Source organism: Wenzhouxiangella sp. 15190 (assembly GCF_003417465.1).
GTDB lineage: Bacteria > Pseudomonadota > Gammaproteobacteria > Xanthomonadales > Wenzhouxiangellaceae > Wenzhouxiangella.
The window spans coordinates 115,344-165,527 of the sequence record NZ_QVMV01000020.1 but is presented as its reverse complement, the minus strand read 5'-3'; the positions used below and the strand labels follow the sequence as shown (position 1 = coordinate 165,527).

Annotated in this window: 43 protein-coding genes and 1 pseudogene (1 of these 44 cut by a window edge); 26 read left to right on the top strand and 18 right to left on the bottom strand. The window is 64.1% G+C overall.

The genetic code is table 11. The features are described 5' to 3' along the window. Positions 1-291: 291 nt before the first annotated feature. On the top strand, positions 292-2,163 hold the full coding sequence (locus DZK26_RS05505) for a winged helix-turn-helix domain-containing protein (protein WP_116898404.1): 1,872 nt from the start codon (positions 292-294) through the stop codon (positions 2,161-2,163). A 28-nt stretch (positions 2,164-2,191) separates the two neighbouring features. On the opposite strand, the gene DZK26_RS05500 is transcribed toward DZK26_RS05505, so the two are convergent. After that, entirely contained in the window at positions 2,192-3,304 is a 1,113-nt protein-coding gene (locus DZK26_RS05500) for a mechanosensitive ion channel family protein (protein WP_116898405.1), read from the bottom strand. Positions 3,305-3,638: 334 nt separating this feature from the next. On the opposite strand from DZK26_RS05500, the pseudogene rpsB reads away from it, so the two are divergent. The 14 genes and pseudogenes from rpsB to rnhB form a co-directional block, all read left to right on the top strand. After that, a pseudogene (gene rpsB / locus DZK26_RS14525) lies at positions 3,639-4,433 on the top strand (30S ribosomal protein S2); the annotation flags it as partial. A 382-nt stretch (positions 4,434-4,815) separates the two neighbouring features. Further along, positions 4,816-5,682: a translation elongation factor Ts gene (tsf, locus tag DZK26_RS05490; protein ID WP_116898407.1), complete on the top strand. Its 867-nt coding sequence runs from the start codon at positions 4,816-4,818 to the stop codon at positions 5,680-5,682. Positions 5,683-5,862: 180 nt separating this feature from the next. Next, positions 5,863-6,579 carry a UMP kinase gene (gene pyrH / locus DZK26_RS05485; RefSeq protein ID WP_116898408.1) on the top strand — a complete coding sequence of 239 codons (717 nt, stop codon included), beginning with the start codon at positions 5,863-5,865 and terminating at the stop codon, positions 6,577-6,579. A gap of 94 nt (positions 6,580-6,673) precedes the next feature. Further along, positions 6,674-7,231 carry a ribosome recycling factor gene (gene frr, locus DZK26_RS05480; protein WP_116898409.1) on the top strand — a complete coding sequence of 186 codons (558 nt, stop codon included), beginning with the start codon at positions 6,674-6,676 and terminating at the stop codon, positions 7,229-7,231. A gap of 8 nt (positions 7,232-7,239) precedes the next feature. Further along, a complete protein-coding gene (gene uppS, locus DZK26_RS05475; protein ID WP_258870874.1) occupies positions 7,240-7,968 on the top strand; it encodes a polyprenyl diphosphate synthase in 729 nt (242 codons plus the stop codon). Further along, complete coding sequence (locus DZK26_RS05470) at positions 7,961-8,779, top strand: phosphatidate cytidylyltransferase (protein ID WP_181918401.1); 819 nt, start codon at positions 7,961-7,963, stop codon at positions 8,777-8,779. The genes uppS and DZK26_RS05470 overlap by 8 nt, the downstream gene beginning before the upstream one ends. 66 nt (positions 8,780-8,845) lie before the next feature. Further along, on the top strand, positions 8,846-10,270 hold the full coding sequence (rseP, locus tag DZK26_RS05465; protein WP_258870875.1) for an RIP metalloprotease RseP: 1,425 nt from the start codon (positions 8,846-8,848) through the stop codon (positions 10,268-10,270). 55 nt (positions 10,271-10,325) lie between these two features. Next, on the top strand, positions 10,326-12,767 hold the full coding sequence (gene bamA / locus DZK26_RS05460; RefSeq protein ID WP_116898412.1) for an outer membrane protein assembly factor BamA: 2,442 nt from the start codon (positions 10,326-10,328) through the stop codon (positions 12,765-12,767). Positions 12,768-12,782: 15 nt separating this feature from the next. Beyond that, the gene (locus tag DZK26_RS05455; RefSeq protein WP_116898413.1) at positions 12,783-13,355 is read left to right on the top strand and encodes an OmpH family outer membrane protein; all 573 of its coding nucleotides are present in this window, start codon (positions 12,783-12,785) and stop codon (positions 13,353-13,355) included. 19 nt (positions 13,356-13,374) lie between these two features. Continuing rightward, on the top strand, positions 13,375-14,391 hold the full coding sequence (gene lpxD, locus DZK26_RS05450) for a UDP-3-O-(3-hydroxymyristoyl)glucosamine N-acyltransferase (RefSeq protein WP_116898414.1): 1,017 nt from the start codon (positions 13,375-13,377) through the stop codon (positions 14,389-14,391). A gap of 20 nt (positions 14,392-14,411) precedes the next feature. After that, entirely contained in the window at positions 14,412-14,879 is a 468-nt protein-coding gene (gene fabZ / locus DZK26_RS05445; protein ID WP_116898415.1) for a 3-hydroxyacyl-ACP dehydratase FabZ, read from the top strand. Continuing rightward, on the top strand, positions 14,876-15,646 hold the full coding sequence (gene lpxA / locus DZK26_RS05440; protein WP_116898416.1) for an acyl-ACP--UDP-N-acetylglucosamine O-acyltransferase: 771 nt from the start codon (positions 14,876-14,878) through the stop codon (positions 15,644-15,646). The genes fabZ and lpxA overlap by 4 nt, the downstream gene beginning before the upstream one ends. Before the next feature lie 10 nt (positions 15,647-15,656). Next, entirely contained in the window at positions 15,657-16,814 is a 1,158-nt protein-coding gene (gene lpxB, locus DZK26_RS05435) for a lipid-A-disaccharide synthase (protein WP_181918402.1), read from the top strand. Then, positions 16,801-17,388, top strand: a complete 588-nt coding sequence (gene rnhB, locus DZK26_RS05430; protein ID WP_116898418.1) for a ribonuclease HII — start codon at positions 16,801-16,803, stop codon at positions 17,386-17,388. Before lpxB ends, rnhB begins: the two co-directional genes overlap by 14 nt. Before the next feature lie 152 nt (positions 17,389-17,540). Here the strand turns inward: rnhB and DZK26_RS05425 are convergent, their stop codons facing one another. The 3 genes from DZK26_RS05425 to DZK26_RS05415 are packed head-to-tail and all read right to left on the bottom strand — an operon-like array spanning position 17,541 to position 19,526. Then, positions 17,541-17,816, bottom strand: coding sequence for an acylphosphatase (locus DZK26_RS05425; RefSeq protein ID WP_116898419.1), 276 nt, complete (start codon positions 17,814-17,816; stop codon positions 17,541-17,543). Further along, positions 17,803-18,252 carry a TlpA disulfide reductase family protein gene (locus tag DZK26_RS05420; RefSeq protein ID WP_116898420.1) on the bottom strand — a complete coding sequence of 150 codons (450 nt, stop codon included), beginning with the start codon at positions 18,250-18,252 and terminating at the stop codon, positions 17,803-17,805. The genes DZK26_RS05425 and DZK26_RS05420 overlap by 14 nt, the downstream gene beginning before the upstream one ends. Further along, the gene (locus DZK26_RS05415; protein WP_181918403.1) at positions 18,249-19,526 is read right to left on the bottom strand and encodes a virulence factor BrkB family protein; all 1,278 of its coding nucleotides are present in this window, start codon (positions 19,524-19,526) and stop codon (positions 18,249-18,251) included. Before DZK26_RS05415 ends, DZK26_RS05420 begins: the two co-directional genes overlap by 4 nt. Before the next feature lie 55 nt (positions 19,527-19,581). Between DZK26_RS05415 and arsC the strand changes: the two genes are divergently transcribed. From arsC to DZK26_RS05400, 3 genes are read left to right on the top strand one after another with little or no spacing between them, the layout of a single operon-like run. Further along, positions 19,582-19,932, top strand: coding sequence for an arsenate reductase (glutaredoxin) (gene arsC, locus DZK26_RS05410; RefSeq protein WP_116898422.1), 351 nt, complete (start codon positions 19,582-19,584; stop codon positions 19,930-19,932). Beyond that, on the top strand, positions 19,929-20,525 hold the full coding sequence (gene wrbA / locus DZK26_RS05405; RefSeq protein ID WP_116898423.1) for an NAD(P)H:quinone oxidoreductase: 597 nt from the start codon (positions 19,929-19,931) through the stop codon (positions 20,523-20,525). The genes arsC and wrbA overlap by 4 nt, the downstream gene beginning before the upstream one ends. Further along, positions 20,525-20,860, top strand: coding sequence for a DUF2069 domain-containing protein (locus DZK26_RS05400; RefSeq protein ID WP_116898424.1), 336 nt, complete (start codon positions 20,525-20,527; stop codon positions 20,858-20,860). The genes wrbA and DZK26_RS05400 overlap by 1 nt, the downstream gene beginning before the upstream one ends. A 19-nt stretch (positions 20,861-20,879) precedes the next feature. Here DZK26_RS05400 and DZK26_RS05395 read toward each other — a convergent pair whose 3' ends face one another. Beyond that, a complete protein-coding gene (locus tag DZK26_RS05395) occupies positions 20,880-23,492 on the bottom strand; it encodes a hypothetical protein (RefSeq protein WP_147306666.1) in 2,613 nt (870 codons plus the stop codon). 76 nt (positions 23,493-23,568) lie between these two features. On the opposite strand from DZK26_RS05395, the gene DZK26_RS05390 reads away from it, so the two are divergent. Further along, entirely contained in the window at positions 23,569-24,054 is a 486-nt protein-coding gene (locus DZK26_RS05390) for an asparaginase domain-containing protein (RefSeq protein WP_116898426.1), read from the top strand. Here the strand turns inward: DZK26_RS05390 and gcvT are convergent. The 9 genes from gcvT to rluD all read right to left on the bottom strand — a co-directional run bounded on the left by gcvT (position 24,051) and on the right by rluD (position 35,606). Further along, entirely contained in the window at positions 24,051-25,124 is a 1,074-nt protein-coding gene (gene gcvT, locus DZK26_RS05385) for a glycine cleavage system aminomethyltransferase GcvT (RefSeq protein ID WP_116898427.1), read from the bottom strand. The genes DZK26_RS05390 and gcvT overlap by 4 nt on opposite strands. Before the next feature lie 36 nt (positions 25,125-25,160). Further along, positions 25,161-26,768: an iron ABC transporter permease gene (locus tag DZK26_RS05380; RefSeq protein ID WP_220337170.1), complete on the bottom strand. Its 1,608-nt coding sequence runs from the start codon at positions 26,766-26,768 to the stop codon at positions 25,161-25,163. Beyond that, positions 26,752-27,831, bottom strand: a complete 1,080-nt coding sequence (locus DZK26_RS05375) for an extracellular solute-binding protein (RefSeq protein WP_116898428.1) — start codon at positions 27,829-27,831, stop codon at positions 26,752-26,754. The genes DZK26_RS05380 and DZK26_RS05375 overlap by 17 nt, the downstream gene beginning before the upstream one ends. 141 nt (positions 27,832-27,972) lie before the next feature. Next, positions 27,973-29,766 (bottom strand): monovalent cation:proton antiporter-2 (CPA2) family protein, encoded by a 1,794-nt coding sequence (locus tag DZK26_RS05370; protein ID WP_258870878.1) that lies wholly within the window; start codon positions 29,764-29,766, stop codon positions 27,973-27,975. A gap of 36 nt (positions 29,767-29,802) precedes the next feature. Further along, entirely contained in the window at positions 29,803-31,089 is a 1,287-nt protein-coding gene (gene eno, locus DZK26_RS05365) for a phosphopyruvate hydratase (RefSeq protein ID WP_116898430.1), read from the bottom strand. Positions 31,090-31,266: 177 nt separating this feature from the next. Beyond that, positions 31,267-32,091, bottom strand: coding sequence for a 3-deoxy-8-phosphooctulonate synthase (kdsA, locus tag DZK26_RS05360; RefSeq protein ID WP_116898431.1), 825 nt, complete (start codon positions 32,089-32,091; stop codon positions 31,267-31,269). Beyond that, on the bottom strand, positions 32,088-33,743 hold the full coding sequence (locus DZK26_RS05355; RefSeq protein ID WP_116898432.1) for a CTP synthase: 1,656 nt from the start codon (positions 33,741-33,743) through the stop codon (positions 32,088-32,090). Before DZK26_RS05355 ends, kdsA begins: the two co-directional genes overlap by 4 nt. A 281-nt stretch (positions 33,744-34,024) precedes the next feature. Beyond that, positions 34,025-34,669, bottom strand: coding sequence for a peptidoglycan editing factor PgeF (gene pgeF, locus DZK26_RS05350; protein ID WP_116898433.1), 645 nt, complete (start codon positions 34,667-34,669; stop codon positions 34,025-34,027). Then, complete coding sequence (gene rluD / locus DZK26_RS05345) at positions 34,656-35,606, bottom strand: 23S rRNA pseudouridine(1911/1915/1917) synthase RluD (protein ID WP_116898553.1); 951 nt, start codon at positions 35,604-35,606, stop codon at positions 34,656-34,658. The genes pgeF and rluD overlap by 14 nt, the downstream gene beginning before the upstream one ends. An 82-nt stretch (positions 35,607-35,688) precedes the next feature. Between rluD and DZK26_RS05340 the strand changes: the two genes are divergently transcribed. After that, on the top strand, positions 35,689-36,498 hold the full coding sequence (locus DZK26_RS05340; RefSeq protein ID WP_116898434.1) for an outer membrane protein assembly factor BamD: 810 nt from the start codon (positions 35,689-35,691) through the stop codon (positions 36,496-36,498). 27 nt (positions 36,499-36,525) lie between these two features. After that, complete coding sequence (locus tag DZK26_RS05335; protein WP_116898435.1) at positions 36,526-37,413, top strand: polyprenyl synthetase family protein; 888 nt, start codon at positions 36,526-36,528, stop codon at positions 37,411-37,413. Here DZK26_RS05335 and trmB read toward each other — a convergent pair. The 4 genes from trmB to DZK26_RS05315 all read right to left on the bottom strand — a co-directional run bounded on the left by trmB (position 37,397) and on the right by DZK26_RS05315 (position 41,527). Further along, positions 37,397-38,080 carry a tRNA (guanosine(46)-N7)-methyltransferase TrmB gene (gene trmB, locus DZK26_RS05330; protein ID WP_220337172.1) on the bottom strand — a complete coding sequence of 228 codons (684 nt, stop codon included), beginning with the start codon at positions 38,078-38,080 and terminating at the stop codon, positions 37,397-37,399. The genes DZK26_RS05335 and trmB overlap by 17 nt on opposite strands. A 224-nt stretch (positions 38,081-38,304) precedes the next feature. Then, entirely contained in the window at positions 38,305-38,505 is a 201-nt protein-coding gene (thiS, locus tag DZK26_RS05325; protein WP_116898436.1) for a sulfur carrier protein ThiS, read from the bottom strand. Next, complete coding sequence (locus DZK26_RS05320; RefSeq protein WP_116898437.1) at positions 38,483-39,376, bottom strand: EamA family transporter; 894 nt, start codon at positions 39,374-39,376, stop codon at positions 38,483-38,485. Before DZK26_RS05320 ends, thiS begins: the two co-directional genes overlap by 23 nt. Before the next feature lie 186 nt (positions 39,377-39,562). Then, complete coding sequence (locus DZK26_RS05315; RefSeq protein WP_147316859.1) at positions 39,563-41,527, bottom strand: hypothetical protein; 1,965 nt, start codon at positions 41,525-41,527, stop codon at positions 39,563-39,565. Positions 41,528-41,778: 251 nt separating this feature from the next. Here DZK26_RS05315 and DZK26_RS05310 point away from each other — a divergent pair, with 251 nt between their 5' ends. The 5 genes from DZK26_RS05310 to DZK26_RS05290 form a co-directional block, all read left to right on the top strand. Further along, positions 41,779-43,287, top strand: a complete 1,509-nt coding sequence (locus DZK26_RS05310) for a YifB family Mg chelatase-like AAA ATPase (RefSeq protein ID WP_116898439.1) — start codon at positions 41,779-41,781, stop codon at positions 43,285-43,287. Between the two features lie 61 nt (positions 43,288-43,348). After that, complete coding sequence (locus DZK26_RS05305; protein WP_116898440.1) at positions 43,349-45,259, top strand: autotransporter assembly complex family protein; 1,911 nt, start codon at positions 43,349-43,351, stop codon at positions 45,257-45,259. Then, entirely contained in the window at positions 45,256-49,089 is a 3,834-nt protein-coding gene (locus DZK26_RS05300) for a translocation/assembly module TamB domain-containing protein (RefSeq protein ID WP_116898441.1), read from the top strand. The genes DZK26_RS05305 and DZK26_RS05300 overlap by 4 nt, the downstream gene beginning before the upstream one ends. 47 nt (positions 49,090-49,136) lie before the next feature. Beyond that, on the top strand, positions 49,137-49,982 hold the full coding sequence (locus tag DZK26_RS05295) for a dienelactone hydrolase family protein (protein ID WP_116898442.1): 846 nt from the start codon (positions 49,137-49,139) through the stop codon (positions 49,980-49,982). Further along, positions 49,979-50,184 carry the start of a PaaI family thioesterase gene (locus DZK26_RS05290; protein ID WP_116898443.1) on the top strand. The gene runs 262 nt beyond the window's last position, so the window shows 206 of its 468 coding nt (coding positions 1-206); its start codon is at positions 49,979-49,981; its stop codon lies off the right edge, out of view. Before DZK26_RS05295 ends, DZK26_RS05290 begins: the two co-directional genes overlap by 4 nt.

Here is a 50,184-nt window from a genome sequence, read left to right as displayed (position 1 = left end):
CCGGCCAGGACCGCCGCCAGAACAAGTGGCGCTGCCGTCACCGTAAAGATATGTCTGATTGAAATGCTGTGCATTTGCCTATCCTCCTGCTTTCTGCTTTGAATCCAAAACCGCCAAAACGCGGATGTGGCTCTCAAGCTATCGGGAGGCCTGCTGTATGTCCTGTGAAGCGTATTGGCAAACCCTGAAATCTTTCTGTGAGAAACATGGAACCCGGCACGGAGCCCTAAAACGGGGCACAAACAGGCACGATACAATCGGTCTTCAAATCCACCTGGAGTTGGTTGCCGCATGGGTCTCCACGCCGGATTCCACCTCGAAGAGTGGACCGTCCATCCCGAGCAGAACCGCCTGAGCGGCCCGAACGGGGAGGTCCATATCAATTCCCGGGCGATGGACGTGCTGGTGTATCTGGCCGCGCACGCCGGGGAGGTGGTCAGTCGGGATGAATTCAACCGCTCGGTCTGGGCGGAGACCGTCGTCGGCGACGACGCGGTAACCTGGTGTATTTCTGAATTGCGCCGGCAACTGGGGGATCAGGCATCCAGTCCGCGATTTATCGAAACCATTCCCAAGCGCGGTTACCGCCTGGTTGCCCCGGTTCGGGCTTTGGACGAAACCGAGCCCACTGCTGGCACGGATGGTGGAGACTCGCCTGCTTCCGAACCGGGCGGGCCCAACCCATTCATCAAACCCCGGCTGCTCATCGAGATACTGGTTCTGGCCGGGCTGGTCACGGTTGCGGGCTGGCTATGGCTGGACCGTCAAGAGCCCGCGGCACAGGCGGATCAGTCCATCGCGGTGTTACCGTTCGACCACTTCTCCACCGATCTGCGCGACCCCTTTGCCGAAGGCCTCCACCACGAGTTGCTGACCCGGCTGTCGAATATCGCCGATCTGCGGGTGATCTCTTCCACCTCGGTCAGGCAGTACCGTGATTCCAACAAACCGATCCCCGAGATCGCGCGGGAGTTGAACGTGGCCTGGGTGATGGAGGGCGCCATCCAGCAGGCCGGTGACGAAATCCAGCTCAATGCACAACTGATCGATGCCGCATCCGACACCCATGCCTGGGCGCGAACCTATCGCCGTGAACTGACGGCCGAAAACCTGTTCGCTATTCAAGCCGACATTGTCGACGACATCGCCAGCGCCATGCAGGCACAGCTGAGCGCTGAGGAACAAGAACGGGTCGTGCGCGTCCCGACCGAGAATCTCGAGGCCTACGCCCTGGTGATTCGTGGCGCCACCCTGCTCGCCCGGCGCACGGAATCCACCATGCGTCGGGCCGCCGATCTGTTCCGGCGGGCCATCGATCTGGATACAGACTACGCCGATGCCTGGGCCGAGCTGGCCAGCGCGCAAACGCTACTGGTCTATTACGGCCATGAAGACGCTGAACAGATGCTGCCGCGGGCGCGAGAAAATGCCCTGACCGCGCTGAAGCTGGCGCCCGACCTGCCGATGGCCCACATGGTTCTGGGTGTGGTTTACATGCATTTCGACCACAACGGGCCGGCCGCCCTGGAGGCCCTGGGCAAGGCCCGTGCGCTGTCTTCGGATTACACCGGCTGGTTGGCCTGGATGCAGGCAGTCGCAGGCAACCTGGACGGGGCACTGGCATTGACCCGGGAGCAGGTCGAGCGCGCACCCTCCGCGCCTTCGGTCAATATGTCGCTGGCATTTCTCAGCCTCGCCGACCGCCAACCGGGGACCGCACTCGAACACGCCCGAAAGGCCCGGGAGCTTTCCCCCGGCTATGCACTCGCCTGGTTACTGGAGGGGCAGGCTCTTCTGGTCCAGGGGCACTACCGGGAGGCGATTACCGCCGTGGAAGCCGCACTCGATCACGCCAGCGACGAATCGATTACCGAATACCGGGGCTGGCTGGCAGCCGCCCATGCCCGAGCCGGCGAAACCGAAAGGGCACGGGAACTGGCTGAAACCGTCGCGGACAGCGACGATGGCTATGCCCTGGGCATTGCCAGGCTCGGCCTGGGCGAGCTTGACGCCGCGCTCGATGCCCTGGGCCGAAACGGTTGGAACGATAACCAGACCATCGTGCTGCGATACCACCCGTTTCTGGATCCATTGCGGGACGATGAGCGATTTAATGCCATCATCCGGCGACTCGATCGTCACTGGGGCCTGGCGGAAGGCTGAACGATTCCGCGAGTTCAACCCGATAACGTCAAGTCCCCGAATCAGCCGGTTCGCCGCCGCGCATCCAGACATCTCGCTGCGGAAACGGAATCTCGATGCCGGCTTCGCCCAGTGCCTTGTAGACGGCCATGTAGAGCTCGTGGCTGACCTTGCCGCGCTCGACCGGCCGCTCGACCCAGCACAACAACTCGAAATCCAGACTGGAATCGCCGAAGCCGCGCATGCGAACCCGCGGGGTCGGGTCCTTGCAGACGGTGTCGTGCTCGGAGGCGAGGCGCTCGAGCAACTCGACGACTTCGTCGACGTCGCTGCCGTAAGCCACGCCCACCTTGATGCGAATACGAAAGCGCTCCCACTTGCCGCCCGACTCGTTGTAGATCTGCGAGTTGGCCATCATCGAGTTGGGCACGGTGATCTCGACGTCGTCGCGGGTGAGAATACGCGTGGAACGAATGCCGACCTTGGTCACCTCGCCGCGCTCACCGGTATCGAGCACCACGTAATCTCCCAGTTTGTAGGGTGCATCGGCAATGATGAAGAAACCGGCGAACAGGTTCGCCAGCGTGTCGCGCGCCGCGAAGCCCACGACAATGCCGATCACCCCGGCCGAGGCCAGCCAGGCGGTCGGATCGATGTTCCATACCATCAGCAATGCGTAGGCGGCCGCACCCACCACGACCACCGCGAGGATAAGATCGAAAAGCGGCATCGTCCGCGCCTCGACGAACTCGAATCGCTGGCGTAATCGGCCGACGATTTCCAGCCCCACATGCCCGGCGCGCAGGGACGACATCATCAGGTGCAGGATCAGGAAGCTGAGCAGCAGGCGAATGATAATCTGCTCGGCACGCTCGCCCAGGCCGATCACCTGGATGGCCAGCACGATCGCCACGTAAACCACCAGGATGGCCGCTACGTTCGCGCCTATTCGCAGCAATTTCTTGTCGAGCTGGTTCTTCGTCCGGGCCGTGACCTTGTGGCCCCAGAACAGGATGAAGCCCCGGCCCAGCAGGGCCAGCCCGATCCCGACAATGGCCACAGCCAGGGCAAGCGCCAGGGGGTAAGCGGCGAGGAATTCCCACGCGAAGTGGATGGATTCGGGCAACCAATCCGGCGGGGTCGCGGGGTTGTCTCCTTGCATTCGCTGACTCACTGATCTTCCTTCAACGGACGGCCGCTACCGGGAATCCTGCCCCAGTCTAGCGCGATTTGCCGCGTGAGCGCCTGAGAGGGTCACAAGCATTGCGCTGTATGCAGTGCCTCCGGTACAATTGACGGGATTTGCTTGGGCAACCAGGCAAAGAACCAAAAACACACGCTGGTCGACACATGCGTCGGGGTTGTCCCGCCTTTACGGGCTGAGGATCGCCGCATGGGATCAGCGGAGGCCTAAACCCCGGACAAAGCACGTTCCGCCGATTGACCCGAAGGAAAACTGCGGACGGGCCGCTTGTCCATGAAAATGGAGTAAAGACATGCCTGACGTCACCATGCGCCAGATGCTCGAAGCTGGCGTGCATTTCGGTCACCAGACCCGATACTGGAACCCGAAGATGGAACCCTTCATCTTCGGTGCCCGCGGCAAGATCCACATCATCAATCTCGAAGAGACCCTGCCGCTGCTCAAGGACGCGCTGAATTACCTGAGCGGGCTCGCCGCCCGTCGCGGCACTATTCTGTTCGTCGGCACCAAGCGCGCAGCCAGCACGGCCGTTGAAGAAGAGGCCCGGCGCTGCGGTATGCCCTTTGTTTCGCATCGCTGGCTCGGCGGCATGCTGACCAACTTCCGCACCGTGCGCGGCTCGATCAACCGCCTCAAGGATCTCGAGCAGCAGGAAACCGACGGCACCTTCGATAAGCTGGTCAAGAAGGAAGTGCTCGATCTCACCCGCGAACGTGACCGCCTGGAGCGAAGCCTGGGCGGCATCAAGGACATGAACGGCCTGCCCGACGCCATGTTCGTCATCGACGTCGGCCACGAAGATATCGCCGTGGCCGAGGCGCGCAAGCTGGGTATTCCGGTCGTCGCCGTGGTCGACACCAACCACAACCCGGACAACATCGATTACGTGATTCCGGGCAACGATGACGCCATCCGCGCCATCCGCCTGTACACGCAGCTGGCCGCCGACGCCATCCTGGAAGGCCGCGCCTCGGTACCGCAGCCGGGCGAAGGCAACGAAGACGAGTTCGTCGAACTCGATGCCGAAGGCAATCCGGTTCAGGCCGCCAAGTCCGAACGCAAGAAGACCGCCGCCAAGAAGGCCGCGACCAAGAAGACCGCCAAGAAGAAGACGGCGGTCAAGCCCGAACCGGCAGCAGCCACGGAAGAGGCACCTGCCGCCGAGACCCCGGATGAGGCGCCCGCCGCGGAGACCAAGGCCGAAGAACCCGCCAAGGAAGCCGCCAACGGAAAGGAAGCGGCCAAGGCCGAGGCACCGGCCCAGGAAGCAGCCGGCGAGAAGGAAGCGGCCAAGCCCGCCGCCAAGAAGGCGACCAAGAAGAAGGCCGCCAAAAAGAAGACCACCAAGAAGAAGGCGGCCAAGAAAAAGGCCGCCAAGAAAAAGGCGACCAAGAAGACCGCGACCAAGGCGGACGACGAAGGCGGCGAGTCCTGATTGAACCCGATTTGCAAGGAGCTTTGAAAAAGCCATGAGTATTTCTGCAGCACAAGTCAAGGAATTGCGCGACCGCACCGGCGCCGGCATGATGGAATGCAAGAAGGCGCTCGTCGAAACCGACGGCGACATGGATGCCGCCCTGGAGCACCTGCGCAAGAGCGGCCTGGCCAAGGCCGACAAGAAGTCCGATCGCGTTGCCGCCGAAGGTGCGGTGATCATGGCCGAGTCCGGCGATCGTGCCGTTCTGGTCGAGATCAACTGCGAGACCGACTTCGTCGCCAAGGACGACAATTTCCGGCGCTTTGCCAATGAAGTCGCCGGCCTGGCACTGACCGTCGACAACGTGGACGCGCTCAACGAGGCGACCATGGAAAACGGCCAGAGCGTGGCCGAGTCCGCCAAGCAGCTCATCGCCAAGCTGGGCGAAAACATTCGCGTGCGCCGCATGGCGCCGCTGTCGGCCGACGGCGGCATCATGGGCGGCTACATCCACGGCGGCCGCATCGGCGTGCTCGTAGCCCTGAAAGGCGGCGACGAGGAACTGGCCCGCGACCTGGCCATGCATATTGCCGCGCTCAATCCGGTCTACCGCGACGTCGAAGACGTGCCGTCGGATGTGATCGACAGCGAAAAGCAGATTCTCGTCGCCCAGGCCGAAGACAGCGGCAAGCCGCCGGAGATCATCGAAAAGATGGTCACCGGTCGCCTCAACAAGCGCCTGGCCGAGATCACGCTGACCGGCCAGCCCTTCGTCAAGGACAGCGACCAGACCGTGGGCAAGTTGCTCAAGAACCGGAACGCATCGGTCGAAGGCTTTGTCCGCCTGGAAGTGGGCGAAGGCATCGAGAAGGAAGAAGACGACTTTGCGGCCGAGGTCATGGAGCAGGCACGCGGCTAGGGAGTCGCTGAAAACTACTGCGCACGCGCCTGACGGCGTCCGGCAGCGTAGGCAGCGAAACCTCGGCGACTTTCCGGAGGAAAGAAGCCGGGGTTGAGCGCCGTGAAACGCGTGCTCGGAATCCTCAAGTGTTCGGCTGGTCAGATCATTACGGTTAATTGAGCAGGGAGGCTGCTGGATATGAATGAGAACGCCCACTATCGACGGGTTCTGCTCAAACTCAGTGGCGAGGCCCTGCTCGGCGAGTTTGATTACGGCATCGATCCCAAGGTTTCCTCGCGCATCGCGCGCGAGGTGGCCGATGTCGTTGCATCCGGCACACAGATCGGCGTGGTCATCGGCGGCGGCAACATATTCCGCGGCAAGGGGCTGGCGGCCTCCGGCATCGATCGCATCACCGGCGATCACATGGGCATGCTGGCCACCGTCATGAACGCCCTGGCGCTGCAGGATGCCCTCGAGAAGGCCGGCGTGACCACGCGTGTGATGTCGGCCGTATCCGTACGCGATGTGTGCGAGGACTACATCCGCCGACGGGCGGTGCGCCATCTCGAGAAGGGGCGTGCGGTAATTTTCGCCGCCGGCACCGGCAATCCGTTCTTCACCACCGACACGGCGGCCAGCCTGCGCGCCATCGAAGTCGGCGCGGACGTGATGATCAAGGCCACCAAGGTCGGCGGTATCTATTCGGCCGATCCGGTGACCGACACCGAGGCGACCCACTACGCACGGATCAGCTATGATGAAGTCATCGAGCGCAAGCTGCAGGTCATGGATACCAACGCCATCGTCCTGTGCCGCGACCAGTCCATGCCCATTCGCATCGTCAACCTCAATCTTGCCGGCGAGCTCGGCCGGGTGATCCGCGGTGAGGATGTGGGCACGCTGGTGAGCTGATCCGGCAGGGGCTGCAAGCCGGACCCATGACCACTACAATCGACGGCCGGATCGCGACAGCGTACGCAACCGAGTTGAATCCAAGAGGTGAGACATGCTCAACGAAACCAGGAAGGATGCCGACGAGCGCATGCAGAAAAGTGTTGCTGCGCTCAAGAACGAACTTTCCAAGATTCGTACCGGCCGGGCCCACCCGACACTGCTCGAGCACATTACGGTCGACTACTACGGCACCGAGGTTCCGCTGAACCAGGCGGCCAACATCAACGCCGAAGACGCGCGCACGCTCAGCGTCGTGCCCTTCGACAAATCGATGGTGCAAAAGATCGAGAAGGCCATCATGACCTCCGATCTGGGCCTCAACCCGGCCACCTCGGGCGCCAACATCCGGGTGCCGCTGCCGGCACTCAACGAAGAGCGGCGCGCCGAGCTGGCCAAGGTAGTCCACGCCGAGGGTGAGCAGGCGAAGATCGCGATTCGCAACATCCGCCGCGACGCCAACCACCAACTCAAGGAATACCTCAAGGAGAAGGAGTTGTCCGAAGACGACGTTCGGCGCGGCGAAACCCAGGTCCAGGAACTGACCGACAAGTATGTCGGCCAGGTCGATGAGCTGGTATCGGCCAAGGAACAGGAGCTGATGGAAATCTGAGGTTCCTCTTGGTTGATCTTCACTCCTCGCCTCAACATGTCGCCATCATCATGGACGGCAACGGCCGCTGGGCAATGCGCCAGGGCCGACCTCGATCCGCCGGCCACGAAGCCGGCTCGGACGCGCTCAAGCGCACGATACGCGCCGCGCTGTCCCAGCACATTCGCGTTCTGACGGTCTACGCATTCTCGAGCGAGAACTGGAACCGCCCCAAATCGGAAGTAAGAAAGCTCCTCGATCTGTTCCTGCGCGCACTCAATCGCGAAGTCCGCGAACTCGACGAGAACGGCGTGCGGCTGAACTTCATCGGAGACCGCTCGGCGTTCAGCCGCACCCTGCGCGAAGGCATGCAACAGGCCGAAAGGCGCACCGCCGGCAATGACACGCTGCAGTTGAACGTCGCCGTCAACTACGGCGGCCAGGCCGACATAATCCAGGCAGCACGCCGGCTTGCCGAGCAGGTGGCAAACGGCAAACTCGATCCGGCCGAAATCAATTTCGACCGATTCGGCTCAATGCTGTCGCTGGCCGCGCTGCCGCCGCCCGACCTGTTCATCCGCACCGGCGGCGAACGGCGCCTGTCGAATTTCCTGCTGTGGCAACTTGCCTATACCGAACTGTACTTCACCGATGTGCTGTGGCCGGATTTCGGGGAAGAACACCTCCAGGCCGCGCTGGCCGACTTCGCTCGGCGAGAACGCCGCTTCGGTGGTCTGGGCCAGGTGCAGAGTGCTTAGGCTCAGGGTGCTCACAGCCCTGGCGATGGCCACCGTCGGCCTGCTGGGGGTCTTCGCCCTGCCCGCGGCAGGATTCGCCCTCTTCGTCGGGCTGGTACTACCGTTGCTCGGCGGCTGGGAAGCGGCACGTCTGGCCGGTATCGACCATCAGGCCGCACGCTGGTTCTATGGTATCGGCCTCGCGGCCCTGGCCGCCATGATTCACGTTCTCGCTCTGGAACCCGCCTGGCTGCTGACGAGCGCCTGCGTGCTGTGGCTGCTCAACCTGGCCTGGTTGTCGCGACCCGCGCTGGGACGGTCAGGAGCGCCGACGACCACTGCCGTCAAGCTGGTCGTGCTGGGTGGGGCGTTGCTGGCCGCGTGGCTGGGACTGAGCCTGCTGCAGTCGCTGTCACCCTGGCTCGTCGTCCTGCTGCTCGTGATCATCGCCGCCGCCGACACGGGTGCCTATTTCAGTGGCCGTCATTTCGGCGGGGCCAAACTGGCGCCGACCATCAGCCCGGGCAAGACGCGGGCGGGCGCGCTGGGTGGCCTGCTAGGCGCGGCCGTGCTGACGCCGGTCGCCGGCGCCATTTTTCCCATGAACCCGTTCGAAACGTTCACGCTCGCCGCCCTGGCCTTCGGCATTGCGATGATCTCCATCGGCGGCGATCTGTTCATCAGCCTGCTCAAGCGCCAGCGCGCGCTCAAGGATACTTCCGCCCTGCTGCCCGGCCATGGCGGCATTCTCGACCGATTCGACAGCATGACCGCGGCAGTCCCCTTCTTCGCCCTTGCCGTGCTCAGCACGACCGGTACGCCCTTGCCCTGACCGGACCGACACTGCTTCGGCACAGACTCGACTCACACAAGCTACAATGGCGCGCTTCGCCAAGGAATGCTTGCAATCAATCACCGGCCGCGAACCGGTGCGGATGCCCGACTCGACATGCTCGAAATTTTCGGACCCATTTTGTGGCTGGCCGTCGCCCTCGGCCTGCTGGTCACGTTTCACGAGTTCGGCCACTTCTGGGTGGCCCGGCGGGCGGGCGTTCGTGTGCTGCAGTTCTCGATCGGCTTCGGTCCGGCGCTGTTCTCGCGCACCGGGCGCGGCGGCACTGAATATCGCGTGGCGGCCATCCCGTTGGGGGGCTATGTCCGCATGCTCGACGAACGCGAAGGCCCGGTGGCCGAAGGAGAGCTCGACCAGGCTTTCAATCGCCAGCCGCTTGGCCAGCGGGTAGCCATTGTCGCCGCTGGCCCGGCGTTCAACTTCATTTTCGCCCTGGCCGCATTCTGGCTGATGTTTGTCGTCGGCATTCCCGAAACCCGGCCTGTCGTCGGGGAGGCCACCGGCATTGCTGCCGAAGCCGGCCTCGAGCGCGACGACCTGATCGTGCAGGTGGGCGAAAAGGAGACCGAGACCTGGACGCACGTGCTGCTGCAATTGATGCCGGCCGCCCTCGATCGCGAACCGGTTACGGTGATCGCCGAACGTCCGGGTGGAAGCCGCCGTCCGACAGAGCTGCGCATGGACAGTCTGCCCGCGCAGTTCGACGAATCGCGCGCGCTCGAGGCAATCGGCCTTGAGCCGTGGCGGCCGGACCTGCCGCCGGTGATCGATTCGGTCAGCCCGGGCACGCCCGCCGACGACAGCGGCCTTCAAGCCGGAGACCGCATCGTCAGCGTGGCCGGCGAGCCGGTCGAGGGCTGGCGCGATGTGGCCCGCCTGATTCCGGCCCACGGTGTCGACGATCAGGGTCACCCCCGCGAGCTTTCGATGGAGGTCGAGCGCGACGGCCGACGCATGGACCTGGCGCTGACACCCGCCATCCAGGAAGGTCGCCCGGTCATCGGCATCCAGTCGCCGCCGCCGGACGAGGCGACACGCGCCGACATGGAGCGAGCCTTTACCATTCTGCGTCACGGGCCGGCCGAAGCCGTGGGGGAGGCCTTTGCCGAAACCGGCCGACTGACTGCCGCGACTTTCGGCATGCTCGGCCGGATGATCACCGGCAACGCCAGCCTGAGCAACCTTTCGGGCCCGATCACGATCGCGCAGATGGCCCACTCGTCCGCCTTGCTGGGCTTTTCGCGCTTCCTTTTCTTCCTCGGCCTGATCAGCCTGTCACTGGCCATCATCAATCTGCTGCCCATCCCGGTACTGGATGGCGGCCACTTGATGTATTACCTTGTGGAGTTCATCAAGGGGTCACCGGTATCCGAGAAGACCCAGATCCTGGGTCAATACCTTGGCATCCTGATGGTCGTCGGGCTGATGAGCCTGGCGATATTTAACGATCTGTTACGCCTTTTTTCCTAAACTGCAGCGTGCCCTAGCGGTTCATGCTGAAACAACCAACCGGAACGCATCCGAAATGAAACGAATCTGCCTGCTGCTGATGCTGCTTTTTTTCACCGGCCTCGCATCAGCCGAGACATTTCGCATCAGCGACATTCGCGTCGACGGACTGCAGCGACTTTCCGAAGGCACCGTGTTCAGCTACGTGCCCCTCGAGGTGGGCGACCAGATGACACCGTCACTGGGCCGCAGCACCATTCGGGACCTGTGGGAAACCGGCTTCTTCAACGATGTCCGGCTCTCAAGAGAGGACGATCTTCTGGTCATCACTGTCGAGGAGCGCCCGGCGATTTCATCGATCAGTATCGCCGGCAATCGCCAGCTCAAGACCGAAGACCTGATGCCGGCCTTGGCCAACATCGGTATTGCCGAAGGGGAAATCTTCAACAAACTCGAACTCGACCGTGTTCGACAGGAGTTGATCCAGCAGTACTACAGTCGGGGCTACTATGCGGTCAACGTCGACACCGAGGTCGGCGAGATGTCGCGTAATCGGGTCAATCTCAGCATCCAGGTCACGGAAGGCGACCAGGCGCGCATTCGCCATATCAATATCGTTGGCAACGAAACTTTCAGCGAGGACGAACTTCGCGACGAGTTCGAGTCCGACAGCAAACTCGGCCTGTTCTTCTGGCAAGGCGCCAACAAGTACACGCGTGAAAAACTCTCCGGCGACCTGGAAACCCTGCGCTCTTACTACCTCGACCGCGGTTATCTCGATTTTTCTATCGAATCGACCCAGGTTGCGATCAGCCCGGACAAGAGCGACATCTTCATCACCGCCAACATCCGCGAGGGCGAGGTCTACACCGTCAAGGACGTGGTACTCACCGGCGAACTCATCCTGGGCGAGGAAACCATGCGGCGGTTGATCATGATCGAACCGGGCGAGACCTTCTCGCGCAAACAGGTCGAGCAGAGCGTGGACAACATCACCGCCATGTTGTCGAATATCGGCTATGCCTTCGCTAACGTCAATCCGGTGCCGCGCATCAATCGCGACACGCTCGAGACCGAACTCAACTTCTTCGTCGACCCGGGCAAGCGCGTCTACGTGCGACGGGTCGAATTCCGCGGCAATACCCAGACCAAGGACGAGGTCCTGCGACGCGAGATGCGCCAGTTCGAGGGCGCCTGGTTTTCGCAATCGGCCATCGATCGGTCGAAACTGCGCCTGCAACGTCTGGGCTATATCGACAACGTCAATATCGAGACACCGGCCGTGGAAGGCAGCGATGACCAGGTCGATATCGTCGTCAGCGTCGAAGAACAGCCATCGGGGAGCTTTCAGGTCGGCTTCGGCTTCTCGCAGGTGCAGGGCCTGATCGCCTCGATCTCCGTCCAGCAGGACAACTTCCTCGGTAGTGGGCGGCGTGTCGGTTTCGCGGTCAGCCACAGCGACATTTACACCCAGGCGTCGGTCAACTACACCAACCCGTACTACACCGATGACGGGGTTTCGAGAGGCTTCTATGCCCGCTACACCGAATTCGATCAGCGCGACGCCAATATCTCCTCGTTCTCGACCAGTCAGGCTGCCGCAGGCGTCAACTTCGGATTCCCAATCAGCGAGGTCGACTTCCTGCGCTTCGGTCTCGGCGCCCAGGAAGTCGACATCAACATCGGCGGGAGCTTTTGCCGGGAAGACCCCGAGGATCCGGAATCGCCCGCATTCACCTGCTTCAGGGCAGAACGGCCGCTGGGCATCTCGCTTGACGAAAACGGCAATGGATTACTCAGTTCGGACGAGCGTCGGCTGAGGACCTACAGACTCGATAGCACCTGGTCGCGCGATAGCCGAAATCACTACCTCAATCCCTCCCGGGGTTCGCTCCACCGCCTGGGCGCCGAGATCGCCCTGCCGGGCAGCACCCGCGAGTTCTACCGCCTCAACTACAGGTTCCGAAAATACTGGCCCCTCGGCGGCAGCGGCATGGCCTTCAGCGTCAAGGGCGATGTCGCTTATGGGGATTCCTACGACAACTATGACGACGATCTCGGCCTCGAGCCGGTCGAAGTGGAACTGGGAGACAATCTCAGGCGGACCTGTCAGCCCGATGAGGTCGTGAGCTTCGACGACGGCCTGCCGTTCTACGAGCACTTCTATGGCGGCGGCGTATCCGATATCCGCGGCTTCGAGGACAACTCGCTCGGCCCGAAGGATCAGTTCTGCCGCTCGGTCGGCGGTGACTTCAAGGTCATCGGCGGTATTGAACTGGCCTTTCCGCTGCCGAATATCGAAGCCAGCGGCACAAGACTGGCCTGGTTCGTCGATGTCGGCAATGTCTTCCGCAACTACGACAGCTTCGAGACCGACAAACTGCGCGCCTCCACCGGCCTCGCCCTGACCTGGCAAGCGCCGGTCGGTCCGATTATCATTAACGTGGCTACTCCTCTCAAAGAGCGCGAAGGCGATGAAACACAGGTCATTCAATTCTCCTTCGGCCAGACGTTCTGACCCGCAGGACGTGTAATGAGGGCGAACACGCTCAGCGGGTTGAACGTCAGCGGCTGCGGCCGGGCGCGGTTGATCGCGTTCGGCCTGCTGCTCCTGTGTTCGAGCGTGTTCGGCCAGGACCTGCGCATCGGCTACGTGAACATGAAGCAACTGTTCGACGCCGCGCCGCAGGTCGTCAATGTCCGTGAATCACTGGACCAGGAGTTCCGCCCGCGCAATCAATCACTGCTGGCCGACGAGGCCCGCCTGGAGCGGCTGGAAGCCGAGCTCGCCGAATCCACGGACCTGACAGCAGAAGAACAGTTCGAACGTGAACGTGAAATCCGCAACCTGCAGCGCTCGATCGAACGAAGAAGAGAGGATCTGGAAGAGGAGCTGCGATTTCGAACCAATGCCGAAAAGAAGGCACTCGAAGAGACCATCGAGGTCGCCGTCGAACAGATTGCCGAAGCGGGTGAGTTCGACCTGATTCTGACCAGTCCCGTCGCCTATGCTTCCGACCGAATCGACGTGACCGACCGCGTCCTGGAGTGGCTCGAGGAAGATTTCCGCAGCCAGCGAGCCGGCGACGAACAGGCCGGGCAGTAAGACAATTCCGGACACGCGCATGCAAGACACCACGCTCAAGGCGCTGGCCGACCGTTTCGGCCTGACACTTCGCGGCGACCCCGACCACCGCGTTGGTTCGCTGGCCACCCTCGCCACCGCCGGCCCGCAAGACGTCAGTTTCCTGGCCAATCCGTCCTATGCGACTCAACTGGCCGAGTGCCGCGCCGGTGCGGTCATCATCGGAGAGGCCCTGGCCGAACGCTGGGACGGCAACGCGCTGATCAGCAGCAATCCCTACGCCACCTGGGCGAAGGTCGCCGCCTGGCTCAGCCCCCGTGCCAGCACCGAGCCCGGCAAGCATCCCACCGCCGTGGTCGGCGAGCGTGCCAGCATCGATCCATCGGCCAGTATCGGGCCGCACGTCAGCATCGGAACACGCGCACACATCGGCGCCAACGTGGTTATCGGGCCGGGCTGCGTCGTCGACGACGATGTGAGTATCGGTGACGATTCCCGCCTTCTCGCGCGGGTTTACGTCGGCCCGGGTTGTCAGCTCGGCCAGCGAGTCCTGGTGCATCCCGGCGTGGTCATCGGCGCCGACGGCTTCGGGCTGGCGATGGATGCCGGCCACTGGATCAAGGTGCCGCAGCTCGGCGCGGTCGTCATCGGCGACGACTGCGAGATCGGCGCCAACACCACCATCGACCGCGGCGCCATCGAAGACACCGAACTGGCCGAGGACGTACGCCTGGATAACCAGGTCCAGATCGCCCACAATGTCCGTATCGGGGCCCACACGGCCATTGCTGGCTGTGTCGGTGTTGCCGGATCGACGCATATCGGGCGTTACTGCATGATCGCCGGCGCCTGCGGCATCGGCGGCCATCTGAGCATCTGCGACAAGGTCGTCATCACCGCCATGAGCACGGTGCTCGATTCCATCACCGAACCGGGGGAATACGGTTCGGGCATACCGGCACGCCCGCATGCCCGCTGGAAGCGGATACTGGTCCGTCTGGGGCAGCTCGACGACTGGGTTCGTCGCCTGCGCCGGCTGGAGCGAAATCAATCCTGACCAATCAAGACAAGAACGCAATGAACGACACCAAACAGGTCGATATCGAAAGGATTCTCGAACTATTGCCTCACCGCTACCCGTTCCTCCTGGTGGACCGGGTGCTGGACTACTCGCTGGACGGGAAGCCCCATATCCGGGCGCTGAAGAACGTGACCATCAACGAGCCCTTTTTCCAGGGGCATTTCCCCGGCCATCCGGTCATGCCCGGCGTCCTGCTGCTCGAGGCCATGGCCCAGGCCGCCGGCTGTCTGGCGCACCTGGCGCGCGAGGCGAACGGCGAAGACAACCGGCTCTACTACCTGGTCAAGATCGACAAGGCGCGCTTCAACCGTGTGGTAGTACCCGGCGACCAGCTCGTCTTCGAGGTCTCCCAGAAACGCCTGATGCGCAACATGGGCCTGTATGAAGCTACCGTGCTTGTCGACGACAAACCGGCCGCCAGCGCCGAGCTCCTCTGCGCCGCCCGTCCCGATCCGACGCCATGATTCATCACACCGCCATCATCGAAGACGGCGCTCATCTCGGCGACAACGTGTCGGTCGGCGCCTACAGCGTGATCGGGCCGGAGGTCGTCATCGGCGACCACTGCTGGATCGGCCCGCACGTGGTCATCAACGGCCGCACGAGCATCGGCGAGAATTGCCGCATCTACCAGTTTGCTTCCGTGGGCGAGGCGCCGCAGGATAAGAAATACGCCGGCGAGGACACGGCTGTCGAAATTGGCCGCGACAACACCATCCGCGAGTACGTCACCATCAACCGCGGCACCTCCGACGACGTCGGCGTGACCCGCATCGGCGACGACAACTGGCTGATGGCCTACAGCCATGTTGCGCACGACTGCCAGGTGGGCTCGCATACGGTTTTTGCCAACGGCGCGACCCTGGCCGGTCATGTGATCGTCGGCGACTGGGTCATCTTCGCCGGCTATTCCGGTGCACACCAGTTCTGTCGTATCGGCGCGCACGCCTTTCTCGGCATGTACGGTGGCGTCAATCAGGACGTACCGGCCTACGTCATGGTCTCCGGCCAGCCGCCTAGACCGCGCGGCATCAACGCCGAGGGACTCAAGCGCCGCGGCTTCGAGGCGGCGCAGATTCGCAATATTCGCGAAGCCTACCGGCTGATCTACCGCAAGGGCATGCAGCGTGACGAAGCCATTGCCGAGTTGCGCCGGCGCGTTGGCGAACAGCCGGAACTCCAGCTGATGCTCGATTCCATCCAGAACAGCCAGCGCGGGCTGCTGCGCTGAATACTGCAGCGTGAACCGCCGGCCCCCGCGCATCGTGCTCGTTGCCGGCGAAGCCTCCGGCGATGCCCTGGGGGCCAGCCTGGCGCGGCAGTTGAAGCAGCAGGATCCCGACATCGAACTGGCCGGCGTGGCCGGCGAGGCCATGCGAGACTCCGGCGTCACGGGCTGGTTCGATCTTGACGAACTCAACGTCATGGGCCTGACCGAGGTTCTGCGCCACCTGCCGCGCCTGTTTCGATTCCGTCGCAAACTTCGGCAGCGTATCCTGGAATGGCAGCCGGATGCATTCGTCGGCATCGATGCCCCCGACTTCAATCTGCGCCTGGCCCGTCAGCTTCGTCGCCGGGGACTGCGCACGGTGCAATACGTCGCACCCACGGTCTGGGCCTGGCGCCCGGGTCGGGCGGCCTCGGTGGCCCGTTCTACTGATCTGCTGCTGACGCTTTTCCCGTTTGAACCGGCTCTTTTTCGCGCCCACGGCCTCGCCAGCCGCTTCGTCGGCCACCCTCTGGCAGACGAAATCGCGAGCCTGCCTCGGCTGCTCGACGGGCGAAAATCGAAAACAGGGCAAGGGAACAGGATCGTCCTGCTTCCCGGCAGCCGACGCGGTGAAATCGAACGTCATGCCGAGCTGCTGGCCGAGACCGCCGGCTGGCTGAGACAGCACCGTCCGGCTCTGGGACTGACCATGCTGCTTGCCCGCGAAGCCCACCGCGAGTTAATCGACCGCCTCGTCGGTGAGCCCCTGAGGCAGGCGGGCGTCGAGGTAGTTTGTGCCCAAACGCGCGAAGGCCTGGCCGAAGCCGACGCGGCCGTTAGCGCTTCGGGCACGGCAACGCTCGAGGCTTTCCTGCTCGAATGCCCGCTGGTCGTCTACTACCGCCTCGCACCGGCTACCTACTGGCTGCTCCGCGGCCTGCGCCTGGTGCGCTCACAGTTCATCGCACTGCCCAACATCCTGCAGGGCCGCGCACTGGTGCCGGAATTCGTTCAGCAGCAGGCGCGGCCGGAAGCGCTCGGGCGTGAGGCGCTGGCCTGGATCGACGACAGCGGCCGTCTGGCTGCTTACCAAGCGGCAGCCAAGCGTTGTCGCAGGGAACTGGCCGCGGGCGCGAGCAAGAATGCGGCCAGCGCCCTGCTGGACCTGATCCATCATGACCACCGCTGACGTCTGCACCGGCCCGATCGCCGGCGTCGACGAGGCCGGCCGCGGACCGCTGGCCGGCCCCGTCGTCGCCGCGGCCGTGGTGCTCGACCCACGACGTCCGATCACCGGGCTGGCCGATTCCAAGCAATTGTCGGCCGCGCGCCGCGAGAAGCTCGCCGACAGCGTCCGCCAACGAGCCGTCGCCTGGGGTTTGGCGGTCGTCGAGCCGGGCGAGATCGACCGCCTCAACATTCTCCAGGCCACTTTGCAGGCCATGCGCGAAGCGCTCGAAGCCCTCGCCCTCGATCCCGTGCTGGTCAGGATCGACGGCGATCGTTCGCCCCGACTGCCCTGGCCGGTGCAGACCGTGATCGGCGGCGACCGGCTCGACCGAGCCATCTCGGCGGCCAGTATCCTGGCCAAGGTTCACCGTGATGCCCTGATGCTCGAACTCCACGAGCAGTGGCCGCATTACGGCTTCGACCGGCACAAGGGCTATGCCACGGCCGCGCACCTGGCGGCCCTCGAGATCCACGGTCCCTGTCCGGCCCACCGTCGCAGTTTCCGTCCCGTGCACCAGGCCTCCCTTTTCTAAGGAAACTCGGATCCGAAGGTCCGTGAGAACACGGCAATGGCCCAGACGGCCGCTGTGCTCGAGCCGGGCGAAAGCCGCCTTCAGCTCGATGTTCCGGCCGACCTGATGCTGGCATCCGGCTAGCTTCGTTCTAGTCCGGGCCTGCCAGAGCTTCAGCCGGTCAAGAAACCGGGAGAGACGCGCTCGGGTGCCTGGGCCTGTTCGATCTTGTCGACACGCGCCGCCGAGGGGCCATCATGCAGCCAGCGCTCGAGTTCATCGAGCGCCGAAGGGGAGCCCGTGGCCACCACCTCGACCCGGCCATCGGGTAAATTGACGGCGTGGCCTGACAGGCCCAGCGGTTCGGCCTGGCGGCGCGTCGATTCGCGAAAGAAAACGCCCTGAACGCGGCCGGAAATCAGCCATTTGCGCGTCTCACTCTTGCTCATCGATCCACTCCGTGATCATTTCGCTGGTGACCGGTCCCAGCCAGGTCTCGACCATGGCGCCCTCGCCGTCGATGAGATGGGTCGTCGGGAGCACACGTGGCGGACCCAGGTCGGCCGGCGGATCGTAGACATCGACCAGAAGAACCGGATAGCTGGCCGGGTAGGATTTAAGGAACTGCTTGAAGTCGGCCGGATCGGTATCCTCGAAAGCCAGCCCGAGCACGGTGATGTCTTCACGGCTGTCGTGCATTTCAGACAGGTCGGGAATTTCCTTGCGGCAGGGCTTGCACCAGGTTGCCCAGTAGTTGACCACCACCCACTGGCCGCGGTAATCGGACAGCCTGTGCCGGTCGCCATCGAGCGCCGGCAACTCGAAATCGACTTCGGCGACGACCGGGCTGGCCAGCAATACGAGCACGACCCATACGAATCTCATGAAAGTTCTCCTACCTGAAACTTCAGCAATGCCTTGATCGATCGGTTCATGGCCGGCCGACCGGCCTCGTCGACCGCCTGCAGGCTATCGACGATCGCGCGATCCCAATGACTCTCGACGGGAACCGACTGCAGCTCGCCGATGGGCAGTATGAACGGTCCGGCGCAATAGAGTTCCGCCAGCGTGATGTCTTCGAGATCCGTCGAAAGCAGCCAGTCGCCGTTGTCGTCGGGATGAATGAAGCCGGCCTGGTGGAACCAGTCCAGAATCCGCCCGATCTGCGAATCGCTGGCGGCCGGTTCGCGCGATAGCAGATCAGGCTGCGACAGCGCCCGGCCCTGTCGCTGGGCATGCCAGAAATGCCCCAGCAGGCGCAGCGCCAGTACCAGTTCATGCCGGTTCGACCAGCGCCAGTCGCTCTTGCGGTAGTTGAAGGTCGTCAGTGCCGCGGCCACGCTCGCGCCCAGCAGGACCACCACCCAGGAAACATAGATCCATACCAGGAAAATCGGCACCGCGGCCAGGGCACCGTAAAGTTTTTCATAGGTCGGGAAATGCGTCACGTAAAGCACGAAGCCGCGCTTGGCCAGTTCGAACAACACAGCCGACATAAAGGCGCCGGCCAAGGCGTGTCGCAGACGCACCGTCCGGTTGGGCACCACCAGAAAGACCAGGGCAAAACCGATCATGGCCACGAAGAAGGGGGTGAGGTTGAGGAAGAAAGCCTGCAGCACACCGCGCACGGCCTCCGGCGCCAGCAGCGGCACGGCCGCGAGATAGGAGGTGAGCGCCAGGGAAGCGCCCATCAGCAACGGTCCGAGCGTGAGCACCGACCAGTAGGTCAGCAAACGGCCGGCGATTCCGCGCGGTTTGGCCACGCGCCAGATCCGGTTGAAACTGCGCTCGATGGTCGACATCAGCAACAGTGCGGTGATGATCAAGAAGATCGTGCCCGCCCCGGTCAGCCCGGCGGTGCGCTCGACGAACTGATTGAGGTGTTCCTGGACGGCATCGCCGGCGGCCGGCACGAAATTGGAGAAGATATAGCTCTCCAGTTCAGTCGCCCACTGATCGAACACCGGAAAAGCCGAGATCACGCCGAGCATCACCGCCATCAACGGTACCAGCGCGAGCAGGCTGGTATAGCTCAGGGCAGCGGCTGCCTCGAAGCTGCGGTCTTCGCGAAAATGGCGCCACAGATGCTGCCCGAAGGCGCGCAACCAGCCCGGATCGATCAATGCATCCAGCCAGGTCGGCGCCGGCTGCGTTGACACCGCGTCCCGAGCGGGTACGCTACGCTTTCTGTCCTGTCGAGATTCGGATGAATTCATGTCCGTCACGATTTATCACAATCCACGCTGTTCCAAAAGTCGGCAGACCCTGGCGCTGATTCGCGACCGCGGCATCGAGCCGGAGATCGTCGAGTATCTCAAACAACCGCCAACGCCCGATGAGCTCAAGCGTATCATCCATCAACTCGGTGTCCCCGTGCGCGATATCATCCGCTCGGGCGAAGCCGAGTACAAGGATCTGGGCCTGGCCGAAGCGTCTCTCGACGACGAGACGCTGATTGAATCGGTCTGTACTCACCCGAAACTGCTCCAGCGACCCATCGTCGTGCATGGGCAGCAGGCCAGAATCGGTCGTCCACCCGAAGCCGTCGAAGCGATACTGCCGTGACCGAAATCCTGGTTCTGTTCTATTCGCTCCACGGCAACACCCGCGACATGGCGCGCGAGATCGCGCGCGGCGTAGAGTCGGTGGATGGCTGCCAGGCGCGGCTGCGCACCGTGCCTTCCGTTTCCCCGGCCGACGAAACCGCCCGGGAGATCGACACCGGCGGGCCGGCCCGGGTCAGCCGCGAGGACCTGGCCGAATGCCACGGACTGGCCCTGGGCAGTCCGACACGCTTTGGAAACATGGCCTCGGCGCTCAAGTACTTCCTCGACAGCACCGGGAGCGAGTGGTTTTCCGGCACGCTGGTCGGCAAACCCGCCGGCGTGTTCACCTCCACGGCCACGCTCCACGGCGGTCAGGAGTCGACACTTCTGAGCATGATGGTGCCGCTATTGCATCACGGCATGGTACTCGTCGGCCTGCCCTACACGCTGCCGGAACTCAGCCGTACGAGCGGCGGTGGGACGCCTTACGGACCCAGTCATGTGGCCGGCACCGATTCCGACCGCGCACTCGACGACGACGAACGCCGTCTTTGCCGCGCCCTGGGCCGCCGCCTGGCCGAGGTAGCCGCACGACTCGGGGCACGGGCCTGATGGGTCCGGGCGCCTGCCGCTGGTCTCTGGTCGGACTGATCGTGCTTCAGCCGGTCTGGTTCGGCTGGCTGGCACCGCCGGAACTGATGCCGGCCTGGATGGCCATCGCGATCATGGGCCTGCCCCTGTTAATCGCCCTGCCCTTCGTTTGGCGCCTGAACAAAGCGGCCCTGGTGGTGGCCGGCTGCATACTGCTGGTGCACTTCTGCCTGGCCGTCTCCGAGGCCTGGGTCAATCCGGCCGCGCGCTTGCCGGCCATGATCCAGGTCGTGCTCATCGGCATGTACTTCACGGCGATCTCCGCGATTCGCTTCGGGCGAGGGCAGGCGCGCTGAGTCCGACCGGTCACGAACGTCAGGGCGTCATTTCGCGCTCAAGCCGGGCCAGCCGTTCCAGGCCGTAGTCGATTTCCGGCGCGCGTTGCCCCTGTTCACGCAGCGACTCGGGGAGATTCATCCAGGCCCGGCGCAGACGTTCGGCCCGATCCAGCCCCAGGCCCGGTATGCGGCTGGCGACGACACCATCATCACGCAATCGACGAACACGGTCGCGTGTGATCAAACCCTGTGTACCAGCCAGCATCGCACGGACCGGCGCGTGCTGGCGGATGATGCGCGGATAGTGCAACTCGAGTACGCGGCGAAGCAGGGCCGCGGTATCGACCACGCGAGCCATCGCAAGCGCCAGCTGAGATTCGTCTCCCGCTTGCGGTGGATTGATCAGTGGTGCAAGCAACTGCCGCTCGCGCTGCGCGCGAAGTTCGGCCAGCCGCGCCTGAACGGCCACCTCCATGTCGGCCGGGTCAGCGGTCTCGATCTCGGTCACGCGCCGGACCGTGACGAACCAGTCACGCCACTCGGCACCCTGATTCCAGTTGGCCAGCAGTTTGGTCTCCGGCGTGGTCGGTGTGCTGGCGAAATAGGTCAGCCGATTGGGAACCAGGCCCGGATGACCCTGGGGTAGCTCGCTCGCCACGGCCTTGCCGACCTGCTCGACCGGACAATCCTGCGCGAGAATGCTTTCGCTCTCGGCGGCGAACAGATAGTGGCTGGTTTCGCTGTCTGTCAGGCGGTAGCGAAACACCGTCCGGTCTTTCTCATCGCTCCGGAAAGTGCCGACCAGGTCGAAACTCAGGCGGCCGAAGTAGTTTGCAACCCGGCTCGCCCGCCTGCGAGCGGGCTCCATGGCGCGTTCCACCCAGCGGACCTGGTCGTAACACAGCCGCAGCTCGCCCATGCCGACCTGATCGGCCAGAAGGAAAGCATTGGGAAACAACCCCAGCACGGCCCGGCTGGCCGGCAACTCGACGCGGGCGCCGCAGGTGTTGGCTTCCGGGCATGGCCCGATGGTAAGACCCTGCGGCCGGTATGCCGTGACCTGGTCGGCGGTACCGTCGAGATCGATGTCGGCCCCCGGGCGCGTATTGGCCTCGTAGAAATCCGCTCTCGCCTCACTGATCAGACGGTCGACCTCACCGAGCGCAGCGCGGTGTCGGGTCAGCAGGCGAATCACCGGATCACGACGACGCCCCCCCCGACCGGTAATGCAGTCGATCCATTCGACGTTGGCAGTTGCCTGCTGGCGCATTTGCCCGGCGAGTCCATCGACGGTATCGCGCCAGGCGCCGCCGGTGAAAAATACCGGCCGCTGCGACACCCAGCGCACCAGATGATCGACCAGCAGTGACCACTCGAGCACGTTGACCCATCCAGGCGGCTGGCACTGCGCTTCGAGCAGCCAGTTGAAGTGCCCATCGAGATAGGCTGCGCGCTGCCAGCTCACCAGGCCGAATTCACGGCGCAGGAATTCCGCGGCAAACGGCCCCTGGGCTTCACCGACCAGTTCTTCGCTGACCAGTTCGCTCGTGAGCATTTCCTCGAGATTACGGGCACAGCGTTCGAAAACCTCTCGCGGCAACGGCCCGACCAGGAGGGGATCGGGGTTGCAGTTGGCAATGACCCGTCGCACCCGCTCTCGAACCGGCTGATCCAGGTAGAAAGCCAGATCCGGAGCGAACAGCGCCAGACGAGCATAGGTATCGGCCAACTCGACAAGTGCCGACTGGGTGGCCTGGTCGGGCGAGGCCAGATAGTCGGCGGCATCGCCGAGCATGGCCAGTATGACGGGCAGGTCCATATCGACCAGGCGCACGGCCTCTTCCCGGCCTGTCTCGATCGATTCGAGCCAGTCCGACCATTCGGCGGCCATGGTGCTGGGCGAACCATCGTGCTGGGTCAGCCTGGCCAGCCCTTCAAACGTGAACCACACGCTGTCGAGCAATCGCCCTGCCTGCCAGGCCTGACGAGCCTCGGCACGCAAAATGGCATCCCGTATCGGAAGGCGCTCGGCCGTTGCATCAACCGCAGACAAATCCCGCACGCGCCCGGCCTGCTCGCGTGCGTGCGAAACGGCCGTTTCGGCCCCGGCTTCGCCGATGCCGTCGAACTCCTCGAGCAAGGGTCGCCAGTAGTCGGTGAGCGAAGTCCGATCTTCTTCCCCCAGGACCTCGGCCACGCGGTCCCAGATTCCCTTGGCACGGTAGGCAGCGACAACCCGCATCCGGGCCAGCTCGCCGGCGATTTGCTCGCGCTCGAGCAATTCGGCCACGCCGGCCAGTTCGGGTTCGGGAAAGCTTGCATCCGACTGGCCGAGATTGAACTCGCGCTGGCGAACCAGCCAGGCCATCAATCCATCCATCAGCGAGACCTGCACCGGTCCCGTGCGCCCGATCGCGGGCTGAAGCCGCAACGCGATCGCTTCGACAGCCTGTGGCCATTCGCTCGGCTCCCCGCCACGCTCGAGCCAGGCCGCCGCGGCCAGCGTCCTGTTTCGGGCCTGATCGGCAGTCGCCGGATGCCAGTGCAGGGCCAGCACATTCTCGGGCACCGGTTGTGCGGGCGCAGGTACGCTGAAGATCAGCAGCGCCAATGTGAATCCCAGGCAAACGCTCGTCGGGCCGTATCTCATGGCCGCTATACTACTCGATGGCTTGCGTCATTCGCGCATTCACCCACAGCACGCAAAGAACCATCGGAAAATCGCCTTGAAGAAACTCAACATCCTCACGACCGGCGGCACGATCGACAAGATCTACTACGACGACAAATCCGACTACCAGATCGGCGAACCGGAGATCGGGCGCATTCTCGAGGCCATGAATGTTGCGTTCGACTGGGAAATTCGCGCACTGATGCGCAAGGACTCGCTCAACATGTCCGAGGCCGATCGCGACCTGGTGCGTCAGGCGGTGATGACCAGCACCGACGGCCACTACCTGATCACCCACGGCACCGACACCATGGTCGAGACGGCCGCGACCTTGGGAGACGTGGGCGATCGCGTCATTGTCCTGACCGGCGCACTCAACCCCGCGCGCTTCATCGACTCGGATGCCGTATTCAATATCGGCTGCGCCGTCGGGGCGGTCCAGGCCCTGCCGCCAGGCGTGTGGATCGTCATGAACGGTCGCATCTGGGACCCGAAGACCGTGCGCAAGAACCGCTCGGAGAATCGCTTCGAGGCGATTTAAATCCTTACCTTGCCCTGCCTGACGAACGGCGGCTTGACCACGCGGGCGGTGAGCCTGCGGCCGCGCAACTCGACTTCGACCTCGTCGAACTCGCCGGCGGGAATGCGCGCCAGGGCGACCGGACACTGGGTCGTGGGACCGAACACCCCACTGGTCACCTGCCCTTCGCCAGCCGCCGTATGCACCGTGGCGCCGCTGCGGGGAATGCCGCCGCGGCCCAGCACCAGGCCGACGAGTTGTCTGGGTACGCCATCTTCCTTCTGCTTTTCCAGCGGCGCGCGACCGATGAAGTCACGGTCGTCCGGCTCGAATGCGACCGTCCAGCCCAGATTGGACTCCAGCGGCGTGGTCGTGGTGTCCATGTCCTGACCGTAGAGGTTGAGCCCGGCTTCCAGGCGAAGACTGTCGCGTGCGCCCAGGCCGCAGGGCTGCACCCCGGCATTGAGCAGCGCCTTCCAGAATCCTTCGGCCTCGCTGGTGGGCAGCAGCACTTCGAACCCGTCTTCGCCGGTATAGCCGGTCCGGGCGATGAAGTAGTCGCCGTGAGTCGTCGCACGGAACGGCTTGAGCGATTCGGCATGGGTGGCGCCGAGCACGTCGATCACCTTCTCACGCGCTTCGGGGCCCTGGACCGCAACCATCGCCAGGTCGTCACGCTCGCTGATTTCGACGTCGAAATCCGCCGCGGCTCGGCGCATCCAGGCAAGATCGTTTTCGCGCGTGGCTGCATTGACCACGGTTCGATAGAAGTCGTCGTCGAGCCAGTAAGTGATCAGGTCATCGATCACCCCGCCCTTCTCATTAAGCATGCAGCCATAGAGCGCCTGACCCTTTTCCTTTAGCTTGGCGACATCGTTGGCCAACAGGTGGCGGAGATAGTTCCGGGCTCCGCTGCCGCGGATATCCACCACGGTCATGTGCGAGACATCGAACATGCCGGCGGCTTCGCGCACGGCCCTGTGTTCTTCCATTTGTGAGCCGTAGTGGATGGGCAATTCCCAGCCGGCGAAGTCGACCATCTTGCCGCCGGCATCGACGTGCGCGGCGTGAAGCGGGGTTTTCGAACTCATTTCAATACAGTGTCTGTGGTGCGAATCAAGCCGTCATTATATCGCCCGCACACGCCCCGACCGAATCAGCACGGCGACCGGAATGGCGCCCAGCAGCACGAGTATGAGGGCCGGCACGGCAGCCATCTCCCACTGGCCTTCGGCCGTGAGTTCATAGATGCGCACCGCCAGCGTTTCCCAGCCGAACGGGCGGAGCATCAACGTCGCGGGCATTTCCTTGGCGACCTCGACCAGCGCCAGCAGAAAGGCCGTGATCAGACCCGGCCACAACAGGGGCAGGTTGACACGCCACAGGCGATACCACCGCGGCACGCCCAGGCTGCGCGCGACCTCCACGTACTGGGGCCGTATCCGTCCAGCAACGCTGTCCAGCGGCCCCCAGGCGACCCGCAGAAAGCGGATCAGGTAGGCGATGACCAGTGCGGCCATTCCGCCGGCCAGCGCGGTACCGGCGATGCGATCGAACTGCAGAAACGCCAGCATGATGGCCACCGCCAGCACGGTGCCGGGAATGGCATAGCCCAGGGCCGCCACCTCGCCGAGCAGCTGCTGGCGCTTGGAAGTCCGATTGGTCGCCGCCAGCAGCAGGATGCCGCCCACGACCACCGCCATGGCGCCAGAAAACCCCAGCGCCATCGTGTTGGCCACGACACGCACGAGTCGGGTATCGAGCAGACCGGACATCTGTGGCCAGGCCCAGACCAGCAACTGGATGAGCGGCAACACGACACCGACCAGGAGCACCGCGAGCTGCAACGCGGTCGCGAACCAGCCGCGTGCACCGACCAGCCGGATTCGATGACCGGTGGGCCGCCGTTCAGCCTGGCTCACGCGGCTGCTGCGGCTGAGGCGTTCAACGCCCAGCAGCAGAAAAACGAACAGCATCAGGATGGAGGCCAACTGGACCGCGGCGGTGAGATTGAACATGCCCAGCCAGGTTCGGTAGATGGCCGTTGTAAAGGTATCGAATCCGTAGATCGAGACGGCGCCGAAATCGGCCAGGGTCTCCATCAATGCCAACGCCAGTCCGGCGACGACCGCCGGGCGCGCCATGGGCAGGCTGATGCGGAAAAAGGTACGGACCGGACCCTGGCCGAGACTGCGCGAGGCCTCGAAGGCGGCCAGACCGCCGCCGAGAAAAGCCGCGCGAGCCAGCAGGTACACGTACGGATAGAAGGCCAGCACCAGGATGAACAGTACGCCACCGGGCCGGCTGATCGCCTCCAACAGGGCGGGCGAGGAACCGAACCAGTCGCGCCAGAGCGTCTGGACGGGCCCGGTATAGTCGAGCATGCCCAGGTAGATGAAGGCCAGCACATAGGTGGGAAAGGCCAGCGGCAGCACCAGCAGGGGGTCGAGAATTCGGCGCAGGGGGTATTCGCAGCACGCCGACAGCCAGGCCAGACCGACACCGAGCACGGCCACGCCGAGGCCGACGACGACCATCATCAACCCGGTGTGAGCGATCAGCCGGGGCAACAGGTAATTGGACAGGTGCTGCCAGATCTCGGGCTGGGGCTGGACCCAGCTGGTCAGCAGCATCAGCAGCGGGATGCCGACCAGCAAAAGCAGCGGACCGATCAGCCAGCGCCGATCGGCCCGCGGCCAAAGCCGTTGATAAATCGCCTCAGCGGTAGCCGGCACGGTCCATCAGGCGCACGGCCTGGGCCTGGCGCTCACCGGCAATCTGCAAGGGCGTGTCGTCGGCACGGAACTCGCCCCACTCCTTCACGATGCCGCGCGGCTCGACGTTCGGGTTGACCGGAAACTCCAGGTTGTTCTGCGCGAATTCGGCCTGGGCTTCGGGCGAGGCCAGCCACTCTAGCAATGCCCGCGCGGCTTCCGGCCGCGGTGCATGGCGGGTCACACCGGCACCGGAGACATTCACGTGGGTACCGGTGGTCTCCTGGTTGGCCCAGAACAGCGTGACCGGATAATCCGCGTCCTCGACCAGCTTGCGGCCCAGGTAGTAGCTATTGACGATGCCGACATCGCACTGCCCGGCCTCGATCGCCTCGATCAGGCGGGTGTCGGACGAGAACGGTTCGGTGGCCAGGTTGTCGACCCAGCCGCGTACGATCTCCTCGGTGTTCGCTTCGCCGTGCTGCTCGATGAGCATGGCGACCAGCGACTGGTTATAGACCTTCTGGGAGGTACGCAGGCACAGGCGTCCGTCCCACGCCTCCCCAGCCAGGGCTTCATAGGTGGAAAGCGCTTCGGCGTCGACGCGCTCGGGGTGATAAACGATGGTGCGCGCACGTACCGACAGTCCGAACCATCGGCCCTGGTCGTCGCGCAGGGCCTTGGGCACCGCGGCGTTCAGCGATTCCGAGTCGATCGGCAGAAGCAGCCCGCGCTCGGCCGCGTGCCAGAGATTGCCGGCATCGACGGTCATGAACACATCGGCCACGGTTTCACTGCCCTCGGCGTCAAGACGCTCGATCAATGCAGCTTCGTTATCGTTGATGTAGTCGACGTCAATGCCAGTCTGCTCGGTATAGCGATTGAACAGGGGCTCGATCAAGTGCGGCTGGCGTGAAGTGTAGACGACCAATCGGGCCGGTTCGGCCGCGGCCGGCTCCGCGGTTTCCAGCGATTCGTCTTCGACCGATTCCGAAGCAGCGGTTTCGGGTGTGCTTGTGTCGGAGGATTCAGGGCCACAGGCGGTCACAAGGGCCAGCAGCAGTGCCGAAAGCAGAATACGCATGGGTCGGATTCACTCGATTGCGAAAAGGATCGTCAATTTTACTGATAACGATTTGCATTTACAACAATATGCTCACCCGGGCAGTTTAGTGGCTCACATCCGCTTTCACTTGATGCTGGTCAAAAATGAACCCACCAGGGCTCAATCCTGCTCACGACCCTCCTCGAGCAGGCGGCGATCCTCGCTGAACAGTTCCTCCAACTCCTCGCGGCTCTTGCGTTCGATGCGCGCCAGACGTTTCTGGTCGCCCCGATGCTGGATCTGCTCGCGCAATGTGGCTTCGTCGTGTTCGGCAAAAAGATCGACGTAGCGATCGGCCTTGCGTACACCGACGGCACGCAGCGCGTCGCGGGCCATGGCCAGGCTCGACAGCCAGGTCTCGCGAATCACCTCGTCGACGCCCAGAGCCATCAGTTCCATGGCGTGGTCGCGGTTTCGGGCACGGGCCACGATCTTCAGATCCGGAAAATGCCGACGCACCATCTGCGCGGTCTGAATCGATCGCTCGGGGTTGGAAATGGTGAGGATGAACAACTGGGCCTTCCCCGCACCCGCGGCCCGAAGTACGTCAAGTCGATTGGCATCGCCGTAGAAGATCTTGTGCCCGAATTTACGTACGAACTCGACGTGCTCGGGATTGTTGTCCAGCGCGGTGAAGTGAATGCCCAGCATCGACAGGTTGCGCCCGACAATCTGGCCGACACGCCCGAATCCGGCAATGATCACGCGCGGCTCGCCGTGATCGTCCGGAATACGATCGGGCTCCGGCTGGGGTTCGGAGCCGGACAGCCAGGGATGGAGCCACTTCTCGTTGATCAAGTACATCAGCGGCGTGAGCGCCATCGAGATGGTGACGGCCACGATCAGGGGATCGACCTGGTTGGCGGTCATCACCCCCTCGTTGACCGCCACGGCGAACAGGATGAAGGCGAACTCGCCGGCCTGCGGCAGCGCCATGGCCAGTGCGACAGTCGATGTGCGGTTCAGCCGTGCGATGCGCCCGACAAGCAGCAGGGCCAGGAACTTGACCGCCATGATCACCCCCACCAGTGCAAGGATGACCAGCGGCGAGGCCAACACCCGGCCGAAGTCGATCGACATGCCCACAGCGATAAAGAACAGTCCCAGTAACAGGCCCTTGAACGGATCGATGGCGGCTTCGATCTCGTGACGGTACTCCGAGTCGGCCAGCAAGACGCCGGCCAGGAAAGCACCCAGCGCCATACTCAGTCCCGCATAGTCGGCCAGCACGGCGGTACCCAACACCACCAGCAAGGCCATGGCCACGAACACTTCGGGCACGCCGGTCGCGGCAATGGCGCGCAGGGTCGGACGCAGCAGGAAACGCCCGGCCAGGATCAGACCGACGATGACAGCGGTCGCCTGCAACAGCCCGAACAGAATGGAGCCGTCGACATCGGTCTCGACTTCACCGCCGGCGAACAAGGGAATAATGGCCAGAAGCGGTATGACGGCAATGTCCTGCATCAGCAGGATGCCGAAAGCCTGGCGGCCGTGGGGCGCGCCCAGCTGCTTTTTCTCCGCCAGAATCTGCACGCCCATGGCGGTCGACGACAACGACAGGACGACGGCGATCAGCAGTCCGATACCCCAGCTGCCGGCCCACCAGGTCGCCAACGGCCAAAGCAGCAGGGTCGTCATCAGGATCTGCATCGATCCAACGACGAAAACCACGTGGCGCAACACCCTCAGCCGGGAAGGCTTGAGCTCCAGGCCGATCAGGAACAGCAGCAGCACCACGCCGAGTTCGGAGAAATGCAGGATGGTCCCGACCTCGTCGATCAGGCCGAGCACCCACGGGCCGATGAGGACACCGGCCGCAAGAAAACCCAGCACGGCACCCAGACCCGCCCAACGGGCCAGCGGCACCATGACCACCGCAGCGGCGAGGAAGATGATCACCTCGGCCAGCATGCTCACGCCGGCCGCCCCCGGTTCAACTCATTGCGATCAGTCGAGAAAGCGCGCAAAGACATGCCGCCCATCATAGCTTGCGGCATCGCCCAGTCGCGTATTGATACGCAGCAGCTGATTGTACTTGGCCACGCGATCCGAACGGCAAAGCGAACCGGTCTTGATCTGCCCGGCATCACTAGCCACGGCGAGGTCGGCGATGGTCACATCCTCGGTCTCGCCCGAGCGATGCGAGATGATGGTGCCGAAACCGGCATTGCGCGCCATGGCGATGGCATCGAGCGTTTCCGACAACGTGCCGATCTGGTTGGGCTTGACCAGGATGGCGTTGGCGATGTGCTCATCGATGCCGCGCTGCAGGATGGCCGTGTTGGTCACGAACAGATCGTCGCCGACCAGTTGCACCTTGCCCCCGATACCCTGGGTCAGCTCCGCCCAGCCGTCCCAGTCGTCCTCGCTCATGCCATCCTCGATCGAAATGATCGGATAGCGATCCACCATGCCGGCCAGGTAGTCGACGAACTCGGTGCTGTCGAAGGCCCGGCCTTCGGCATCGAGCACGTACTGCCCGTCCCGGTAGAACTCGCTCGAGGCCACATCCAGGGCCAGGTAGATGTCCTTGCCGGGCTCGTAGCCGGCCTCGGTGATGGCCGTCATCAACAGCTCGAGCGCGGCCTCGTTGGAACTGAGATCGGGCGCGAAACCGCCCTCGTCGCCGACCGCCGTATTGAGCCCGCGCTGGCGCAGGATGCCCTTGAGGGCATGAAACACCTCCGTGCCGGCCTGCAGGGCGCTCGGGAAGTCCGGCAGCCCCACGGGCATGATCATGAATTCCTGGATATCGACGCGGTTGTCGGCATGCGCGCCGCCGTTGAGGATGTTCATCATCGGCACCGGCAGGCTCGCCTTCTGGCCGGAGTTGGCGAGCAGGGACTCCCACAGCGACTGGCCCTGCGCGGCGGCCGCGGCGTGGGCGACCGCCAGGGAGACACCCAGCAATGCGTTGGCGCCCAGGCGCGACTTGTTCTCGCTGCCGTCGAGCTCGATCAGCTTCTTGTCGATGCCGGCCTGGTCGGTGACCTCCATGCCCTTGATCGCGTCGGCAATCTCGCCGTTGACGCTGGCAACGGCATTTCGCACGCCCTTACCGCCATAGCGCTTGTCGCCGTCACGCAGCTCGACCGCTTCCCGCGCACCCGTCGAAGCGCCCGAGGGCACCGCCGCCCGGCCGACATGGCCACCTTCCACCGTGACTTCCGCCTCCAGCGTGGGATTGCCGCGGGAATCGAGAATCTCTATTGCGTTGATTTGGGTGATTTTCATGTAAAAACCTTTAATTCAATGGTCCACAGATGAACACAGATGCACACAGATGAAGAACAAGCAATGGGGTGATCAGAGTTATCCGTGGCCGAGTCATGCACACACCTCTGGTGTCGCCCATGACGCTTAAAAGAGGATTTTTTCTATCTGTGTTTATCTGTGTTCATCTGTGGACAATTATTTTTTAATGGAAGCCTGCTTCACCACCCGATCGATGGCGACCAGCTGCTCGAGCAGACCTTCCATGTCGGACAGGTGCATTGAGTTGGGACCATCGCACAGGGCTTCTTCGGGTTTCGGGTGCGTTTCGCAGAAGATGCCGGCCACGCCGGCGCCCACCGCGGCGCGGGCCAGCACGGGGATGAATTCGCGCATGCCGCCGGAGGACTCGCCCTGCCCGCCCGGCAGTTGCACCGAATGGGTGGCGTCGAAGACCACCGGGCAGCCGGTTTCGCGCATGATCGCCAGCGAGCGCATGTCAACCACCAGGTTGTTGTAGCCGAACATGTAGCCGCGCTCGCAGACCATCAGCTGGTCATTACCGGTCTCGCGCGCCTTCTCGACGACCTTGCTCATCTCCCAGGGTGAGAGGAACTGGCCTTTTTTGATGTTGACCGGCCTGCCGGCGCGGGCGACGTTCTGGATGAAATTGGTCTGCCGGCACAAGAAGGCCGGCGTCTGCAGCACGTCGGCCACGGCGGCGACCTCGTCGATCGGCGTGTCCTCGTGCACGTCGGTGATCACCGACACACCGATCTGCGACTGGACCGCCTGGAGAATCTTCAGTCCCGCCTCCAGCCCGGGCCCGCGGTAACTCTTCACCGAGGTCCGATTGGCCTTGTCGAAGGAACCCTTGAATACGTACGGAACGCCCAGGCGCTGGGTGACTTCCTTGAGATGCCCGGCCACCTCCAGGCACATCGCCTCCGACTCCAGCGTGTCGGGACCGGCAATCAGAAACAGCGGCTGGTCGAGCCCGACTTCGTGACCGGCGAGCTTCATGCCTCGATCGCTCTGGGCGGCTTGCCGCTTGCTTTTTCCTGTTGCGCCAACGCGGCCCGGATGAAGCCGGAGAACAGCGGATGCCCGTCACGCGGGGTCGATGTGAATTCGGGGTGGAACTGGCAGCCCACGAACCAGGGATGATCCGGCAACTCGATCATCTCGACGAGCATGTCGTCGACCGAAAAACCGACCAGCTTCATGCCGCCTTCGATCACTTGCTCGCGATAGGCGTTGTTGAACTCGTAGCGATGGCGATGCCGTTCGACAATCTCGTCTGCACCATAGAGCTTGCGCGCCAGCGAACCCGAAACCAGCTTGCAGCGCTGCGCGCCCAGGCGCATGCTTCCACCGAGATCGACGTTCTCATCACGCAGCTCGCGCCGCCCCTTCTCGTCGAGCCACTCGGTAATCAGGCCGATGATCGGGTGCTTCGCATCCGGCTCGAACTCGGTGGAGTTGGCACCCTCGAGCCCGCAGACGTTACGGGCGTACTCGACCACCGCCGCCTGCAGGCCCAGGCAGATGCCGAGGTAGGGAATGCCGTTCTCGCGCGCGTAGCGGATCGCGGAAATCTTGCCCTCGAAGCCGCGCTGGCCGAAGCCCCCCGGCACCAGGACGGCGTCGGCATCTTCGAGAACGCCGACACCACTGGATTCGATCTCCTCGGATTCGACCGGCTTGATCTTCACTTTAACCCACTCCTCGAAGCCGCCGGCCAGCAGGGCCTCGTTGAGCGACTTGTAGGCATCGGCGTGCTCGACATACTTGCCGACGATCGCCACGGTCACTTCGTACTTCGGCCGGGCCTGGCGCTCGACCACTTCTTCCCAATCGGACAGATCCGGCGACGAGGCCTTGATGCCCAGACGATCGAGCACGATGCGATCGAGCCCCTGGCGGTGGTAGAACAGCGGAATCTTGTAGATCGAATCGACGTCCACGGCCGAGATGACGGCCTCATAGGAGACGTTGGTAAACAGCGCGATCTTCTTGCGCTCCTCGTCGGAGAGCATGCGCTCACAACGACACAGCAGCACGTCGGGCTGGATGCCGATCGAGCGCAGCTCCTTGACCGAATGCTGCGTCGGCTTGGTCTTGATCTCGTTGGCGGCCTTGAGATACGGCACCAGGGTCAGGTGCATGAAGATTGCCTGACGACCGTACTCGCTGCCGAGTTGGCGGATGGCCTCGAGAAAGGGCAGCGATTCGATGTCGCCGACCGTGCCGCCGATCTCGATCAGGGCCACGTCATAGCCTTCCACGGCCTGGTTGACCGAGTCCTTGATCTCGTCGGTGATGTGCGGGATGACCTGCACGGTCTTGCCCAGGTAGTCACCGCGGCGCTCCTTGGCGATGACGTTGGCGTAGATCTTCCCCGTGGTGAAGTTGTTGCGCTGGGTCATGCGCGTGCGCACGAAGCGCTCGTAATGGCCCAGGTCCAGGTCAGTCTCGGCGCCGTCCTCGGTGACGAACACCTCGCCGTGCTGGAACGGGCTCATCGTGCCCGGATCGACGTTGATATAGGGATCGAGTTTCAGCAGCGTCACGCGCAACCCCCGGGCTTCCAGGATGGAGCCCAGCGAGGCGGCTGAAATGCCTTTGCCCAGCGATGAAACGACACCGCCGGTAACGAAAATAAGAGAGGTCATGCCCGGACATCCATGCTGCAGTGAATCCGGGAGAGCATTGTAACCCATATCGGGCGGAAAACCCCCTTGGGGAGCTCAATGACCAAATTCCGAATTTCAATTTTCAAACAAGAACCAATTTTCAATGTCCGAATGACCCAAACAGGAGACGGCTGCGATACCAGTCCGGGCGGTTTCGGACATTGATCATTCGAACATTGGTCCTTGTTTGAGAATTGGTGCTTGAAAATTGATCATTCAAAGCCGTCACATCTTCCGGCCGGCCCGAAGAGCCACCGCTTCTACTCCTTCAGCCAAATTAACGACGCCATCCGCCCGGTCTTGCCCTCCCGCCGGAAGGAATAAAAGGTGTCGGCCTCCTCGAAGGTGCAGCGTCCGCAGTCGAACACCTCGGCGCCGCCGGCGCGCAGCTGGTGGGCGGCAATCCACTTGAGGTCGGCGCGCCAGCGATCGCCGTCGGCCTCGAACGCCGCGGCCAGCAACGGATCGAACTCGACGAAGGCTTGCCGCACCTCGCCGCCGACTTGATAGCAGCCAGCGCAGATCCCCGGGCCGATCCAGGCGCGCAGGTCCGCGCCCGATGGCAGGGCCGCGAGCATCTTGTCTATGATGCCATCGGCCAGCGATCGCCAGCCGCCGTGGATGCCGGCAACGAATCCGGCATCGCGGTCGGCCAGCAGGATGGGCAGGCAATCGGCAGTCTTGATGACCACCACCTCGCCAGCGCGGTCGGTCCAGGCGGCATCCGCCTGGATACCGGGCCGCCAATCGGCCAGGTGGACGACGCGCGAACCGTGCACCTGTTCGAGCCAGTGTGGCTCGGCCGGCAGTTCGGCGGCCTCAAGCGGATCGTCTCCGCCGTCGCGGGTGGTAGTGAATGCGCCGGTGCGCTCGTCAACCGGCCAGCCGGGCTCAATGACTTTCATCGCGCACGAGGATATCAATCAGTCGCTGCATGTCGTCGGGAACGGGCGCACAAGCCTCGACCGGCTCGCCGGTTTCCGGGTGCGCAAAGCGCAATTGCCAGGCGTGCAGCGCCTGGCGGGGGAAGTGCTGCCAGGCCTTGCGCTGCGCCTCGCTCAGCCCGGCCGGCGCGCCGCGCCGGCCGTAGACCGGGTCGCCGATGATGGGATAGCGGATATGCGCCATGTGCACGCGGATCTGATGGGTGCGGCCTGTCTCAAGCTCGACATCGAGCAGGGTCGCGCCCTTGAGCCGTTGCGCGACACGATAATGCGTGACCGCACGTCGGCCGTCATGGCGCACAACCTGACGCCGACGGTCCACCGGATGGCGACCGAGCGGCTCGTCGATGCGGCCACCGGCGATGATCTCGCCCCAGACCAGCGCCTGGTAGCGGCGCTTGATCTCGCGTTGCTTCAGCGCGGCCACCAGATGCTTGTGGCTGGCGGTGGTGCGCGCGATCAGCAGGCAGCCGCTGGTGTCCTTGTCCAGACGATGCACCAGCCCGGCGCGCGGCAGCGGCGCCAGGCCGGGATCGAAATGAAGCAGGGCGTTGACCAGCGTGCCGTCGGGGTTGCCCGAACCAGGATGTACGACCAGTCCGGGCGGCTTGTTGACCACCAGAAAGGCGGGGTCGTCGACCAACACGTCGAGTTCGATCGCCTGCGGCTGGAGTTCCGAGTGGGGTTCCAACTCGGCGGAAAGAGCCACCCGCTCACCGCCAGCCAGCTTCAGCTTCGGCTTGACCGTCTCGCCGTCGACCCGCAGACGGCCATCGCGAATCCAGCCGGTGATCCGGCTGCGCGAGAATTCCGGCCACAGTTGTGCCAGCACCGCATCGAGGCGCTGCCCGGCATGAATCGAGTCGATGCGCTCTTCCTTGTTTACCTGGGTTGCCATGATTGTCAGGCTGGCGGACAAGATTCGCGTGAGGATGGCATAATGGCGCGCCGCACCGCCCTTATTCGAATACGAGAGCATTATGCAGAATTCCGCTTCAGCCCGTCGCCTGTTTCGCCCGGCCGTTTTGCTTGCCGCCACTCTGGTGCTGGTGCTCGTCGGCTGCAGCCGCGAGGAAGTCGACGACACTGTTCCGGCCGAGGAACTCTACGAACGGGCCCATTCGGCACTCCAGGCCCAGGCCTGGCCCCAGGCCATTGATCGGTACAAGCAACTGACCACGCGCTACCCGTTCGGTCGACACGCCGAGCAGGCCCAGCTCGACATGGCCTATGCCCAGTACAAGGCCGGAAACTCGGAAGAGGCGGTCACCACGCTGGACCGGTTCATTCGCACCTATCCCACGCACCCCAACGTCGACTACGCCTGGTATCTCAAGGGCCTGGTCAATTACGACCAGGCCATGGGCTTTCTGCGGCGCCTCTTTCCCGGCCAGGTCGTCGATCGCGACCAGACCAGCGCACGGCAGGCCTTCATGGACTTCCAGGAAATGATCCGCCGTTTCCCCGAAAGCCGCTACGTGGCCGACGCGCGCCAGCGCATGGTGTTCCTGCGCAACGTCATGGCCGAGCAGGATGTCGTCATCGGCGAATACTATTTCCGACGCGGCGCCTACATCGCCGCTATCAACCGGGCCGAGCACGTCATCGAGAACTTTCCCCAGGCGCCGGCCAACATCGACGCGCTCGACCTGATGGCGCGCGCCTATTCCCGACTCGACCTGCCTGAACTGGCCGCCGATACGCGACGCGTGATCGAGCACAATTACCCGGACGCCGAACTGGAGGAAGAAAAAACCGGGTTCTGGCACAAGCTTTGGCCGTTCGACTGACAGTCTTCCGGCGCCACGCGCTGACCCATGCCTGATGGAGCCTTCGCCCAGCGCGCCGAGACACTGATTCGGCGCACGGAAACATCCCTGCGGTCCCGGCTCGCGGCACTGCCCGCCAACGGTGCCCAGCTGTCCGAGGCCATGCGCTATGCCGCGCTCGGCGGCGGCAAACGCCTGCGCCCCCTGCTCGTCTACACCAGCGGAGAGGCGCTGGGCCTGCCGCATGACCAGCTCGATGCGCCGGCCATGGCCGTCGAGTTGATCCACTGTTATTCGCTGGTTCACGATGACCTGCCGGCGATGGACGACGACAACCTGCGCCGCGGTCGGCCGACGGTGCACCTGGCTTTCGATGAGGCCACCGCCATTCTCGCCGGCGACGCCCTGCAGGCCATGGCTTTCGAGATACTGACCGAAGTCGGCGATGCCACAGCGGCGCGAACCATGAGTGCCCAACTGGCGCGCGCCTGCGGCGTGATCGGCATGGCCGGCGGTCAGGCGCTCGATCTCCAGTTCGAAGGACAAACACCCCAGCGGGCCGCGGTCGAGGACATGTTCCGCCGCAAGACCGGGGCCCTGATCCATGTATCGGTGATGATGCCGGCCGCACTGCGTCCGGAGCTCGAAAAACGCCAATACCAGGCCTTGTCGCGCTTTGCCGATACCATCGGGCTGGCCTTTCAGATCCGCGACGATCTGCTCGAGATCGAGAGCGACACCGAATCCATCGGCAAGCCCAGCGACAGCGACGCCAGCCGCCGAAAGGCAAGCTGGCCGGCCCTGTTCGGTATCGATGCCGCGCGCAGCCGCATCGATGAACTCGCCGAACAAGCCGCCGAAGCCCTGACCGAAGTGGAGGGTGATACCGACGGCCTCGAGTGGCTCGCCGAGCGCCTGATCAATCGGCGGTTCTGACCCGGCAGAGGATATCGGCGATGTCGTGGCCCTTCCTCTCGCCGCGACGCTCGAAATGCGTCTGCGGACGCCAGGACGGTCTCGGAGAATAAGGCTCCCCCACCGGCTCCAGGGCCGGCACCTCGGCGATGGCCTCGACCATCCACTCGGCATACGGCGCCCAGTCGGTGGCCAGGTGCAGCAGGCCGCCGAGCTTCATGCGCTGAACCAATTGCCGGAGAAATTCGGACTGGATCAGGCGCCGCTTGTGGTGGCGCTTCTTGGGCCAGGGATCGGGAAAATAGATACGAACCTCGTCGAGGCTGCCCGGAACGACCTGTTCGGCCAGCACCTCCACGGCGTCACGCATCGCAACACGCACATTGTCCAGACCCTCGTCCTCGACGCTCTTGAGCAATCGCCCCACGCCCGGCTCGTGCACCTCGATGCCGACAAAATTCTTCTCCGGCTCGTTGGCCGCCATCCAGGCCAGCGCCTGGCCGTTGCCGAAGCCGATTTCCACCACCAGCGGTGCCGAACGCTCGAAAGCCTGGCGCAAATCGGCCACATCCGGGTCAATGCCGTAGCGGGGCAGCAACTCGTCGAGTGCGCGACGCTGCCCCGGCGTCAGGCGCCCGGGCCGGCGCACGAAGCTGCGGATGCGACGGAGGTGCGTTTCTTTGTTCACTGCTTCGCTGGTTGGCTGGTTGGCTGGTTGGCTGGTTGGCTGGTTGGCTGGTTGGCAAGATTGTAGATGACCCGCCGCATACGTTCGCAGGCAAGGGCCCAGAGGCTCTTTGCAGTGCTTTTCCGAAGTCGAACCAGCAAACCAGCGAACAAGCAAACCAGCCAACGATACCCTTGGATCCTGGCGCGCCGGTCGACGGGAAAATCGCGCCAGCGTCCGGGCGATCAACCGCCCCCGCCGTCCTCCGCGATCTCGACCCGGTCGCCGTGGTTGATGGTCACCTCGGCAAACTGCGATTCGGGTACGCGTTCGCCGTTGCGCACGACCCGCACGCCGTGTTCGTCGTAGCCGAGTTCCTCGAGCACACCGGCAACCGTCAAGTTGTCGGAGAACGTTTGGGTTTCACCGTTGAGTCGAACTTCCATGCCCCGGATTGTACCGCCTTGTAGCTTGGCCCGCCTCCCGGCACACCCACACGGCCAGGCCGATCACCAGCCCGCCAACCAGCAATCGCAGCCAGTCCACGTCGCGGTTCCAGAAGATGAAGTTCACCAGAATGCCGGCGGGGATGAGCATGTTGTTCATCGCCGCGAGCTGGCCGGTATTGACCCGCTTGGCGCCCAGGTTCCAGCCCAGGTAGCCCAGCCCGGAAGCGCCCAGTCCCAGCCACAGGAGAATGCCCCATTGCAGTCCGGTGGTCGGCCAGCGCGCGTGGTCGGCAAACAGAAGCATGCCCAGCCCGGCCACCAGCGTCGCCCCGGCGAAGAACAGGCCGAAAGTCTGCACCTGCGAGGCCGTAGACCCCAGCTCGAGCCGCTTGTAGGCCACCTGCCCGGCGGCAAAGCAAAGGTTGGCGGCCTGCACGAGGCAGAAACCCGTCAGGAAATCGGGGCTAACCGCGCCGAAGCGGATGATCGCCGCTCCGCCGACGGCCAGGCCCGCGCCCAGCCAGAACCGCCCCGGCACATGACGCCGGCCGATCAGCACCTCGTCGATCAGGGTTACATACAGCGGCGTGAAGATCGTGAACAGCAGCAGTTCGGGAACGCTCAGGTAAGCGTAGGCATGGAACAGGAACAGGTACATCAGCCCAATCTGTACCGCCCCGATGGCCATCAGCGACCCAGCTGTTCTCGAATCGGGCCGGGTACGCAACAGCAGCGGTCCGAAAACCGCCAGCGCGAGCACCACGCGAAGGAAAACGGAGACGAAGTCGTCCACCTGGCCGGACAGGTAAACCCCGATCAGCGAAAAACTGAACGCCCAGACCAGTGTCACGAGCCAAAGAAAATTCATCGAGCGACCGTTATCGCTGTCAACCAGAGATTATTATGAACGTTTACAGAGAACCTGCCTTCTGTCTGCCCAGCGAGCTGCGGCATGGCTGCTGCTCCGGAAACCAGCCAGGATCTTATTCGGTCAGCAGGCGTAATGAAAAATCGTCTACCGATACAAACATCGCTGACTGAAGAGCGGGTGAAGCTACCGCCGGGGAGTAAGGGTCAGCACCTGGGCGCGGGCGTATCGTCCCAAGGTCTGTTCCGGCTCGTAGCGGTATTCGCCTTCGAGCAGCATTTTCCGCCCGTCTGGGCTCACCGCGCGGGCCGTCAGGTCTTCCCAGTTGTCATCCCAGCCCTCGACCCCGTCGAGCACCTCTTCGAGCGCCACCAGCCCGGTTGCCTGCGTCCATAACACCGGGCGGGAGACCGGAGTGGTCAGATTCGGCAGCCACTTCAGATAGCGGCCGACGAATACCGACCCGTCTGCCGAGCTGTCCCACACCAGGTTGGAGGGCGGAATGGTGCTGCGCACGGCACCGGGGATCTCGCCCAGGTAGTGATGGCCGTTGTCCTCGGTCCAGACCCAGAATTCGAAGGCGCGGGGATGATCCAGGTCCACTTCGCCGCCGTGCAGGGTCCCGGCCACGACATCGCAGCGCGCGCTGCAGGCCATGGCCCAGCCCAGGACGTTGCCGTCACTGTCACGCAGAACCCGCGGCGCGCCGCCATCGACCCAGCGCGAGGCGACCTCCGTGCGAACGCTCGAATTGACCAACGACTGCTGGCCGACGACCCGGCCGCCGTCATCGGCAAGGTCATAGGGTCGCGGCGCGAACATGCCTTCACCAATCGGCAGGCGCCTTCGACCCTCGGCCTCGCTCCAGATCCAGACTTCGCTGCGGTCCTCGTCGTCCCGTCCGGTACCGGCCAGCCAGTCGCCGTTGACCGAGACGCCGCGCAATATGTCGTCGCCGGAATCCAGTCCCGGCACCACCTGCCAATCCGCGGCGCCGGGAGCCAGCCAGAGCGGCTCCAGGACATGTTCGTCGGAGATTTCCCGCCTGCGCGTGGCCAGCAGGCGCTTGTCGGGCGTGACCCACACATCGGTGCTGGCAAAATCACCCTCGTGGACCGTCAGTTCGCCGGTCTCCGGCGACCACTCGATGACGTCAAACCGCCCCCCGGACCGCCCGCGACTGGACACGACCGTACCGTCGTCGGCAATGTCCAGTGATGCAATGTTGAGATCGCGCATCACCGCCGTGGAGGTATCCGCTACCGGCCGGAATTCGATTTCCTGCAGCTTAAATTCATACAGGTCACTCAACGATGGCGCCTGATAGGGACAGTCCGGACTGGCCAGTCGGCTCAGGCGCGTCAGGTCGAACTCGCCCGAACCGAACCCGGGCAATTCGGACTGATAGTCGGCCTGGCCATCCGAGCATCCGAGTTCCAGGCTCAGCGAACCCCACTCGCGTTGTTCGACATCCTCGCTGTCGAAGCCCTCGCCGAAACGCGCGCCGTGGGTCGAGTTCAGCATCGGAAACTCGATTCGGCCTGCTTCATGATGGCCGGTCCCCAGCATCCAGTACTGCTCGCCCTCACTGTCGTAACTGAACCAGATCAGTATCGCCTTGCCGTTCGCCAGCCATTGCAGGACGAAGCCCTCACCGGCATGGGAGAGGTCGTACCAGGAGCCGCTCTGCCCCGCATATTTCGATATGGGTTGCCCCGGCACGCCGTTGAGCGGCTGGCAACCGGCCCCCATGGTCTGTGTCAGGCGCGTCATCGCCAGGCTCTGGCCATGGCCGAAAACCGAGTAACTCCACTCGGCAGAATCGCAGTTGCTGAAACTCAGCACGGCTTCGCCCACAACCTGTTGTTCAATGGCATCCGGATCAAATTTCGGGCCGAAGCGGCCGCCGCGGGTGACCGTTAGTTCCGGAAACACGATCCGATCGCCATCGATTGCTCCCACATCCAGCAGCCACAGCTGCTTGCCCGCTTCATCGTAGGTAAACCAATAGACCACGGCCGACTCTTCATCCAGGATCTCGAGCACCAGACCCTCTCCGTTGCGGTCAGGGTTGTACCAATAGGCGCTCAATCCCGGAGAAACCGTGAATTCCTCAGCCCATGCGGGGACCGACAGCGCTAGCAGCAGCATGACCAGTAGAACGAGCCGGACGGGAAACCGGCTATTCGTTCCGCTGTGGCGGCTTCGGTAAAAAAATGCTTGCATGGAGTGATCTCGAGTGCCTTGGCCAACTGCCTCACGACCAAGGCTAATCGAGCGGCCCCGATCGGGCAAACGACCCCGAAATGGCAATTTTCCTACAGAACACTGCGCCCTACGGCCATCGCCCGAACGACATGAACTGATCCATCCTGTCAACAGACTTGAAATGGAACGGGTTGATGGGACTGGCAACCGTGCTTTCACGCGCCGCTGTCGGCATCGAGGCGCCGCAGGTGCAATGCGAGATCAACCTCTCGCCGGGGCTGCCGCTTTTCAACATCGTGGGCCTGCCAGAAACCGCCGTCAAAGAGAGCAAGGACCGCGTGCGCGCAGCGATGAAGAACTCCGAGTTCGACCTGCCGTCGTGGCGCACGACCGTCAGCCTGGCGCCAGCGGACCTGCCCAAGGAAGGCGCGCGCTTCGACCTGCCGATCGCCGTCGGCGTGCTGGCCGCCTCCGGCCAGGTCGATGTCGACGACCTGAAAGACTGGGAGTTTCTCGGTGAACTGTCGCTGACCGGCCGGCTGCGGGCGGTCAAGGGCGCCCTGCCGGCGATCCTGCGCGCCCGCGAGCAGGGCCGCAAACTTGTATTGCCGCGCGCCAATGCCGAGGAGGCGGGGCTCGTGGCCGATGCCGAGATCTACCTGGCCGAGTCCCTGTGCGAGGTTGCAGAGGCGCTCAACGGCCGCCAGGCCCTGCCGCGGGCCGAGCCGGTCGCCGGTGACGAGGAAGTGCCCGCCCCGGACCTGGCCGATGTGCTCGGGCAGCACCGCGCCCGCCGGGCGCTGGAGATCGCCGCCGCAGGAGGACACAACCTTCTGCTCATGGGCCCGCCAGGTACCGGCAAGACCCTGCTGGCCTCGCGCCTGCCGGGCATCCTGCCGCCCATGGACGAGACCGAAGCGCTGGAGGCCGCGGCGATCGCATCGGTCGCCGGCCTGGAACTGGATCCGCCGACCTGGCGCCAGAGGAAATTTCGTGCGCCCCACCACACCGCCTCCGGCGTGGCGCTGGTCGGCGGCGGCTCGAAACCGCGCCCCGGCGAGATCTCCCTGGCTCACGGCGGTGTCCTGTTTCTTGATGAGTTGCCGGAGTTCTCCCGCCACGTGCTGGAAGTGTTGCGCGAGCCGCTGGAATCCGGCCGCGTGGTGATTTCCCGTGCCGCGGTCCAGGCCGAATTTCCAGCCGCATTTCAACTGGTCGCGGCGATGAATCCCTGTCCCTGCGGCTACGAGGGCGATCCCTCGGGGCGCTGCTCCTGCACGCCCGAACAGATTCGCCGCTATCGCGACCGGATTTCGGGCCCGCTGCTCGACCGCATCGACCTGCACGTCGAGGTGCCGCGCCAGTCGCTCAAGGATTTCCCACAAGGCGAGCCGTCCGAGAATGTGCGACGGCGCGTACACGAGGCGCGGGCGGTGCAGGCCGGGCGCGGCTGCGTCAATGCGCGGCTCGACGTGGCCGGCATCCGCGACCACTGCGCGCTCGACGCCCATCAGTCCACGCTACTGGAAGCGGCCTGCGACAAGCTGCGGCTTTCGGCACGCGCCCACCACCGCATCCTTCGCATGGCGCGGACCATCGCCGATCTCGACGGCAGCGAGCGCATCGAGGCCCACCATCTCAGCGAGGCCATCGGTTACCGCCAACTCGACCGGCGCCAGAGCGACTTCGCCCGTACAGCCTGAACATCACAACCGGCTGGCTGTCCGAGGGGTACCATAAGCACTCGTTTCCTCGGGAGATCGCATGGCGCTGGCACCGAGACTGCTGCTTCTGACCGTGCTGTTAACTACCGGCCTGGCCCGGGCGGCAACCGTTTCCACCGAAGTATCGGGTGTCGAAGGAGACCTGCTCGCCAATGTACGCGCGTCGGTATCCCTAGTACAGGCAGAGCAGCTCGACGACCTGTCGCTGTGGCGCCTGCGCCAGATGGCCGAGGAGGCCCGTCCGGAAATCGAACAGGCGCTTCGTCCCTTCGGCTACTACCGTCCGCGCATCCAGGTCCGCTTGATCGAACCCGAAGACGACAGTGATCACTGGCGGGCACGCCTGAACATCGAGCCCGGGCCACCGGTGCGGGTTGACGAGACCATCATCGAACTGCGGGGCGACGGCAGCGACGACCCGGCACTGAAGCAGTGGCGTCAGGATTGGCCGCTCGAGACCGGCGATCGACTCGATCACCGCCAGTGGGAGGAGAGCTGGAGGGAGCTGGAAAAGCTGGCCGAAGAACGCGGCTACTTCCAGGCCCGCTTCGACGAACGGCGTGTGGTGGTCGACGCCGACCGCCAGGAAGCCGACCTGGAGATCAGCTACGAGACCGGAGCGCGCTTTCGCTTCGGCGACTACCGGGCACCGGACCAGCCCTTCAGCCCCTCGCTGATGAACCGCCTGCACGTTATCAAGCCCGACGAACCCTACAGCGTCGAGCGACTCGACCGCCAGCGTGAAGTCCTGGTTCGCTCCGGCCTGTTCGACCGCGTGGTGGTCGAGCCCGAACGCGACGACGAGCGCGACCGTGTCGATCTGCACTATCGCCTCGAACCGAGACCGCCCAACACCTGGCGCGCATCCATCGGCTTTGGCACCGACACCGGCGCGCGCATGCAGTTGGGCTGGACGCGCCACTACCTGGGTTCGCGCGGCAATCGCCTGGAGGCAGCGCTCGGCGCGCAGCAGCGCAACCAGGAGTACGTGTTCCAGGCGGAGTATCGACACCCGCGCGGCAGTCGACCGTCGGAGTTCCTCACGGCCGGTACGACGCTTCGCAGCGAACAGGACAACTTTCGCTTTTACGACGAGGATCGTGTCGAGCCGGTCTTCGAGGCTTACGACGGACGCCGCGAGCAGACCGAGCTGACCTTCGGCCGCATGCGGGAACGCACGCTCTGGGGAGATCGTTCCCAGCGCCTGGAGGAGCGATTGTTCGTCTCGATCCTCAACGAGAGTTTCGACGCCTTTCGCGAAGGCTCCTTCAGCCCCGAAAACGAGGCGCTGCTGGCAGCCAATCCGGAGCTTCAAACATTCCTCGATACTGAAAACCGCGCGATTGCCTTCGGCGGCCGCTGGCGCCTGCCGCAGATCACCGGCAGCGGTTTCAACACCCGCGGCTCGGTCTGGCGGGCGCACTTGATCGGGGCGCACGAGTCGGCGGGTTCGGACGTGAACTTTGCCCAGGCCTGGCTGAGCGGACGCTGGCACCTGCTGCTGGGCGAACGCCACAAGCTGCGTTTACGCGGCGAGGCCGGCTACACCGAAGCCGACACCCGGCGGCTGGATATCGGCCTCGACGATCGCAGCCTGGACCTGACCATCACGGAACTGCCCGAGCGCTACCGCTTCAAGACCGGGGGCGACCGCACGGTACGCGGCTACGGCTTCGAGAACTTGAGTACCAATCGCAACGGCGCCAATCACCTGCTGGTCGGCTCGGTCGAGTATGAATACCGCGTCGGCGAGAACTGGTCGCTGGCGGCCTTCGCCGATATCGGTAACGCCTTCAACGATTTCGACCGACGCAAGCTCAAGCGTGGCGTGGGCGTGGGCTTTCGCTGGTATACGATGATCGGACCACTGCGCATCGACATCGCCCAGGCGCTCGACGATGTCGACAAGCCCTGGCGGCTGCATTTCACCATCGGCACGCAACTGCTATGAAGAAATGGCTCGTCATCGTCGTCATCGCTCTCCTCGTAGTCAGTTTGCTACTGGGCTCGGCCTGGCTGTGGCTCACCCACAGCGAAAGCGGCGCCCGCTGGGCGCTGGCGCGTGCGGCCGGGTCGGTCGAACGGCTCGAATACGAGTCGCTATCCGGCGGTCTGGCTTCAGGCATAACGCTGGAGGCGGTTCGCTTCGAACATGCCGGCACGCGGCTGAATGCCGAAGCAATCGAACTGGCGGCGCGCATCGATCTCTTCGCCGGCCCGCGCGTGGTGGTCCACCACCTGCGCGGCCGGGGCATCGACCTGCATCTGCCGCAGACGGAGGAGACGACTGAACCCGCCGACGAGCCCTTCGACCTGTCCACCCTGACCAGCCCGATCGAAGTGATCGTCGAAGAGGTCGACCTGCAACAGCTGGTCATCCATACCGGCGAGGCACCGCAGCGCATTGAACGAATCACCCTGGCCGGGCGCTACGGCGAAAGTGTCGACATCGAGAACCTCGAGATCACGGCAGATGCGGGGCGGGTCACGGCGCAGGGTCAATGGACACTCGAGCGACGCGGTAGCGGCCGATTGACAATCGACGCGAACACCACGGCGCTGGACAACGGTGCCGAGCATTCCGCCAGCTTGACCGTCGAAGGCCGGATCGATGCGCTCGATTTCGAACTGACGACCACCGGCCCGGCCGCCCTCAATGGTCGGGGCCGGCTGCGGGGCCTGCCGGACATGCCGAGCGTAGAGGCCGAGTTCAGCGGGGGCCTGTCCGACTGGCCCGGACTGCCGCTGTCCATCCAGGATCTGACGCTGACCATGAGCGGCCAGCCGAGCGACTGGAAAGCCGAATCCAGCGCACGGGTGACCGGCCCCGACATTCCGCCGGGCGATTGGCAGATTTCACTGTCCGGTGGCCTGCAGTCGCTGACCGTCGAATCGCTGCAGGCAAATGTCCTCGACGGTCGCATCAGCGGCGACGGGCGGCTCGACTGGAGTGAGTCGGCACCCGCTTCCAGTGCCCGATTGCAGCTCAAGTCGCTGGATCTCACGCCGCTGTATCCGCAATGGCCCAACCAGGGCCGCATCGACGGTGAGCTGGTGGTCTCGACGGAAGCGGGCGTGATCGAGGTCGAGAGTCTGGCCCTCGCAGCGGACCCGGGTGATCTGAGCGTGACCGGCCAGGGCAGGATCGACCCGGCCGGCGACAGCGTGGACATCACGCTCGAATGGCAGCAATTCGCCTGGCCGCCGGTCACCGACGATGCCGAGCCGATCATGGCCAGCGAATCCGGCCGCCTGCGCCTGGAAGGCCGTATCAGCGATTGGCGGGCTGAGCTCGAGGCCGTGATGGATTCACCGCAGACACCGCCGGCACGCATCGAGGCCCGGGCCACCGGCTCGGCCGAGCAGGCCGACATCGAGCACCTTCTGATCAATGCCGGCAACAGCGGTTCGCTGACGCTGGATGGACAAGTGACCTGGGCACCCTCACTGTCAGCCCGGGTGACGCTGGCGCTCGACGGCTTCGACCCCGGCGTGCTGGTCAGCCAGCTGCCCGGGCAGATCGATGGGCGGGCCGACATCGAACTGGCCCGGGGCGAGCGCTGGCAGGCGGATATTGCGCTCGAAAACCTCAGCGGCCAACTGCGTGGCCAGCCGCTCGAAGCATCCGGCCGGCTTGCCTGGTTGGACGACCGCCCGCAAGCCGCCGACCTGACGCTCAACCTGGGTGACAACCGGATTGCAGTCGGCAACCCCGGGGCTGCCGCCTGGCAGGTAGACCTCGAAGCCGCGTCCCTCGAACAGCTCTGGCCGGAGCTCGAAGGCAGGGCACAACTGGAAGGCGAATTCCACGCCAACGATGGCCGGACAGAACTGGTCGGCCGGGTCGAGAGCCTGCGCTACCGCGATTACAACCTGGACGAAGCCGACATCGACCTGCAATTCGCCTGGCTCGGTGAGCCCGAATTGAGCCTGTCCATCATCGCAGGCAATCTCGACCTGCAGCCCTGGGATCGCGTCGAGCAACTGGAACTCACGCTCGACGGCACCTGCGCGCAACACCGACTCGAACTGACCGCATCGGGCGCACGCGGCAATCTCGACCTGGCTGCCGGCGGGCAGCTGGCCGAATGCCTCGAAGGCGGTCTGGAATGGCGCGGCGAGATTGCACGGCTGTACCTGGGCGAGACCCTGGCTGGCGACTGGCGACTGGCCGACCCCCTGCCGCTGGCCATCTCGGGACAGAGCGTTCAGGCCGAAGCCGCCTGCCTGACCACCTCGGCGGACACGCCGGCCCGGCTCTGCCTCGAACACTTGAGCGCAGGAGAGACCGGCCGGGTGGTTGCCCGCGTCGAGCAGGTTCCCATGGATCTCCTGCTGCTGCCGCTCGACCCGGTTTTTTCCCTGACCACCCCGCTGTCGGGCCGGGTCGAAGCGAACTGGGATACTGCCGGACTCGCGCGCCTGGACGGCCAGCTCCAGCTCGAATCCGGTGCGCTCAGGGCCATCGGCGGCGAACAGGATCTGCTGGGCATCGACACGATTCGCCTCGACTTCGAACCCGGTGAGAATCGGGCGCTGTCGGTGGGATTGCACGCCTTGCTTGAAGGCGCGACCGAGCTCAACGCTCAGGCCCAGCTGGCCGATTTGCGCAACCTGGCCGACACCCGCCTCGAGGGCGAGGCGCGGCTCGACCTGCCCGATATCGGCGCCTTCGCCCACCTCATTCCCCGACTCGACCGCATCGGTGGCGCGGCCACCGGCCAGCTGGAATTCTCGGGGCCGATCACGGGCCCCTCACTCAGCGGCCGACTGGCCATTGAGGAGGGCCGACTCGTCCATGCGCCATTCGGCCTGGACGTGCGGGCCGTTCGTCTTGAACTGGCCGGCTCGGCCGATAGCGCCACCCTGAAAGGTCGAGCCGAATCAGGCGAGGGTGAGTTGAGGCTCACCGGCAAGGCCCGGCTGCTCGACGAAGGCTGGCAGCTTGAAAGCCGAGTCGAGGGCGAACAGTTCGCCTTCGCCGGCGCCGACTGGCTGAAGTTGACGGCCAGCCCGCAGATCGGCCTTCAGGCACAACCCGGTCTGGTGCAGATCGACGGCGACATCCACATCGATCACCTGCGCGGCGGCCTGCCACCCGGCAGCGCGGAACGAATCACCCCTTCATCCGACGTGGAAGTCGTAGGAGAAGGCACGGAGGAAGAAGCCCCGGCAAGCGCTGCAAGCCGCAAGGTCGAGGGGCGGCTGGGCATCGACCTGGGCGACGATGCCAGCCTGGCGACTGAAGGCTTCCAGACGGACTTGGCCGGCAATCTTGAGCTGCGCTGGAACGGACCGCCCCGACCCCAGGGCCGCGGCACCATCCGTCTCACCGATGGATCCTATCGCGCCTACGGCCAGAATCTCGAAATCAACGACGGCGAAATCATCTTCTCCGGCCAGCCGATCGACAATCCCAGGCTCGATATCCGCGCCGTGCGCGACATCTTCGGCGACCCGAAAGTCGAGGTGGCCGGGGTGCAGATATCCGGCAGCGCGCAACAACCCGAGATCGAGCTCTACACCGACCCACCGACCAGCGAGGAGAACGCACTGGCCTACGTCGTGACCGGATCGAACTTCGACCACGCCGGCGGCCAGGGCGCGCTCAACGTCGGTTTCTACCTGTTGCCCAAACTGTTCGTCAGTTACGGCGTGGGCCTTTTCGAAACCGGCAATGTCCTGTCCGGCCGCTACGAGTTCTCCCGGCACTGGGGCGTGCGCGTCGTATCGGGTGAACGCGACACCGGTGTTGATCTAAGCTATACCGTGAATAACTGACACTGCCGGCATCTTCAAACCTGAAGGCGCCGGACCGGAGGCGGACCATGAACCAACGAGTGCTGAGACTGACCATCCTGATCGTTTTCACCGCGCTGGCGCTGTCCATCGCGCAGGCCGAAGAGCGACCGGCCGAAGACGTGATGATGCGCGCCATTTCCGGCGACGCCCCGGCACCCGAAGGGCGTCACGTCGACTATTTCGAAGCCAATGAAGACACGCGTGGCTACCTGGCCATGCCCGAAGGCGAAGGCCCCTTCCCGACCGTGATCCTGATCCACGAATGGAACGGCCTGGTCGACCGCATTCGCCAGACTGCCGATGCCTTCGCCGAACACGGCTACATCGCGTTTGCCGCCGACCTCTACAGCGGCCGGACCGGATCGAACCGGGAGGAGAACATCGAGCTGATGCGCGAGGCACGCTCGGACGAGCAGGCCATCATCGACAACCTCGATGCGGCCGTCGACTGGCTGAAAACCAACACACCCACCACCGGCCGCATCGCGACCGTCGGCTGGTGCTTCGGCGGCGGCGTGGCCCTGTCCTATGCGCTCGGTAGCCAGAAGCATGACGGAACAGCCATCTTCTACGGCTCCCTGCTCGACGATCCCGAGCAGATGCGTCACATTCATCACGAGGTCTACGGCACCTTCGCCGAAGAAGACACGGGCATCCCGGTGGACGAAGTCGAAGCTTTCGTCACCGCCATGCGCGCGGCCGGCATCGACAACGACGTGCACATCTACGACGCCGTCGACCACGGTTTCTGGCTCTACACCGAACGCGACTCGCGCGACGCTCGGCCGGCCGGCGCTCATGCCTGGGAACGGCTGCGCGCCTACCTCGATCGCACCATCGGTCCGGAATCGACGGAGACGGAGGAAGAATGAACGAACCCTGCCTGCAGGAGCGCTACGCCCCCCACAACGCCTGCTTTGGCTGCGGGCCGGCCAACGAAAAGGGACTGCGCATCCGATCGTTCGCGAAAGGCGAGCGGGTCGTTGCCGACTGGCAGCCCGAAGCCCATCACGAAGCGTTTCCCGGCGTGCTCAACGGCGGCATCATCGGCTCGCTGCTCGACTGCCACATGAA

What these genes read in the sequence shown, in the direction of transcription:
- tsf (WP_116898407.1), top strand. Translation starts at nt 4,816, where the DNA reads ATGAGTATTTCTGCAGCACAAGTCAAGGAATTGCGCGACCGCACCGGC.
- DZK26_RS05455 (WP_116898413.1), top strand. Translation starts at nt 12,783, where the DNA reads ATGAGGGCGAACACGCTCAGCGGGTTGAACGTCAGCGGCTGCGGCCGG.
- DZK26_RS05420 (WP_116898420.1), bottom strand. Translation starts at nt 18,252, where the DNA reads ATGAGATTCGTATGGGTCGTGCTCGTATTGCTGGCCAGCCCGGTCGTC.
- fabZ (WP_116898415.1), top strand. Translation starts at nt 14,412, where the DNA reads ATGAACGACACCAAACAGGTCGATATCGAAAGGATTCTCGAACTATTG.
- DZK26_RS05500 (WP_116898405.1), bottom strand. Translation starts at nt 3,304, where the DNA reads ATGCAAGGAGACAACCCCGCGACCCCGCCGGATTGGTTGCCCGAATCC.
- DZK26_RS05315 (WP_147316859.1), bottom strand. Translation starts at nt 41,527, where the DNA reads ATGCTGCTGCTAGCGCTGTCGGTCCCCGCATGGGCTGAGGAATTCACG.
- arsC (WP_116898422.1), top strand. Translation starts at nt 19,582, where the DNA reads ATGTCCGTCACGATTTATCACAATCCACGCTGTTCCAAAAGTCGGCAG.
- frr (WP_116898409.1), top strand. Translation starts at nt 6,674, where the DNA reads ATGCTCAACGAAACCAGGAAGGATGCCGACGAGCGCATGCAGAAAAGT.
- eno (WP_116898430.1), bottom strand. Translation starts at nt 31,089, where the DNA reads ATGAAAATCACCCAAATCAACGCAATAGAGATTCTCGATTCCCGCGGC.
- DZK26_RS05505 (WP_116898404.1), top strand. Translation starts at nt 292, where the DNA reads ATGGGTCTCCACGCCGGATTCCACCTCGAAGAGTGGACCGTCCATCCC.
- rseP (WP_258870875.1), top strand. Translation starts at nt 8,846, where the DNA reads ATGCTTGCAATCAATCACCGGCCGCGAACCGGTGCGGATGCCCGACTC.
- DZK26_RS05305 (WP_116898440.1), top strand. Translation starts at nt 43,349, where the DNA reads ATGGCGCTGGCACCGAGACTGCTGCTTCTGACCGTGCTGTTAACTACC.
- DZK26_RS05400 (WP_116898424.1), top strand. Translation starts at nt 20,525, where the DNA reads ATGGGTCCGGGCGCCTGCCGCTGGTCTCTGGTCGGACTGATCGTGCTT.
- DZK26_RS05375 (WP_116898428.1), bottom strand. Translation starts at nt 27,831, where the DNA reads ATGCGTATTCTGCTTTCGGCACTGCTGCTGGCCCTTGTGACCGCCTGT.
- DZK26_RS05295 (WP_116898442.1), top strand. Translation starts at nt 49,137, where the DNA reads ATGAACCAACGAGTGCTGAGACTGACCATCCTGATCGTTTTCACCGCG.
- DZK26_RS05370 (WP_258870878.1), bottom strand. Translation starts at nt 29,766, where the DNA reads ATGCTGGCCGAGGTGATCATCTTCCTCGCCGCTGCGGTGGTCATGGTG.
- DZK26_RS05355 (WP_116898432.1), bottom strand. Translation starts at nt 33,743, where the DNA reads ATGACCTCTCTTATTTTCGTTACCGGCGGTGTCGTTTCATCGCTGGGC.
- DZK26_RS05320 (WP_116898437.1), bottom strand. Translation starts at nt 39,376, where the DNA reads ATGAATTTTCTTTGGCTCGTGACACTGGTCTGGGCGTTCAGTTTTTCG.
- pyrH (WP_116898408.1), top strand. Translation starts at nt 5,863, where the DNA reads ATGAATGAGAACGCCCACTATCGACGGGTTCTGCTCAAACTCAGTGGC.
- DZK26_RS05335 (WP_116898435.1), top strand. Translation starts at nt 36,526, where the DNA reads ATGCCTGATGGAGCCTTCGCCCAGCGCGCCGAGACACTGATTCGGCGC.
- kdsA (WP_116898431.1), bottom strand. Translation starts at nt 32,091, where the DNA reads ATGAAGCTCGCCGGTCACGAAGTCGGGCTCGACCAGCCGCTGTTTCTG.
- lpxA (WP_116898416.1), top strand. Translation starts at nt 14,876, where the DNA reads ATGATTCATCACACCGCCATCATCGAAGACGGCGCTCATCTCGGCGAC.
- DZK26_RS05425 (WP_116898419.1), bottom strand. Translation starts at nt 17,816, where the DNA reads ATGAGCAAGAGTGAGACGCGCAAATGGCTGATTTCCGGCCGCGTTCAG.
- gcvT (WP_116898427.1), bottom strand. Translation starts at nt 25,124, where the DNA reads ATGAGTTCGAAAACCCCGCTTCACGCCGCGCACGTCGATGCCGGCGGC.
- rnhB (WP_116898418.1), top strand. Translation starts at nt 16,801, where the DNA reads ATGACCACCGCTGACGTCTGCACCGGCCCGATCGCCGGCGTCGACGAG.
- DZK26_RS05395 (WP_147306666.1), bottom strand. Translation starts at nt 23,492, where the DNA reads ATGAGATACGGCCCGACGAGCGTTTGCCTGGGATTCACATTGGCGCTG.
- DZK26_RS05300 (WP_116898441.1), top strand. Translation starts at nt 45,256, where the DNA reads ATGAAGAAATGGCTCGTCATCGTCGTCATCGCTCTCCTCGTAGTCAGT.
- DZK26_RS05340 (WP_116898434.1), top strand. Translation starts at nt 35,689, where the DNA reads ATGCAGAATTCCGCTTCAGCCCGTCGCCTGTTTCGCCCGGCCGTTTTG.
- rluD (WP_116898553.1), bottom strand. Translation starts at nt 35,606, where the DNA reads ATGGCAACCCAGGTAAACAAGGAAGAGCGCATCGACTCGATTCATGCC.
- lpxD (WP_116898414.1), top strand. Translation starts at nt 13,375, where the DNA reads ATGCAAGACACCACGCTCAAGGCGCTGGCCGACCGTTTCGGCCTGACA.
- DZK26_RS05310 (WP_116898439.1), top strand. Translation starts at nt 41,779, where the DNA reads ATGGGACTGGCAACCGTGCTTTCACGCGCCGCTGTCGGCATCGAGGCG.
- pgeF (WP_116898433.1), bottom strand. Translation starts at nt 34,669, where the DNA reads ATGAAAGTCATTGAGCCCGGCTGGCCGGTTGACGAGCGCACCGGCGCA.
- thiS (WP_116898436.1), bottom strand. Translation starts at nt 38,505, where the DNA reads ATGGAAGTTCGACTCAACGGTGAAACCCAAACGTTCTCCGACAACTTG.
- bamA (WP_116898412.1), top strand. Translation starts at nt 10,326, where the DNA reads ATGAAACGAATCTGCCTGCTGCTGATGCTGCTTTTTTTCACCGGCCTC.